This is a genomic window from Streptomyces sp. A1136 (assembly GCF_004795055.1).
GTDB lineage: Bacteria > Actinomycetota > Actinomycetes > Streptomycetales > Streptomycetaceae > Streptomyces.
In genome coordinates this window covers 1-56,685 of sequence record NZ_SSBJ01000022.1, presented here as the reverse complement: position 1 = coordinate 56,685, position 56,685 = coordinate 1, and the positions used below count along the sequence as shown (strand labels likewise).

Genomic DNA, 56,685 nt, shown 5'->3' with positions numbered 1-56,685 from the left:
AGTCCACGTCGGGTTCGGCGACGGCCGCGTCGACCTCGGATTCGGCGTGGCAGGAGCGGCCGACGACGATCTCCCGGCCGAGGATGGCGCGGGCGGCGGGGACGGGGATGTCCCCCTGGCCCAGGTGGAGCACGTCGGAACCGATGGCGTGCGCGACGTCGGCCCGGTCGTTGACCGCGAGCAGCTTGCCGTGGCGGCGGGCGGCGTCGGCGAAGACCCGGAGGTGTTCGAGCTCCTCGCCGGCCTCCATCCCCTTGTCGCGGAGCTGGACGATGTCCACGCCGCCGGCCAGGGCGGCGTCGAGGAATTCGGGGAGGTCGCCCTGCCGCTTGCGGGCGTCCGTGCACAGGTAGAGCCGGGCGTCGGACAGCAGCATGGGTGTACCCCCGTTGGTGGTGGCGGTGTACGGGCCGCGGGTGGCCCGTACACCGGGTGGATCGGTACGTGGCGGTCAGTGCGTCACGTGGTGCGCGGGTTCGTCAGAGGGCGAGCGCCTGAGCGCGGCGCTTCACCTCCGTGCCACGATTCTCGCTCAGCGCCTGGGCGGGGGTGCCGGGGAGGGTCGGGTCGGGGGTGAACATCCACTCCAGGATCTCCTCGTCGGAGAAGCCGTCGTCGCGGAGCACGGTCAGCAGACCGGTGAGGCCCTTGACGATCTTGTCGCCGTCGATGAAGGGGGCGGGAACCTGGAGGGAGCGGTTCTCGCCGCGGCGCACCGCGAGCAGCTGACCTTCCTTGACCAGCTGGCGGACCCGGGTCACTTCGATGTCGAGCATCTCGGCGATGTCGGGGAGGTAGAGCCAGGCGGGGACAAGGGCATCGATCTTTGCGTCAATCTCGGTCACGGGCACAAGCCTGCCATCTCGGACTCGCCGCCGGTACCTGGACCACCCCGTCCGGGTTCCGCCCCGGCCGCGTCAGGGCCCGACCGACGTTCGAGGACCCGGCCCGGCCGGAGCGCCCGGCGCCGCCCCGACCGGACGGCTTCCGGGCCCGGCCGGCGTCAGGCCGACGCCGACTTCAGCGGGATCTCGGGGTCCGAGACCGCGGCCGGCGAGAGCGCCGTGCCGGCCTCGATCAGCCGGCGCCCCTGGGCCAGGTCCCGGGGGCGCCCCACCGCCAGGACCGCCACCAGTGCCCCGCCCCGCAGCCAGCACACCGACCACGACGCCCCGGCCGGATCGCCGCGCCACACCATCTCCTCGGCCCCGCCGTGGTGCCCGGCGTACTGCACGAACCGCCCGAACTGCTCCGACCAGAAGTACGGCACCGGGTCGTAGGGGCCGGTCTCCGCCGCGTCCTGCGCGACGATGTTCGCCGCCACCACTCTGGGCCCTTGGAGCGCGTTGTCCCAGTGGTGGACCAGCAGCCGCTCCCCGTACCGCGCCGACGGGAACGACGCGCAGTCCCCCACGGCGTACACCCCCGGCACGGAGGTCCGCAGACGGGCGTCGGCGGTGACCGAGCCGTCCGGGCCCAGCTCGACCCCGGACCCCGCCAGCCAGTCCGTCGCGGGCCGCGCGCCGATTCCGACGACCACCGCGCCCGCTTCGAGCGTCCGCCCGTCCGCCAGGTGGACGCGACCCTCCTCCACGGAGGCCACCCGCGCCCCCGTCAACAACTCGGCGCCCGCCTCCGCATACCAGTTCCCCATCGGCTCCGCGACCTCCGCCGGCACGGCCCCCGCCAGCACCCGCTCCGCCGCCTCGACCACCGTGACCGCGCACCCCGCCTCCCGGGCCGCCGTCGCGAACTCCGCGCCGATCCATCCGGCCCCGACCACCACCACCGGCGGCGCCTCGGCGAGCACCGGCCGCAGCCTGGCCGCGTCGTCCAGCGTGCGCAGCAGGTGCACGCCGGGGACCCCGTCGGAGCCCGGCAGGGTCAGCGGGCGCGCTCCCGTCGCCAGTACGAGGACGTCGTAGGGGAGGGGGCCCGCCTCGGTGTCCACCTCGCGGACGTCGGCCCGCAGCCCGGTGACCTCGACACCGAGGCGCAGTCCGATGCCGAGGGCCTCGAAGTCCACGTCGAAGGCGGAGTCCTCGGCCTTGCCGAGCAGCACCGCCTTGGAGAGCGGGGGCCGGTCGTAGGGCTGGTGGGGTTCGGCTCCCAACAGGGTCACGGGGCCGGTGTAGCCCTGTTCCCGCAAGGCCACCGCGGTCTGCACCCCGGCCATTCCGGCACCGACGATGACGACACCGCTCTGAGTCTGTTCCGTCTGCTCGCTCACGCCGCCCACCCTAATCACCTGATGAGCCATCAGGAACAGAGCCGGGGGCGGCAGCCTTACCCGGCATGCGCGGCGGGGTTAGTCTGGCCACCGTACCTATCGCGGGAGTCCGGACGTACCGGGCTGAGAGGGAGGCTGGCCGGCCTCCGACCGTACGAACCTGATCCGGGTCATGCCGGCGAAGGGAGGGGCTGGACGCCCATGCACTCATCTCGGAGTCAATCCCCGCAGGGATTCGACGTCCTCGTCATCGGGGGCGGCATCATCGGCCTGGTCACCGCCTGGCGCGCCGCCCGGCGCGGCCTGCGCACCGCACTGGCCGACCCGGCGCCCGGCGGCGGGGCCGCCCAGGTCGCGGCCGGCATGCTCGCCGCCGTCACCGAGCTGCACTACGGCGAGGAGACCCTGCTCGGGCTCAACCTCGCCTCCGCCGCCCGCTACCCGGAGTTCGCCGCCGAACTCGCCGAGGCGAGCGGCGGCATGGACATCGGCTACCGCGCCTGCGGCACCCTGGCCGTCGCGCTCGACGCCGACGACCGCCTCCACCTGCGCGAACTGCACGCCCTCCAACGCCGCTGCGGTCTGGAGTCGCAGTGGCTGACCGGCCGCGAGTCCCGCCGCCTGGAGCCGATGCTGGCGCCGGGCGTACGCGGCGGCCTGCGCGTGGACGGCGACCACCAGGTGGATCCGCGCCGGTTGACGGCCGCGCTGCTGGCCGCCTGCGAACGCGCTGGGGTCACCTTGCACCGGTCGGGCGCGGCCCGGCTCCTCGTCGCGGGCGACCGGGCCGCCGGGGCGCTGCTCGACGACGGTAGTGCCCTCAGCGCCGGCCAGACGGTCCTGGCGGCGGGCTCGCTGTCGGGACGGCTGCCCGGGTTGCCGCCGGAGGTGGCGGTCCCGGTGCGGCCGGTGAAGGGGCAGGTGCTGCGGCTGACGGTGCCGGCCTCGTACGGCCCCTTCCTGTCCCGGACCGTACGGGCGGTCGTGCGCGGCAGCCATGTCTATCTCGTGCCGCGCGAGAACGGCGAGCTCGTCGTCGGCGCGACCAGCGAGGAGCAGGGCTGGAACACCACCGTCACCGCCGGCGGGGTCTACGAGCTGCTGCGCGACGCCCACGAGCTGGTGCCCGGCATCACCGAGCTGCCGCTGACCGAGACCCGGGCCGGACTGCGGCCGGGCTCCCCCGACAACGCCCCGCTGCTGGGCCCGACCCCGCTGCCCGGACTGCACCTGGCCACGGGGCACTACCGCAACGGGGTGCTGCTGACCCCGCTCACCGGGGACGTGATGGCGGAGCTGCTGGCCACCGGCACGGTGCCGGAGATCGCCCGGCCCTTCACCCCGCTCCGCTTCACCGAGGCACGTCAGGAGTCGTACGCATGACCATCTCCGTCAACGGCGAGCCGCGCGAGATCGCGGCCGGCACCACGCTCGACGCGGTGGTCGCCACCTTGACCGCGGCGCCCAAGGGTGTCGCCGCGGCCCTCAACGAGACGGTCGTACCGCGCGGACAGTGGCCGCACACTCCGGTGGACGACGGCGACCGCGTCGAGGTCCTGACCGCGGTGCAGGGAGGCTGATCATGGCAGACGACGTCTTCACCCTCGGCGGCCGGACCTTCTCCTCCCGCCTGATCATGGGCACGGGCGGCGCCCCGAGCCTGGACGTACTGGAGCGCGCGCTGGTCGCCTCCGGTACGGAACTCACGACCGTGGCCATGCGCCGGCTGGACCCGACGGTCCAGGGTTCGGTGCTGTCGGTGCTGACCAGGCTCGGCATCGCGGTGCTGCCCAACACGGCGGGCTGCTTCACGGCGGGCGAGGCCGTCCTGACGGCGCGCCTGGCGAGGGAGGCCTTGGGCACCGACTGGATCAAGCTTGAGGTCGTCGCGGACGAACGCACCCTGCTGCCGGACGGCGTCGAACTGTTGGACGCCGCCGAGATCCTGGTCGACGACGGGTTCACGGTGCTGCCGTACACGAACGACGACCCGGTGCTGGCGCGGAAGCTGGAGGACGTGGGCTGCGCGGCGATCATGCCGTTGGGCTCGCCGATCGGTTCGGGGATGGGCATCCGCAACCCGCACAACTTCGAGCTGATCACGGAGCGGGCGGGCGTGCCGGTGATCTTGGACGCGGGGGCCGGTACGGCGTCGGACGCGACGCTGGCGATGGAGCTGGGCTGCGCCGGGGTGATGTTGGCCTCGGCGGTGACCCGCGCCCAGGCGCCGGTGCTGATGGCGGCGGCCATGCGGGACGCGGTCTCGGCGGGGCGCCTCGCGTACCGCGCGGGGCGCATCCCGCAGCGCCGCTTCGCGGAGGCCTCCTCCCCCACGGAGGGCCGCGCGACCCTCGACCCGGAACGCCCGGCGTTCTGACCCCGCGCCCCGACTCCCCGACTCCCCGGGGCTCCGCGCCTCGAAGCCCGCCGGGCCGGCTCGTCCGGCCCGGCGGCAGAACAGCCCCGCGCGGGACGCGGGCCGGGCGGAGGCCCGGCACACCCCCCGGCCCCGCCGACGTTTGAGACACCGGGGCCCGGCACATCCAGCCCCGCCGGCACTTGAGGCACCGGGGCCGGGACATCCAGCCCCGTCCGCGTCCGCACCGAGGGCGCCGCCCGGCGGATCCGGCCCCGCCGGCACTTGAGGCGCGGGCCGGCACATCCGCCAGCGCCCGCCCCCGAGGCACCGCACCCAGGGCGCCGCCCGGCGAATCCGGCCCCGCCGGCACTTGAGGCGCGGGCCCGGGACATCCAGCCCCGCCGGCGTCCGCACCCAGGGCGCCGCCCGGCGAATCCGGCCCCGCCGGCACTTGAGGCGCGGGCCGAGCAGAGCCCGGCACATCCGGCGGCACCCGCCCCAAGGCGCCACCCGGCACATCCGTGCCGCCGAGGTCTGCGGCACCGGGCCCGGCAATCCCGGCCCCGCCGGCGTTTGAGGCGCGGGCCCGGGCAGAGCCCGGCGCATCCGGCAGCGCCCGCCCCCGAGGCACCGCACCCAGGGCGCCGCCCGGCGAATCCGGCCCCGCCGGCGTTTGAGGCGTAGGGCCCGGGGGCGGGAAAGGGGCCGGGCGGCAGGGCAACGTCACAGCTGCGCTGCAACCGACCCGCACGCACGAGCGCCCCCGCGCCGGCTCGTAGAATCGCCGGGTGGACACGACCCTGGATGACCCCCTCGTCGGGCAGACGCTCGACGGCCGCTACCGCATCGACGCCCGCATAGCGGCCGGCGGCATGGCCACGGTCTACCGGGCCCTCGACACCCGTCTCGACCGTGTCCTCGCCCTCAAGGTGATGCACCCGGCCCTCGCCGCGGACGCCGCCTTCGTCGACCGCTTCATCCGCGAGGCGAAGTCCGTGGCCCGCCTGGCCCACCCCAATGTCGTCGCCGTTTTCGACCAGGGCACGGACGGCCCGTACACCTACCTGGCGATGGAGTACGTCTCCGGCTGCACCCTGCGCGACGTCCTCCGCCGGCGCGGCGCGCTCCAGCCCCGGGCCGCCCTCGACATCCTCGAACCCGTCCTCGCCGCCCTCGGCGCCGCGCACCGGGCCGGGTTCGTCCACCGCGACATGAAGCCGGAGAACGTCCTGATCGGCGACGACGGCCGGGTCAAGGTCGCCGACTTCGGTCTGGTCCGCAGCGTCGACACCGTCACCAGCACCACCGGCTCCGTCCTCGGCACCGTCTCCTACCTCGCCCCGGAGCAGATCGAGAGCGGCGTCACCGACACCCGCGTGGACGTCTACGCCTGCGGGGTCGTCTTCTACGAGATGCTCACCGGCGCCAAGCCGCACACCGGCGGCACCCCCGCCCAGGTGCTCTACCAACACCTCAACGAGGACGTGCCGCCCCCGTCGGCCGCCGTCCCCGGGCTGCCCGCCGGCATCGACGGGCTCGTCGCGCACGCCACGGCCCGCGACCCGAGGCTGCGGCCCGCCGACGCGGTCGCGCTGCTGGGCCTGGTCCTGGAGGCCCGCGCCGGGCTGAGCGAATCCGAGCTGGACGCCGTACCGCCACAGGCGCACCCCGGGGAGCGGGCCACGAGCGAGGACCGCACCAGCGTGATCCCCCGTCCCGTCTCCCCAGCCGACGGGACGGCGGCCGACGGCATGAACCACACCTCCCGCCTGGCGACCCCGCCGCCGCCCCCGGCCCGGTCCCGCCGCCGGTCCCGGCCGCGCGGCCTGTACCTGGTCATCGCCGGGGTCCTGCTGGCCCTCGGTCTCGGGGTGGGCGTCTGGTACATCAACTCGGGCCAGTTCACGAAGGTGCCGAATCTCCTGGGCAAGACGGAGGAGCAGGCCCGGTCCGAGCTGTCGGCGGCCGGTCTCGGGGTGAAGGGGGTGGACCGGAAGTTCAGCGAGGCCTTCGACCGCGGCACGGTCATGAACACCGACCCCCAGGGCGGCAAGCGCATCCGCGGCAACGGCGCTGTGACGCTGACGCTCTCCCGCGGCCCCGAGGTCGTGAGCGTCCCGGCGGTCAAGGGCAAGACCCTGGACGCCGCGAAGGCGGAGCTGACGTCGGCAGGTCTCGCGCCCGGCATCGTGACCCAGGCGTTCAGTCAGGACGTCGCCCAGGGCGCGGTGATCAGCACGGACCCGGAGGGGGGCCAGAAGCGGGCCCCCGACACGGCGGTGGCGATCGTCGTCAGCAAGGGTCGCCCGGTCCAGGTCCCGAACGTGGCCGGCCAGCCCGTGGATCAGGCCCGCGTCGCCCTCCAGGATCTCGGCCTCAAGGTGGAGACGGCGGCCGAGCAGGTCAACTCGCCCTCCCCCGCCGGTACGGTCGCCAACCAGTCGGCCGCCGCCGGAACCCAGGCCGCGGCGGGCGACACGGTGACGCTGACGGTGTCGAAGGGCCCGCGCCCGGTGCAGGTGCCGAACGTCACGGGTCAGGAGGCCGACGCGGCCCGCAGGGCGCTGGAGGCCCTCGGCTTCAAGGTGAAGGTCGAGCGGCCCTTCTTCGGTTTCAGCAACACGACCGACGCGCAGTCGGTGCCGGGCGGCCAGAGCGCGCCCGAGGGCAGCACGATCATCATCAGGACCAAGGGGCTGTGAGTGCTCGTGAACCAGCCCGCCGACCCGGCCGCCGACCAGCGGGCCACTGACCAGCGGGCCGCCGATCTGCGCGCCGCCGGTGCCGCGGCGCGCCGCAATCCCGTCGGCGGGCACGTCCCCGTGGCCGGCGGGCTCGCCTCGGTAGGCCTGACGTACGCCCGCGAGATGGGCGCCGAGGCCGTCCAGGTGTTCGTGGCCAACCCGCGCGGCTGGGCCACCCCGACCGGCAACCCGGCACAGGACGAGCTGTTCCGGGCCCAGTGCGCGGCGGAGTCGGTCTCGGCCTACGTCCACGCGCCGTACCTGATCAACTTCGGCTCCCACACCGAGGCGACCGTCGAGAGGTCGGTGGAGTCCCTGCGGCACTCGCTCCGTCGCGCCCGTGCGATCGGCGCGCTCGGGGTGGTCGTGCACACCGGCTCCGCCACCGGCGGTCGCCCGCGTGAGGCGGCGTACGCGCAGGTCAGACAGCATGTGCTGCCGCTGCTGGACGAGCTGACGCATGACGACGACCCGTTCCTGCTGCTGGAGTCGACCGCCGGTCAGGGTTCTTCCCTGTGCTCGCGCACCTGGGACTTCGGCCCGTACTTCGAGGCGCTCGACCACCACCCGAAGCTCGGCATCTGCCTGGACACCTGCCACATCTTCGCGGCGGGCCACGACCTGGCGGAGCCGGGCGGCGCCAAGCAGACGCTCGACCTGCTCGTGGACACGGTGGGCGAAGGCCGGCTGAAACTGATCCACGCCAACGACTCCAAGGAAGGCGTCGGCGCCCACAAGGACCGCCACGCGAACATCGGCCAGGGGCACATCGGGCGGGAGGCGTTCGGCGAGCTGTTCTCCCACCCCGCGACGGAGGGCGTGCCGTTGATCATCGAGACGCCGGGCGGCAAGGAGGGCCACGCCGCCGACGTGGCGCTGCTGAAGGAACTGCGCGAGGCGCACGCATAACACCTCGGGAATACCCCTGGGGGGTATACGGTTCGGTTATCCGCAGGACCGTGCCCCGCCCTCACCAGGAGAGGCGGCGTCCCCGGGAGGCCGAACGATGGACCACGCACACGCGCACCACGACCACAGCGGCCACGACCAGCCGGCCGCCCACGAGGACCACGGCGGCCACGCGCATCACGCAGACCACGGCGACTCCGGACAGGGCCACGGCAATGGCCACGGCCCCGTCCCCGGCCCCGTCAGCTGGGGCACGGCCGCCAAGGCCACCCTGCACTGCCTCACGGGCTGCGCCATCGGCGAAGTGCTCGGGATGATCATCGGCACCGCGCTCGGCTGGGGCAACACGGCCACGACGATCGCGGCCATCGTCCTCGCGTTCTTCTTCGGCTACGCGCTCACCCTGCGCGGCATCCTCGGTGCGGGCGTGGACCTCCGTACGGCAGTCCGGGTGGCGCTGGCCGCCGACACCCTCTCCATCGCGGTGATGGAGCTGATCGACAACGGCGTGATCGCGCTGTGGCCGGGCGCGATGGACGCCCACCTCTCGGAGGCGCTGTTCTGGACGGCGCTCGCGCTCTCCCTCGCGCTCGCCTTCGTCGTCACCACCCCGGTCAACAAGTGGATGATCGGCCGCGGCAAGGGCCACGCGGTCGTCCACCGGTACCACCACTGAGCCGACGCCGGACGGCGCCGATCGGGAAGGGCTAGATCTCGGGCCCGTCGCCCGGCTCCTCCTGGTACGAGTAGCGCTGCTCGCGCCAGGGGTCGCCGATGTTGTGGTACCCCCGCTCCTCCCAGAAACCCCGCCGGTCGGCGGTCATGTACTCCACGCCCCGGACCCACTTGGGCCCCTTCCAGGCGTACAGGTGCGGCACCACCAGCCGCAGCGGGAAACCGTGCTCCGCCGTCAGCAGTTCGCCACCCTGGTGGGTGGCGAAGACGGTGCGCTCGGAGGAGAAATCGGCCAATCGCATGTTCGAGCTGAACCCGTACTCGGCCCACACCATCACATGGGTGACCTCCGGTGCCGGCGGGGCCAGTTCGAGGACGGTCCGGGCGAGCACCCCGCCCCATTCGGCCCCCTGCATGCTGAACTTCGTCACGCAGTGCAGGTCCGCCACGACCGAGTCGAAGGGCAGGGCCGCGAACTCCTCGTGGTTCCAGCAGTGCTTCTCCCCGTCGGCCGTGGCGCCGAAGACGCGGAACTCCCAGCGCTCGGGCTTGAACCTGGGTACCGGCCCGTAATGGGTGACCGGCCAGCCTCGCTGCAACCGCTGCCCCGGAGGGAGCTCGAACTGCTCTGCTCCCGGAGATTCCCGGCTTTCCGGCTGACCCATGTCTCCATGGTGACAGACGGCGCGGGGTGGTCATGACCAGCTCCGACCCGATCCGGGCAAGTCGTGGTAACTCCCACTAAGGAGGCACTTACTGGACTGCCCTGGGGGACGGTGGAAGGATGCGCGCACTGCCCAGTCACGTAGCTGACATTGCTTGGAAGGAGCCTCTGCGATGCAGGGCGACCCCGAGGTCCTTGAGTTTCTCAACGAGCAGCTGACCGGCGAGCTCACGGCCATCAACCAGTACTGGCTGCACTACCGCATCCAGGAGAACAAGGGCTGGACGAAGCTCGCCCACTACACCCGTGCCGAATCCATCGACGAGATGAAGCACGCGGACAAGCTCACCGAGCGCATCCTCATGCTCGACGGGCTGCCGAACTACCAGCGCCTCTTCCACGTGCGCGTGGGCCAGACCCTGACGGAGATGTTCCAGGCGGACCGGCAGGTCGAGGTCGAGGCGATCGACCGCCTGCGGCGCGGCATCGAGGTCATGCGCGGCAAGGGCGACGTCACCTCCGCGCGTCTCTTCGAGGAGATCCTGGCGGACGAGGAGCACCACATCGACTACCTCGACACCCAGCTGGAGCTCATCGAGAGCATCGGGGAGCCGCTGTACATCGCGCAGCAGATCGAGCAGCCGGAGGGCTGAGCCGCCCGCGCGCGATCAGGCCGGTGCGATCAGGCCGCGTCCGCCAGCGCGGGCTCGGCGACCGGAGCGGGCTCGGCGGCGAGCACGGCCGCCGTACGGCCCCTCTCCAGCAGCTCGCGGCGCGGGCACGCGCCGCGACCGAGGAGGCCCTGGATGGTCCGTACGCACGACCCGCAGTCGGTGCCGGCCTTGGTGGCCGAGGCGATCTGGCGGGGGGTGCAGGCCCCGGCTTCCGCGTGTTCCTTGACCTGCTTGTCGGTGATCCCGAAGCACGAGCAGACGTACACGCGGTTCACCTCCTGGGAGTGGGGCCGGGTCGGACGAGCCACTCCGATTCGGTGAGGCTTACCTAACCGTACCTAAGGTGAGGGTCCCCTGAAAGACCCGGATACGACAGTGGGGCGCGGATCACATCGATCCGCGCCCCACCGTCACGAGCCGCTTACTGGTCGCGGTACATCTCGGCGACGAGGAATGCCAGGTCCAGGGACTGGCTGCGGTTGAGCCGCGGGTCGCAGGCCGTCTCGTAGCGCTGGTGCAGGTCGTCGACGAAGATCTCGTCGCCGCCGCCCACGCACTCGGTGACGTCGTCACCGGTGAGCTCGACGTGGATGCCGCCCGGGTGGGTGCCCAGCGCCTTGTGGACCTCGAAGAAGCCCTTGACCTCGTCGAGCACGTCGTCGAAACGACGGGTCTTGTGGCCGGAGGCCGCCTCGAAGGTGTTGCCGTGCATCGGGTCGGTGACCCAGGCCACCGTCGCGCCCGAGGCCGTGACCTTCTCGACCAGCTCGGGGAGCTTGTCGCGGACCTTGTCGGCGCCCATGCGGACGACGAAGGTCAGCCGGCCCGGCTCGCGCTCGGGGTCCAGCCGGTCGATGTAGGTCAGCGCCTCGTCCACGGTGGTGGTAGGGCCGAGCTTGATGCCGATCGGGTTGGCGATCCGCGAGCAGAACTCGATGTGCGCGTGGTCCAGCTGGCGGGTGCGCTCACCGATCCAGACCATGTGACCGGAGGTGTCGTACAGCTTGCCGGTCCGCGAGTCGGTGCGGGTCAGCGCACCCTCGTAGTCGAGGAGCAGCGCCTCGTGGGAGGCGTAGAACTCCACCGCCTTGAACTCCGCCGGGTCGGTGCCACAGGCCTTCATGAAGTTCAGCGCGTTGTCGATCTCCCGCGCGAGCTGCTCGTAGCGCTGCCCGGACGGGGAGTTCCTCACGAAGTCCTGGTTCCAGGCGTGCACCTGGCGCAGGTCGGCGTAACCACCGGTGGTGAAGGCGCGCACCAGGTTCAGCGTCGACGCGGACGCGTGGTACATGCGCTTGAGCCGCTCGGGGTCCGGGATCCGGGCCTCTTCGGTGAAGGCGAAGCCGTTGACGGAGTCACCGCGGTAGGTCGGCAGGGTGACGCCGTCGCGGGTCTCGGTGTCCTTGGAGCGCGGCTTGGAGTACTGGCCGGCGATACGGCCGACCTTGACGACGGGCACGGAGGCCGCGTACGTCAGCACGGCGCTCATCTGGAGCAGCGTCTTGAGCTTGGCGCGGATGTGGTCGGCGGATACGGCGTCGAAGGCCTCGGCACAGTCGCCACCCTGGAGCAGGAACGCCTCGCCCTTGGCGACGGCTCCCAGACGGGCGCGCAGCTGGTCGCACTCACCCGCGAAAACGAGGGGCGGATACGACTCGAGGTCCGCGACGACAGCGCGCAGTGCCTCGGCATCGGGGTACGAAGGCTGCTGCGCCGCGGGAAGGTCTCGCCAGGTCGCCTTGACGGCGGGGGCGTGGTTTTCAGCGTTCACGGTCACCTCGTACACATTACGTCGTCACACGGGACGTCCAGCCCGATGCCCACTTGCTGAGACGGGTGTCTCCGGATATGGGGGACGCGGTCCGGAGGCTTCGCCTCCGGCAGGGCGTGGGCTAGGGTCGGCGGCATGTACGCGCACTCGAACCAGAACTGGTGGTGGCCCGCTCCCGGCGGCCCACTCCTCTCGCGTACGTAAGACGACACGAGCGACACGAAGGCCGCCCCGAGGGGCGGCCTTCCGTGTTTTCCGACGCGGGCCGCCCCTCCCTCCGGAAGGACGCCCACCCCATGACCACGGACCTCAGCCGCCTGCTGGACGAGTCCTGCCCGCCGTTCGCCCTGCTGCGCCGCCGGACCCCCGGCCGGGACCACGACACCGTCGAGGTGCTGCTCGGCCCGATCCACGAGGCCCGTCGCCTCGCGGATCTCCCCGTACGGGACCTGCCGACCCTCGCCCTGGTGCCCTTCCGGCAGATCCGCGAGCGCGGGTTCGACGTGCGCGACGACGGGACCCCGCTGAGCGTGCTGGTCGCCGAGGAGGCCCACGAGATCCCGCTGGCCGAGGCGCTGGCCGCGCTGCCCGACCACGCGGTGCGCGTCGAGGGCGGCGGCTTCGACGTCCCCGACGAGGAGTACGCCGCCACCGTGGAGCGCGTGATCCGGGACGAGATCGGGCGCGGTGAGGGCGCGAACTTCGTCATCCGGCGCACCTTCGAGGGCCGGATCGACGGCTTCGGGCGCGCCGACGCCCTGGCCCTGTTCCGCAGGCTGCTGCTGGGCGAGCGGGGCGCGTACTGGACGTACGTGGTCCACACCGGGGAGCGCACCCTGGTCGGCGCGAGCCCGGAGGTGCACGTCCGGATGTCCGGCGGAACGGTCGTGATGAACCCGATCAGCGGGACGTACCGGTACCCGGCCGAGGGGCCCACGGCCGAGTCCCTCCTCGCCTTCCTCGGCGACCGCAAGGAGACCGAGGAGCTGTCGATGGTGGTCGACGAGGAACTGAAGATGATGTGCACGGTCGGCGACATGGGCGGTGTGGTCGTCGGGCCCCGGCTCAAGGAGATGGCCCACCTCGCGCACACCGAGTACGAGTTGCGCGGGCGGTCCTCGCTGGACGTGCGGGAGGTGCTGCGGGAGACGATGTTCGCGGCGACCGTGACCGGCTCGCCCGTGCAGAACGCCTGCCGGGTGATCGAGCGGTACGAGAGCGGCGGCCGCGGCTACTACGCGGGAGCCCTCGCGCTGCTGGGCCGGGACGGGACCGGCGCGCAGACGCTGGACTCCCCCATCCTGATCCGCACCGCCGACATCGCGCCGGACGGGACCCTGCGCGTGCCGGTCGGCGCGACGTTGGTGCGGCACTCCGACCCGGCGGCCGAGGTGGCCGAGACCCACGCCAAGGCGGCCGGTGTGCTGGCCGCGCTGGGCGTCCGCCCGGCCGCTCCCCGTCGGGTGGCCGCCGTGGCGGGCCTGGGCTCCGACCCGCGGGTCCAGGCGGCCCTCGCCGCCCGGCGGCACGACCTGGCGCCGTTCTGGCTGCGGATGCAGGACCGGCCGGCGGGTGCCTCGGGCCACGCGCTGGTGGTGGACGGGGAGGACACCTTCACCGCCATGCTCGCCCACGTCCTGAGGGTGACCGGGCTGGAGGTGAGCGTGCGCCGCTTCGACGATCCGGGCCTGCGGGCGGCCGCCCTGGCCTGGGAGGGCCCGGTCGTGCTGGGCCCGGGGCCGGGGAACCCGGCGGACGCGGCCGACCCGAGGATGCGGATGCTGCGGGCGCTGGCGGCGGACCTGCTGGCCGGGCACCGGGGCGGCCTGCTCGGGGTCTGCCTGGGCCACGAGCTGCTCGCCGCCGAGCTCGGGCTGCCGCTGGTGCGCAAGGCGGAGCCGGCGCAGGGTGCGCAGACGCGGATCGATCTGTTCGGGGCGCGGGAGGTGGTCGGGTTCTACAACACGTACACGGCGCACTGCTCGGCGCGGGACGCCGAACGGCTGGCGGCGCGCGGGGTCGAGGTCGCCCGGGACCCGGCGAGCGGTGAGGTGCACGCCCTGCGCTCGGCGGCGGGCTTCGCGGGGGTCCAGTTCCACCCGGAGTCGGTCCTGACGCTGCGCGGCGCGCGGCTGCTGGGCGACCTGCTGGCGTCCGTCCGCGCGGGCGCCCCGGCGTAGGCCGTCGGGGCGGGGGCCCGGGAGGGCGCGGTCCCCTACCCGGCGGGCGACAGGGTGTTCCCGGAGCGGCGGCCGGCGAGGTAGTCGGCCACGTTGGCGACCGTCGCGCCGATGATCTGCCCGACCGCGTCGTGCGTGTAGTACGCCTGGTGGGAGGTGACCACCACGTGCGGGAAGGTGATCAGGCGGGCAAGCGTGTCGTCCTCCAGGGCCTCCAGGGACTTGTCCGGGAAGAACACGCCGGCCTCCGCCTCGTAGACGTCGAGTCCCACCCCCGCGAAGCGCCCGTCGCGCAGTTCGTCGACCAGCGCCTCGGTGTCCACCAGGCCGCCCCGGCTCGAATTGACCAGGATCGCGTCGTCCTTCATCAGTCGCAGGGCCGCGCCGTCGACGATGTGGTGCGTGGCGTCGACGAGTGGCAGGTGCAGGCTGATCAGGTCGGAGGCGACGAACAGTTCGTCCTTGTCGACATAGCGCATGCCCAGCTCCACGCAGGCGGGGTTGGGCGCCACGTCCCAGCCCAGCAGGTTCATCCCGAAGCCGTGCGCGATCCGGGTGAAGGCCTCGCCGATCCTGCCGGTGCCGAGCACGCCGACGGTGCGGCCCCGCATGTCGCGGCCCATCAGCCCGTCCAGTCGGAAGTCGAAGTCCCGTGTCCGGTTCGACGCGCGCACGATCCGCCGGTTCACGGCCATGGCGAGGGCCCAGGCGAACTCGGCCACCGAGTAGGGCGAGTAGGAGGACACCCGGCTGACCGTGAGACCGAGCTCCCGGGCGGCCTCCAGGTCGATGTTGTCGAAGCCGGTGGAGCGCTGGGCGATCATCCTGGTCCCGCTGGCGGCCAGGGCCCGTAGGACCCGTCCGCCGAGGTCGGCGTTGACGCTGGTGGAGACGATCTCGTAGCCGCCGGCGATGGGGGCGGTGTCCTCGGTCAGGAAGACGTCCAGACAGCGCACGTCGTGATGGCCGGCGAACGCCTTCTCCATCAGCGGCCTCTCGTCGGCCGGCACCCCGAATGCCAGGATCTCCACGTTCGCTCCCGCCGCGCCCGGAAAAGACGGATCATGGGTCGTTCGCCACGATACGACCCATGATCCGCGGGTGCCCCGCGGCTCAGCCGAAGAACACTTCGGCCTCCGCGTACAGCGCCGGGTCCACCGTCTTGAGCTTGGAGGTGGCCTCGATGATCGGGACCCGGACGATGTCGGTCCCCTTGAGCGCGACCATCTTGCCGAAGTCGCCGTCCCGCACCGCGTCGATGGCGTGCAGCCCGAACCGGGTGGCCAGCCAGCGGTCGAAGGCGCTGGGCGTGCCGCCCCGCTGGACGTGCCCGAGCACCGTCGTACGGGCCTCCTTGCCGGTCCGCGCCTCGATCTCCTTGGCCAGCCACTCGCCGACGCCCGACAGCCGGACGTGGCCGAAGGAGTCCTTGGTGGCGTCCTTGAGGACCATGTCGCCGTCCTTGGGCATGGCGCCTTCGGCGACGACGACGATCGGCGCGTAGCTCGACGTGAAGCGGGAGGTCACCCAGGCGCACACCTTGTCCATGTCGAAGCGCTGCTCGGGGATGAGGATGACGTTGGCCCCGCCCGCCAGGCCCGAGTGCAGGGCGATCCAGCCGGCGTGACGCCCCATGACCTCGACGACCAGCACCCGCATGTGGGACTCGGCCGTGGTGTGGAGCCGGTCGATGGCCTCGGTGGCGATGCCGACGGCGGTGTCGAAGCCGAAGGTGTAGTCGGTGGCCGACAGGTCGTTGTCGATGGTCTTCGGGACGCCGACGCACGGAACGCCGTACTCCTCGAACAGTCGCGCGGCCACGCCCAGCGTGTCCTCGCCGCCGATCGCGACGAGCGCCTCGACCTCGTACTTGGCGAGGTTCTCCTTGATCCGCCGGACCCCGTGCTCCTGCTTGAACGGGTTGGTGCGCGAGGAGCCGAGGATGGTGCCGCCGCGCGGCAGGATGCCCCGTACCGCGGCGATGTCGAGCGGGACGGTGTCCCCCTCGACCGGCCCCCGCCAGCCGTCCTTGAAGCCGACGAACCGGTAACCGTACTCCTGCACGCCCTTGCGCACGACACCCCGGATGACCGCGTTGAGGCCAGGGCAGTCGCCGCCGCCCGTCAGCACTCCGACCTTCATGGAATTTCCCTTCGCCACAGGGCCCGGCGGTGGCGCGGGGCCCGCATGACGGTCACGCTAGTGGTGACTCAGGTCACAGCAAGGGACCCGGAGGGGTCAATTCCGGCTGAATCAAGGGGCATTGCGTACGCCCGTTCACTCGTACGAGGACATGCGTACGACGTACGGGGACCGATCGCGGTCACGCGTCGTCGAGGCCGCGTTCTATGGCGTAGCGGACGAGCTCCACCCGGTTGTGCAACTGGAGCTTGCCCAGGGTGTTCTGCACGTGGTTCTGGACCGTGCGGTGCGAGATGACCAGCCGCTCCGCGATCTGCTTGTAGGACAGCCCCTTGGCGACCAGCCGCAGCACCTCGGTCTCGCGATCGGTGAGCCGCGGGGCCTTGGGCTCGTCGGCCGCGACCGGTGCCGGGTCGGTGGCCAGGCGCCGGTACTCGCCGAGGACCAGGCCCGCCAGCCCCGGGGTGAAGACCGGGTCCCCGGCCGCGGTGCGGCGCACCGCGTCGATCAGCTCTTGGGCTCCGGCGGACTTCAACAGGTAGCCCGTCGCACCGGACTTCACGGCCTCCAGCACGTCGGCGTGCTCACCGCTGGCGGACAGGACCAGGACGCGCAGCGCCGGATCGGCGCCGACCAGCTCCTTGCACACCTGAACCCCCGGCATGCCCGGCAGGTTGAGGTCGAGGACCAGGACGTGCGGGGCGGCCGGGACGGCCCGACGGACCGCCTCGGGGCCGTCCCCGGCGGTGGCGACGACGTCGAAGCCGGCGGCGGCCAGGTCGCGGGCGACCGCGTCGCGCCACATGGGGTGGTCGTCGACCACCATCACCCTGATCGCCCCGAGCGCACCGGGGCCGGCGGGATCGTGGTGCTCATCGGGCTTGCCCGGCTCGTTGGGCTCGTCGGATCGCGTCATCGGGTTCTCCCCCTCGGTACTTTCAATTCCACTTCGGTTCCCTGTCCGGGGACGGACACCAGCTCGGCGGTGCCGCCGAGATCCCGCAGCCGGCCCCGGATCGACAACGCCACGCCCATCCGGCCCTCGCCCTCCGCCTGGTCGAGCCGGCCGGCCGGGATGCCGGGGCCGTCGTCCCGGACGGTGACGATCACCTCGTCCCCCCAGTCCTCGACCAGGATCCAGGCCCGGGCGCCCTCCCCGGCGTGCTTGCGCACGTTGTCGAGGGCCGCGCCGACCGCCGCCGCCAACTCCCGGGCGGCGGGCACCGGCAACGGCACCGGGCCGCCCGGCTCGGCGAAGCTCACCCGGGAGCCGGCGTGCGGGGCGAGCAGCGTCCGCAGGTCCAACTCCCCCTCCTCGTCGCCGGACTCCTCGGCCTCGTAGGCGTCCACGAAGGCGCCCAGCGAGTGGTCCCGGGAGACCCGGGACGCGGGCACCAGCCCACTGGAGACCAGGGTGCGCAGCGCCACCTCCTGTTCCCCGGCCATCCTGCCGAGTTCGGCCGCCTCGCCGCCCAGTTCGCAACCGCGCCGCTGGACCATGGCGAGCACCTGGAGGACCCCGTCGTGGATGTCGCGGGCGAGGCGCTCGCGCTCGCGGGTCGCGGCCTCGATCTCCAGCGCGCGGGCGAGGGTGGCCTCGCTGGCGCGGGCGACCTCGACGACGTAGCCGATGGCGATGGAGGCGACCCACACCAGCAGCACGTTGTGCAGGGTGTCCCGGGTCGGGTCGCCGCCGTGGATGACGATGTTGGCGACGGCGACGGGTGTGGAGGCGAAACCGGCCCAGCGCCAACCGCCCTTGAGGGCGAAGGCGAGCACGGAGCCGGCCGTCCAGATGCTGGGGAGGGTGGGGCCGCCGGCGCCGATCCGCTGGTGGGTGTCGGCGATCGGGGTGAGCAGGATGCCGGCGAGCGCGACGGTGAGGTCGGCGCCGAGGAACCGCTTGGTGCAGCGGGCGGCGCTCGCGACGTCGCGGTAGGTGGCCACGGTCCAGACGGCGAGCACGGCGAGATAGCCGACGGCGACGACCGGGCGGTCGAACTCCCTGTAGGCGGAGGCGAACAGGAGCACCGCGTAGACCATGGTGAGGAGCCGGTAGACCGTCAGGGCACGCCACAGCGGCTGCTCGACCGACATGCGTACGACGCGCTCGCGTTCCGCCATCTCCCCCACCCCCGCGCGCGGGCGCCGGGGCCCCGCCCGTTCCTACTCCTTGACCGCCTTGGCGGCCTTCTCCGCGTCGGCGATCTGCCGTTTGGCGGCCGTCGCGTAGATGTCCACGTACTCCTGGCCGGAAAGCTTCATGATCTCGTACATGACCTCGTCGGTCACCGAGCGGAGGATGAAGCGGTCGCTCTCCATGCCGTGGTAGCGGCTGAAGTCGAGCGGCTTGCCGATCCGGATGCCCGGGCGCATCAGCTTGGGCACCACCTTGCCGGGCGGCTGGATCTTCTCCGTGTCGATCATCGCCACCGGGATCACCGGGGCGCCGGTCGCGAGCGCGACCCGGGCCAGCCCGCCGGGCTTGCCGCGGTAGAGGCGGCCGTCGGGTGAACGGGTCCCCTCGGGGTAGATACCGAACAGCTCCCCGCGCTCGATGACCTCGATGCCGCTCTTGATGGCGGCCTCGCCGGCCCCGCGCGCGCCGGAGCGGTCCACCGGGAGCTGGCCGACGCCCTTGAAGAACGCGGCCGTCAGCTTGCCCTTGACGCCGGGGGAGGTGAAGTACTCCGCCTTCGCGATGAAGGTCACCTTTCGGTCCAGCACGGCCGGCAGGAAGAACGAGTCGGAGAAGGACAGGTGGTTGCTCGCGAGGATCGCCGGCCCCTCCGCGGGAATGTTCTCGAGGCCCTCCACCCACGGCCTGAAGGCGAGCTTCAGTGAACCGCCGATGGAGAACTTCATAGCGCCGTAGATCAACTCGAAAGCCTTCCTGTGTCTGTCGAACAGACCTTAACCCCTGGCCGCCGCAGGAGCGGCCCGACGACCCTGGTCGGTGCCGGCGCGGTCGCGTACGGTGAAGTCACACAGCGCTACGTACCCCCCGCCCTTTCGAAGGAGTCCCTGGTGCCCGTCCTCCTTGGAGCAGAGCCGTTCCGCCACGACGGCGGGCCGGTCGGTGTGCTTCTCTGCCACGGCTTCACCGGTTCCCCGCAGTCGCTCCGGCCCTGGGCCGAGTACCTGGCCGAGCGGGGCCTGACGGTGTCGCTGCCGCTGCTGCCCGGGCACGGCACGCGCTGGCAGGACATGCAGCTCACGGGCTGGCAGGACTGGTACGCCGAGGTGGACCGCGCGCTGCGGGAGCTGCTCGAACGGTGCGAGCAGGTGTTCGTGTTCGGGCTGTCGATGGGCGGGGCGCTGAGCCTGCGGCTGGCGGCGAAGCACGGCGAGGCGATCAGCGGGCTCGTGCTGGTCAACCCCGCCAACAAGGTGCACGACCCCTTGGCCTTCGCCCTTCCCGTGGCGCAGCACTTCATCCGCTCGGCCCCCGGTATCGCGAGCGACATCGCCAAGCCCGGGTCGGTGGAGGTCGGGTACGACCGGGTGCCGACGCGGGCCGCGCACTCCGTGCGCCGGTTCTTCCGGCTGGTCGACGCCGAACTGCCGCAGGTGACCCAGCCGGTGCTGCTGCTGCACAGCCCGCAGGACCATGTCGTACCGCCCGCGGACTCGGCGCGCATCCTGGCCCGCATCTCGTCCACGGACGTGACGGAGACCCTGCTGGAACAGAGCTACCACGTCGCGACGTTGGACCACGACGCGGAGCGGATCTTCGCGGACAGTTATGCGTTCGTCGGGCGGCTCTCGAAGAGCGTCGGGCGGGAGGGGGCGGCCAGCGGTGGCTGAGCACGAGGAGTCGTCCGGGGGTGTGCCCCCGTTGGACGAGGAGGCGGCGTGGGCGGCGATCGTCGCCGGGTACGGGCAGGAACCGCCGGACCCGCCGGGGTCCAGACCCTTCCGCCCCATCGAGAACCTGATGTTGCCGGAGGAGGACGTCCAGCCGGAGCCCCGTCCCGAGAAGCCCCTGGGCGGCTCGGTGGTCTTCGCCCCGGGGGTGTCCCTGACCCCGGCGCCGGGTCCGGGTCCCCGCGACCACACCCCGGCGGAGTCGCGGGACGACGACGGCGACGGCGACGGCGGGGACCACTTCGTCCCCCCGGAGCCGGAGCTGCCGCCGGCGGACACCACGGCGAAGTTCGCCTGGCTGGCGGTGGTGGGCGGCCCGGTACTGCTGCTGCTGGCGGTGCTGCTGCAGTGGGAGATGACGTGGTGGCTGACGACGCTCGGCATCGGCGGCTTCCTGGGCGGCTTCGCGACGCTGGTGGCGCGTATGGCCCACGATGACGACGACGAGGACGACCCGGGCCGCGGCGCGGTCGTCTGACCCCCTTCGTGACGCGCCGCTCCCTTCTTGACGCGCCGCTCGCGCGTCTCGGCGCCGGGGCGCCTTGCCGGCTTCGCACCGCTGCGGCGAAGCCAGTCCGCCGTGGGCGGAACCGGAGGGCCCCCACCCGGCCCGCCCCGGCGGCCTCCCCGGCCGCGGTGAACCCCGTCCGTCGTGCGCGGGGCCGGCCCGCGCCTCGACCGCCGGCGGCTGATCCGCCCGGCGGCCACCCGGCCGCCCGTCCACCGGGCCGGCGCGCCCCACCCGGCCCGGCCCCGGCGGGCCTCCCCGGCCGCGACGGCCGTATCCAGCCCCGCCGGCGGTCGAGGCACGGGGTCCGGGGCGGAGCCCCACAGAGCCCGGCGGAGCCGGGGGCCCTTGCACCGCGGCGCCGCATTGTCCAACGCCCGCGAGGGCGCACTCGGGCGCGGCGCCGCGCGGTCTAGACGGCGACGCGCTGCGACGCGAGGGCCGCGCCCTCGTCCAGCCGGGCGGACGGCCCGGCGGACACACCCAGCCCACCGGCGATCGAGGCACGGGCCCGCGGCGGAGCCCAATAGAACCCGGCGGAGCCGGAGGCGCTTACGCCGTGGCGCCCCACGTCCCGGCCGCCCGCAAACGCCGGCCACATCCACACCCCCGCCCGGCGGACGCACCCAGCCCGCCGGCGATCGAGGCGCAGGGTCCCCGGCGGAGCAGGGCCGGTGCCGGGGAGCGTGCCCCGGTGGACCGAGTTCGCCGCAGCGGCGCGAAGCCGCCGAAGCCGTGCGCGGGGCGCGTCAGGAAGGGGGGCGGAGGCGGAGGGCCGCCAGGACCGGGAAGTGGTCCGTGGCGGCGTCGAGGTCGGGCGGCACCACGCCCGGCAGGTCCCGCGGGACACCGCAGCCCAGCACCTCCACCCCCCGCGAAGCGAACACCGCGTCGATGCGCCGCGGCGGCCCGGATCGCGTGAACGTGTGCTCCCCGCCCCACGGCGCCACCGCCCAGCCGTCCTGCATCTGCGACGCCAGCCGCCCGAACGCCGGCCCGTCCGGGGTCTCGTTCACATCTCCCGCCACGATCGCGTACGGCGTGTCCATCGACCGCACCCGCTCCAGCAGCAGCTCCGCCTGCGCCGCCCGCTCACGCGCGTTCAGCGACAGGTGGGTGCTCACCACCCCCACCCGCACCGCCGGCCCGAACCGCACGACGGCCGTCGCGAGGCCCCGCCGGTGCAGCCCCGGCGTCAACGGCAGCAGGACGTCCTCGGTCCGCTCCACGAACGCCCGCAGCGAGCACAGCAGCAACGGCCCGGCGGCGCTCCCGCCCCCGCTCAGCACCACCAGGTCACACTTCGAGGCCAACCGCGCCGCGTGCTTGCGCCACCGGAAGAACAGCGGCGCCTCCTGCACGAACACCAGGTCCGGCTCGCACGCCCGGATCACCCGCACCAGCGCTTCCTCGTCGTCACGCAGCGAGCGGACGTTGTAACTGAGCACCCGGATGACGGCGGAACCGTCGGGCTCCGTAAGGGACTTCGGCAGCGTGGCCGACAGCGATGGCAGCTCCATACCGTCCCACCCTACGCAGCTGCCCGCCGCTCCCCCAGGGGGCGCGGCGGGCAGCGGGCGTCGATCGTGATCACCCCTGGCGGGCAAGGTCCGCCGCACCGACCAGTCCGGCCTTGCCGCCGAGCTGCGCGGCCAGCACCTGCGCGTGCGGACGCCACGCGCCGCCGATCAGCCAGCGCTTGAAGGACTTGCGGATCGGGTCGAGGACGAGGTCTCCCTCGTCGGACACCCCGCCGCCGACGATGAACGCCGACGGGTCGAACAGCGACGCCAGGTCTGCCAGCCCGGCCCCGGCCCAGCGGGCCAGCTCGCGGAAGGAGTCGACAGCCACCGGGCAACCCTGCCGGGCCGCCTCGCTGATGTGCTTGCCCTCGATGCCGTCGGGGGTGCCGTCGCCGAGCCCGAGCAGGATCGTCGCGTTCTCGGGCGTGGCCTTGGCACGCTGCTTCGCGTACCGGACGAGCGCGCGCCCGGAGGCGTACTGCTCCCAGCAGCCCTGGCTCCCGCACCCGCACAGCAGGCCGTCCGGGACGACCCGGATGTGCCCGAACTCGGCGGCGACGCCGAAGCGCCCGCGCCGGAGCTTGTTGCCGATGATGATGCCGCCGCCGAGGCCGGTGCCGAGGGTGATGCAGATGACGTCGTCGTGGCCCTGGCCGGCCCCGAAGCGGTACTCGCCCCAGGCCGCGCAGTTCGCGTCGTTCTCGACGACGACGGGAAGGCCGATGCGCTGCTCGACCTTGTCCTTCAGCGGCTCGTGCCGCCAGTTGATGTTGGGGGCGAAGAGTACGGTGGCGCGCTTGTCGTCCACGTACCCGGCTGCGCCGATGCCCACCGCGTCGATGGTGTGGTTGCTGCCGACCGCGGACACCGCGGTGCAGATCGCGTCCGTCACGCCGTCCGGAGTCGGCGGGGTGGGCACCTTGTACGTCTCAAGGATGGTGCCCTCTTCGTCGACCACGCCGGCCGCGATCTTCGTGCCGCCGATGTCGACGCCGATGGTGAGTCCCATTAGTCCCTCGGTTTCCGGTCAAGCCCCGCCACGGCCAACCGTACCCGAGCCCCGGCGGAGGTTCAGTCGAGATCGATCCGCTCGGCGGGCCCGGTGCCGGGTTCCTCGTCGCCGTCGTGGCGGGCGGCGTCCTCGGCGCGCGGCGGCGTGGGCGTCGGCCGTTCCCGCGTCCAGCGGCGCTCGTGGCCCTCGACGGCGGAACGGTAGGCGGCGAGCAGCTCGGAGCCGGCGGCCGCGAGGTGGTCGAAGACCTCGGGGTTGCGCTCGACCACGGGCTTGACGGCTGTCTTGGCCTGGTCGACGAACTGGCGCACGGCGCCCTGGGCGGCGCCGCCGAGCAGCGGGTTGTTCAGGGAGGAGACCTTGTCGGCGACGGCTTCGAACAGCTTGAGGAGTTCCTCGGCGGCGGTGCCGGTCCCGCCGCCGGCGGCGGCGCCCCGCTCCGCGCGGAGGCGCTCCTTCTCGGCCGCGAGGTCCTCGGCGCAGGCCTTGGCCCAGGCGTCGTCGTCGGTGGGGCGGTCGGTGGCCTCGCTCATGGCGGACACTCCTGCGGCGGCTGCGATACGTGCGGTACGGGCTACCTTCGACGGTACCCGAACGGCGGTACGGGAATCAGCGCGCGCGGGGCCACAGCTGCGGGTCCGGGGTGAACCGGACGCGGAGCACGCCGTCCGTGAGGGCGGCGCCCGAGACGGTGCAGCGGCGCAGCGCGGACGGCAGCGGAACGATCCTGCGGTAGGGCCCGGCCGCCAGGAGCAGCTCGTCGCCGCGCCGCACCAGGTCCAGGTCCGCCTTGCGGGCGCCGGGCAGCGGGATCGCCCACACGAGTACGCCGTCCTCGGCGCGCCGGTCCTCGACGGCCCACTCCGGGCGGGGCGCGGGCGCCGCGGGGGCGAGTCCGGGCGCGGAGGCGGCGAGCCGGGCCGTGTCCTCGGGGCCCTCCGGGTCGCGTCCCAGGTGCGGGAGCGGGATCACGGGGAGTTCGGCGGCCCACTGGGCGGCGTATTTCTCCCGCTGGGCGACGAGTCCGGCCGGCCAGGGTTCGGCGGAGTCCCGGGGCAGGGCCCGGTTGGCGACGAGGCTCCCGGCCGCCAGCCGGTGCAGGGCGAGCCCGAGTCGGCCGGCGCGCAGCGCGGCGTCGGCCCGGGGGCCGGGCTCGGCGACGAGGCGCACCTCGGTGGTCGGGGCCTCGACGACGGCTTGGACGGCGGCGAGTTCCTCGTCCCAGCGCGCGGCGGCCTCGTAGAGCCACTGGGCGGGCATCGGGACGCCGGCGAGCTGGGCGAGTACGGGGCGCAGGGCGCGGGCGGCCTGCCGTTCGGCGGGCAGCAGCCGGGCCAGGTAGTGGCGGAGCTGCGCAGGGAGGGCGAGGGTGGACACCGCCTGGTGCAGCGGGGGCATGTCCACGACGACCAGATCGGTGTCGGGGGCCGCGGCGGCCCGCCGCAGGGCACGGAGCAGCGCGAACTGCTCGGCGCCGGGCAGTTCGGTGAGTTCTTCGGCGCCGAGGGGACGGCTGCCGAGCATGCCGAGGAGGGCGGCGCCGCGTTCCTGGAGGGCGACGAGTTCGGTCCGGAACTCCTCGCCGGAGTCGATGCGCGCGACGCGCAACCCGGGCACGTCCCGGCCGATCAGCGCGCCGAGCGGGTCGCCGGGGTCGCCGGAGAGCAGCAGTACGCGCCGCCCGTCCCGCGCGGCGGCGAGCGCGGTGGCGGCGGCCACGGTGGTCCGCCCGGCGCCACCGGGTCCGGTGACGAGCAGGGTGTGCATGCTGCGGTGCTCCTCGATGCGGTACGGATCGCTCACGGCCCCGGCCGCTGCCGAGCCGCGCCGGCGTACCGGCCGGGCGGCTGGGACCGGGGCGGGCCGGGCACCTGTTCCCGAAGCCTACGGGCACCACCGCGCCGTCCCTGGAGCCGGTGCGAGCCGCCCGCCCCGAACCGCCGCGCGATCCCTCGCCACGACGGGCCACGGAACCCGTCCGCGCGGACCCCCGTGCCGCCGGGACCACGGGACCGGGGCGGCGACGGCCGGCGGCAACGCCCCCGGGGGCGCCGGCCGGCGGCTGCCGCGCGCTCACGCCGGACGACGGCGCCTGCCGGCAGCCGGTGGTGGCTCCGGGCACCGTGGCGCGGGCGGGACCCAGGTGGGTTCAGGCGGATTCGACCCGCTTCTTCAGGCCGGCCAGGGCGCGGTCGATGATGACCTTCTCCGCCTTGCGCTTGATCATGCCCAGCATCGGGATCTTGACGTCCACCGTCAGCTGGTAGGTCACCTCGGTGTGCTTGCCGCCCTGCACCGGGGTCAGCTTGTAGGAGCCGTCCAGCTGTCGCAGCATCTGCGACTTGTCCAGCGTCCAGCTGACCTCGTCCGCGCCCTTCCAGGTGTACGCCAGCGTGTGGTCGTCCTTGATCGCCCCGGCGTCCAGCAACAGCCGGACCTTCTGCGCGCGGCCTTCGGCGTCGGTCGCCAGCACCTCCGCCTCCTTCACCTCACCGGTCCACTCCGGGTAGCGGGCGAAGTCGGCGATCACGGCCATGACGTCGGCCGGGGCCGCCTCGATCGTGATGCTCGAGCTGGTGTGTTCCGCCATCGCGGTCGCTCCTCCGGGGAGTTCGACAAGTGTGTGGGGCCTCCGGCCGCCGGGTGAAGGCTACCGCGCGTGCGGACCCGGCCACTCCAGCGCCTCCCCCGGGACGACTTCGCACCGGCGGCTCACCACTCCAGCGCCCACGGCGTCCCCGTCGCGGCGAAATGGCCGACGTTCACGCATTCCGTGGCCCCGATCCGCATCCGCCGGGCCAGTGGCTGGTGGACGTGCCCGAAGAGCGCGTATCGCGGCCGGACCCGTCGGATCGCCGCCAACAGGGCCTCGCTGCCCCGCTCGAACCGCCGGGCCACCGTGTCGTAGCAGAGCTCCGGCACCTCCGGCGGGATGTGCGAGCACAGCACGTCCACCTCGCCCAGCGCCTCGACCTTGGCCGCGTACTCCTCGACGCCCACCTCGTACGGCGTTCGCATCGGCGTCGGCAGCCCGCCGCCCACGAAGCCGAAGACCCGGCCCGCGATCTCCACCCGCTGGCCGTCCAGCACGGTCGTGCCCGGTCCGGCGTACTCCGTCCACAGCCCCGGGATGTCGACGTTGCCGTAGGTGGCGTACGTCGGGCTCGGGAACGCGGCGAACATGTCCGCGTACTGACGCCGGACGGCGCCCTCGATGAGCCGCTCCCGGTCCAGCCCGGCCCACAACTCCCGGCCGAGGTCGCGGGCCTCCGCGAAGCGACGCTGCGTGCGCAGCTCCACGATCCGGTGGGCGTTCTCGACGCCGAACAGGTCGGGGAAGATGCCGCGCGAGTGGTCGGCGTAGTCCAGGAACAGGACGAGGTCGCCGAGGCAGATCAGCGCGTCGGCGCCCTCCCCGGCCCGCGCGAGCGCCTCGGTGTTGCCGTGGACGTCGCTGACGACGTGGACTCGCGTACGACTCTTCCTGCCACCCATGCAGCCACCCTAGGGGCGCCCGGGCCGCTCGGGTAGAGGCCGCCCGACAAGTGGCCGGACCTGCGGTTACTTCCGAGTCGTCAACGGGGTGGACTAGTGTCGGCAGGGGACCGCCGCGTCGTGTGACGCAGGGAACATCTGGCCGGTTCCCTCTATCGTGAACCCACTACCGGTGGGTAACGTCCGGTCGGTCCACACGGTGGCGATGGCGCCCAGAGGAGCAGCAGTCTTGCGCGAGTTCAGCCTTCCGGCCCTGTACGAGGTCCCGTCGGACGGGAACCTGACGGATCTCATCCGCCGCAATGCCGCCCAGCATCCCGACACCGCCGTCATGAGCCGCAAGGTCGACGGCCGGTGGCAGGACGTCACGGCCACCGAGTTCCTCGCCGAGGTCCGCGCCGCGGCCAAGGGCCTGATCGCGGCCGGTGTCACGCCCGGCGAGCGCGTCGCCCTGATCTCCCGCACCCGCTACGAGTGGGTGCTTTTCGACTTCGCCATCTGGAGCGCGGGGGCCATCACCGTCCCCGTGTACGAGACCAGCTCGCCCGAGCAGATCCAGTGGATCCTCGGGGACTCCGGCGCCGCCGCGGTGATCACCGAGAGCCCGGGGCACAGCGCCACCGTGGCCGCCCTGCGTGACCGGCTCCCGGAGCTGCGCGAGGTCTGGGAGATCGAGCAGGGCGCCTTCGAGACGCTGAAGGCGGCGGGGGCGGAGGTCTCCGACGACGAGGTCGACCGTCGCGGCTCGCTCGCCAACGCCGACGACACGGCCACCATCGTCTACACCTCCGGCACCACCGGCCGCCCCAAGGGCTGCGTGCTGACCCACCGCAACTTCTTCGCGGAGTGCGGCAACGTCGTGGAGCGCCTCAGCCCCCTGTTCCGCACCGGCGAGTGCTCCGTGCTGCTCTTCCTGCCGGCGGCGCACGTCTTCGGGCGCCTGGTGGAGGTGGCGTCCGTGCTGGCGCCGATCCGCCTGGGCTGCGTCCCGGACATCAAGAACCTCACCGACGAGCTGGCGTCCTTCAAGCCGACACTGATCCTCGGGGTGCCGCGCGTCTTCGAGAAGGTCTACAACTCGGCGCGCGCCAAGGCCCAGGCCGACGGCAAGGGCAAGATCTTCGACGCGGCCGCCGAGACGGCCATCGCCTACAGCCGCGCCCTGGACGCCCCGGGCGGGCCGTCCCTCGGGCTGCGCCTGAAGCACAAGCTCTTCACCAAGCTGGTCTACAGCAAGCTGCACACCGTCCTCGGCGGGCGCGGCGAGTACGCGATCTCCGGCGGCGCCCCGCTGGGCGAGCGACTCGGCCACTTCTTCCGCGGCATCGGCTTCACGGTCCTGGAGGGCTACGGCCTGACCGAGTCCTGTGCGGCCACGGCCTTCAACCCCTGGGACCGGACGAAGATCGGTACGGTCGGCCAGCCGCTGCCCGGCTCCGTGGTGCGCATCGCCGACGACGGCGAGGTGCTGGTGCACGGCGAGCACGTCTTCACGGGCTACTGGAACAACGAGGCGGCTACCGCCGAGGCGCTGTCCGACGGCTGGTTCCACACCGGCGACGTCGGCACCCTCGACGAGGACGGCTACCTCGCGATCACCGGCCGCAAGAAGGAGCTCATCGTCACCGCCGGCGGCAAGAACGTCGCGCCCGCGGTGATCGAGGACCGCATCCGCGCCCACGCGCTGGTCGCGGAGTGCATGGTGGTCGGCGACGCGAGGCCGTTCGTGGCCGCGCTGGTCACCATCGACGAGGAGTTCCTGGGCCGGTGGGCCGCGGAGCACGGCAAGCCGGCCGGGGTGACGGCGGCGGAGCTGCGCGAGGACGCGGACCTCATCGCCGCCGTCCAGCAGGCCGTGGACGACGGCAACGCGGCGGTGTCCAAGGCGGAGTCGGTGCGCAAGTTCCGTATCCTCGCCTCCCAGTTCACGGAGGAGTCGGGTCACATCACGCCGTCGCTCAAGCTCAAGCGCAACGTGGTGGCGAAGGACTTCGCCGACGAGATCGACGCCCTGTACCGGGGTTAGGTCCTGCGCCGCGGGGCGCTCACCGCGGGTCCTCCGCCAGGATCCGCGCCATGTTCCGCTCGGCGAGGGCGGTGATGGTGACGAACGGGTTGACTCCGAGCGAGCCCGGGATCAGTGAGCCGTCGACGACGTACAGCCCCCGGTAGCCCTTGGCGCGACCGTAGTCGTCGGTCGCCTCGCCCAGGACGCAGCCGCCGAGCGGGTGGTAGGTGAAGTCGTCGGCGAAGGCCCTGTTGTCGCCGAACAGGTCGTAGCGGTAGATCGTGAAGTTGGCCCGGTTCACCTGGTCGAAGAGGTTCTTGGCGGCGGCGACGGACGGGGCGTTCTGGTCCCGGGTCCAGTTCAGCCGCGCCGAGTCGGTGGCCGCGTCGTACGTGAAGCGGCCGCGTTCCGGGTTCTTGGTGATGGCCAGGTACATCGAGATCCAGTGCTCGAACCCCATGGGAAGCGGGGCGATCTCGGCGAAGACGGGGTTGGCCGCGTTGTCCCAGTCGTCGATGCCGAGGGCGGGCATGGTGGCCTGGTTCGCGCCGACGGTGTCCCAGAGGTGGTTGGCGCGGGCGGTCATGACGTTGCCGTTGTGGCCCCAGCCCAGTCCGACCCGCTCCCCCAGCGCGGGCAGCGTCCCCGTCTCGCGGGCACGCAACAGGATCTCGGTGGTGCCGAGGCTGCCCGCGCCCAGGAAGAGCTGGGCGCAGCCGAGTTCCCGGGTCCGGGTGACCCGGCCGGTGAGGTCGATGGTGCGTACGGTCAACACGTACCCGCCGGAGGGGTCCTGGCGTACGCCGACCACCCGCTGGAGGGTCTCGATGGTGACGTTGCCGGTGCCGAGGGCGGCGGCGAGGTAGGTCTTGTCGAGGCTCTTCTTGCCGTGGTTGTTGCCGTAGATGACCTCGCCGGCCAGGGCGGATCTGGTGGCGGTGCCGGCCGCCTCGCGCTGCATGTAGGCGAAGTCGTACACGTTGGGCACGAAAGTGGTCTTGAGTCCGGCGTTGTGGGCGTGTTTGCGGGAGATCCGGGCGAAGCGGTACCACTCGGTGGACTCGAACCAGGCGGGGTCGATGTCGCCCACGCCCAGCATGGCGCGGGCGCGGGGGTAGTAGGTGCCGTACATCTCGTCGGCGTCGACACGCGGCAGGACCTCGGTGAAGTAGGACCGGCGGGGCGTGGGCGACATGCCGCCGTTGACGAGCGAGCCGCCGCCCACGCCGCGCCCGACGTACACGGACATGCCGTCGTAGTTCACCCGGTCCAGGACGCCGGGATAGGGGTCGATGTCGCGGTTGACCACGTCGAGCCAGAGGAACTGCGCGAGCGGGGCCTCGGTGCGGTTGCGGAACCACATGGAGCGCTGGTCGGGGGCGGAGGTGGAGGGGAACACCTTCCCGTCGGGTCCGGGCGTGTCCCAGAGCCGCCCCATTTCGAGGACGACGGTCCGCACACCGGCCTGCCCGAGGCGCAGGGCGGCGACGGCGGCCCCGTAGCCGGACCCGACGACGATGGCGGGGGCGTACTGGGCGGCGGGCGGCTCGACGGCGGCGGCCGAGGAGAGTCCGATCCGGGTGAACCCGAGGACGGCGGCGGTCTGGAGGGCGCCGATCCCGAGGAGTTGACGGCGCGTCAGGTTGGGTGTCATGGGCGCATCATGAGCGGGTTCCGCCCAACCGGCCATAACCCGCACCGACACTTATGTGAGTGACAGTCAGACATGGCTCGACCGTAGTCGCGCCCCGTCCGACCCAGCCCGCTTCGCCGGACCACACCCCATGATCGACCGCGGGGTGCGAGAATTCGCCCCCGCCCCGCGTCCGGGTCTCACAGCAACGCGCGGAGCCTCTCCGCGAGCAGGTCCCAGCGCCACTTCTCCTCGACCCAGGCCCGGCCGCGCTCGCCCATCCGGCGGCGCAGCTCCGGGTCCAGGAGCAGGGTCACGATCCGATCCGCGGCCTCCCCGGGGTCCCCGCCCCGGACCACCCAGCCGGTCTCCCCGTCCAGGACGGCGTCCGGCGCCCCGCCCGAGTCGCCCGCCACCACGGGCAGGCCCGTCGCGGAGGCTTCGAGGTAGACGATGCCGAGGCCCTCGACGTCGAGGCCCCCGCGCCGGGTCCGGCACGGCATCGCGAAGACGTCCCCGGCGCCGTAGTGTGCGGGCAGCTCCTCCCAGGGGACCGCCCCGGTGAAGACCACCGAGTCCGCGACCCCGGTGGAGGCGGCCAGTGCCCGCAGGTCCGCCTCGTACGGGCCGCCGCCCACGATGAGCAGCACCGCGTCCGGCACCGCCGCCAGGATGCGCGGCATGGCCTCGATGAGGGTGTCCTGCCCCTTGCGGGGCACGAGCCGGGACACGCACACCACCACCGGCCGGTCGGTCAGGCCCAGCCGGGCCCGTACCGCCGTCCCGCCCGACCCGGGGTGGAAGGTCTTCTCGTCCACACCGGGCGGCAGTCGGGTCATCCGCGCCGCCGCCCGGTCCGTGAGCGCCGAGGCGATCCGGGTACGCGTGTACTCCCCCAGGTAGGTCAGGGTGTCCGTGCCCTCGCCGATCCGCCGCAGCAGCTGCCGGGCGGCCGGCAGCTGCGCCCAGCCCGCCTCGTGCCCGTGTGTGGTCGCGACGATCCGCCGGGCGCCCGCCCTGCGCAGCGCCGGGCCCATCAGGCCCAGCGGGGCGGCCGCGCCGAACCACACCGACGCGCAGCCGTGTTCCCCGAGGAGCTCCACCGCACGCCGGGTCACGCGGGGCGTCGGCAGCAGCATCGTCGTACGGTCGCGCACCACCCGGAACGGCTGCTCCGCGTCGAAGGCGGCGGTGGCCGCGCGGCCCTCCTCGTCGTGCTTCCAGGTGGAGGCGTAGACGACGATCCGGTCGGGATCCAGCCGCAGGGCCATGTTGTGCAGGAAGGCCTGGATGCCGCCCGGTCGCGGCGGGAAGTCATTGGTCACGATCAGCGTCTTGTGCATCGCCAGCCAACGTACCCGACGCCCCTATCCGAGCTCCTCCCGCAGTGCCTCGCGCCAGGCCCGGGTCAGTTCGGCCCGGTCCACCCCGAGGGTCTCGTCCAGGGCCGTCGGCAGGGGTGCGCGGCCCGCCTCCTCGTACAGCCGCACCAGGGCCGCGTCGCCCCACTTCGCCGCGATGAGCCGGCAGGCGAGCCAGGCTCCCTCGTACGACCGTGCCAGGGCCTCCGGGTCACCGCCGAAGGCGAAGTCCCCGTCCGCCGGCAGCGCGCCCGGCAGGTCGCCCCGCCGCACCGCACGGGCCAGCTCCGGCGCGGCCTCCGCCGGGGTGCGGCCGCCGGCCCGGTACGCGGCCCAGTCCGCGAAGCCCTCGGACAACCACAGCGGGGTCGTCGCGGTCGTCGCGGCGCGGGTCGCCACATGGGTCGTCTCGTGGGTCAAGACGACGTCCCGGCCCGCCTCCGACAGGCTCGCGTACCCCTCCGGGTTGATCACGACCCGGTCGGCCGGGGCGGGTCCGACCCCCACCCGGCCGGTGGTGACGGCGCCCAGCCCGCGGTAGGCGTCGGCCGGGCGGCCGAGCAGCGCCGCCATCGCGTCGAGGGTCGCCGGGGCGAGCACCACCACCCGGCCCGCCCATGGTCGCGGCCAGGCGGCGCCGACGGCCGGCACCGCCCGGTCCGCCTCCGCCGCGATCCCGGCGAGCGTCCCCCGGTCCCGGCCGACGCCCAGCACCAGCGCGTGCGCTCCCCGTACCACCGTCACCGCGCCCTGGTCCCACAGTTGTGGGGGCGCGCCCGGCGCGGGGCGGTCGGCGGCGACCCGCCATCCGTCGGCGCCGCCGCGCACCAGCTCCACCTCGCGGGGCGCGTCCGCCGCGGCGCTGTCGTAGCCGGCCAGGCGGTAGCGCAGCGTCGCCCGCGCGAAGGCCCGCGCACCGTCCCGACGCACCGAGGTGACCTCGTACGACCACCCCTCAAACGGGACGCCGGCCGGCCGCGCGGGCGGGGCCGCGGCCCACTCGGCGACGGCCTCGCGGACGGCGGGACCCGTGGTGTCGGCGGCCGGCGCGCCGCAACCGGTCGCGGGCGCGCACAGGAGCGGGACGAGCGCGAGGAGGCGTACGAGACGACGACCGGGGGGCATCAGCCGATCGTACGCACCCCGCCCGTCAGGGCCGGGTCACCGAGGACACCGGCATCATCCCGACCGGGTCGTACCGCACCCGGGCCCCCGGGTAGGGCGCGTGGACGACCTGCCCGTTGCCGACGTACATGGCGACGTGACTGGCGTCCGAGCGGTACGTCACCAGGTCCCCCGGCTGCGCCTGCGACAGCGGCACCCGCCGGCCGGCGTACCGCTGCTCCTGGGAGGTGCGCGGCAGGGACACCCCGGCCTGGCGGTAGGACCACACCATCAGCCCGGAGCAGTCGAAGCCGGAGGGCCCGGTGGAACCCCACACGTAGGGCCGGCCGACCGCGGAGCGGGCCGCGCGCACGGCGGCCGCGGCCCGGGACGAGGAGGGAACGGCCGAGGACAGGTCGGGCAGCGCGTCGGGGCGGTCGCCAGAGCGCGAGGCCCGCTCGAAGTCGGCGCGCTCCTCGGACGGCATGGCGTCCAGCAGCCGACGGGCCTCCGCGAGCTTCGCCGTGACCTCCCGCTTGTGCTCCGCGACGTCCGAGCGCAGCGCCTCCAGCTCCGCCAGTTTGCCGGAGGCCTCCTGTCGCTCCTGGCCGAGCCGCCGCTGTTCCTCGCGCAGTTCGGTGAGCTGCCGGGCCTGGCGGCCGCTGAGCCGGTCGAGGACGGCGGCCTTGTCGAGGTAGCCGTCGGGGTCCTCGGACAGCATCAGCGTGAGGACGGGGTCGAGGCCGCCTGAGCGGTACTGGGCCCCCGCGAAGGCGCCGAGGACGCCGCGCATGGTGTTGATGCGGTCCTGGCCACGGGCCACGGCGTCCTGCGCCCGGCTGATCTCCGCCCGGAGCCTGCCGGCCTTCTCGTCGGCCTCGTTGAAGCGCTCGGTGGCCTGCTCGGCCTCCTCGAAGAGCCGGTCGACCTGGGCGCGGGCGCCCGCCGAAGGCTCCTGGGGCAGGCCTGGGGCCGCACTCGCGACGGCCCCCGTCAGGGCGACTGCGGCGCCGGCCGCGGCGGCGGTGAAGGCGGTGAGCTTGATGCTCCGGTCGAGGCCGGTGAGCCCGGGCCGGCGATGGGACGCCACGTGAAACCGCTCCCTTGCGCTGCGCGCAGCCCGGGTCCGCCCCCCGTGGACGGCCGTGTGCCGGGTTCCGCGCTGGCAGACAGTAGTCGCGCGACCACACGCCGACCAACGGCCCGCGAGGGGCGCACACGACGACGCCCCGCCTCAGACGCAGGTCACCGGCGGGGCGTGGGGTCAGATCACGGCCGTGCAATTCGCCCGGATGGGCGGTGTACGGCGCGTCTCACGTGCGGACGCTCAGATGCGGACGCCGAACTGGAAGGGCATGTCGTCCATCGGCTCGTACTTGACGCCGCCGTTCGGGGCCGGGTGGGAGGCGTGGAGGACCTGGCCGTTGCCCGCGTAGAGGCCTACATGGTGCAGGTCGCCGTAGAAGAACACCAGGTCACCGGGCTGGAGTTCGCTCCGGCCGATGCGCGTGCCTTCGTTCGCCTGGGTATAGGTGGTCCGGCTGATGCTGACACCGGCCTGCGCGTAGGCCCACTGCGTCAGTCCCGAGCAGTCGAAGGAGTTGGGGCCGGTGTCGCCCATGTGGTAGGTGGCGCCCTCCACGGACGCGGCGGCGGCGAGTGCCGCCCCGGCCCGGCCCGAGCCCTTCGCGGCGCCGCCGCCACCGCTCGCGCTGCGGCTGGCTCGGCTGCTGCTCGCGTCCTGAGAACTGAGCTGCGCCCGCTCGTCCGCGGTCAGGCTGTTCAACTGGGCCTGGGCCTGGGCGAGCTTGTCCTGCGCGGCCTTCTTCTGCTCGCCGAGCTCCTTGCGGGTGGCGTCGAGGTCGGCGAGCTTGCCGGCGGCCTCCTGGCGCTGCTGGGCGAGGAAGCGCTGCTTGGCCTGGATCCTGCCGATGGTCTCGATCTGCTTGGCGCTCAACTGCTGGAAGGTGGAGGCCTTGTCGAGGTAGCTCTGCGGGTCGTCGGAGAGCAGGAGCGTGAGGGACTGGTCGATGCCGCCGGTGCGGTACTGGGCGCTGGCCATCGACCCCAACGTGTTGCGCATGTCGTTGAGTTCGAGCTGGCCGCGCGCGACCTGGTCCTGGAGCTGTGCGATCTCCTTTTCGAGCTTGTCCTGACGGTCCTTGGCGCCGTCGAACTTCTCGGTGGCCTGCTCCGCCTCTCCGTAGAGGGCGTCGACCTTGGCCTTGACCTCGTCCTTGTTCGGCTTCTCCGGGGCGGCCATGGCCGACTGCGAGGAGAGGGCGACCGCCGCGGCGGCGAAGGCGGTGAGCGCGGTCACGCGCGAGCGGCTCGGCTGCTTGGGTCGACGGTGGGACGCCACGAAGGCGAGCTCCTTCTTCCTCACGCCGCCGGAACGGAACACGACACGCTCGGCGGCACCTTCGCCGTCACTCCGAATGAGTGACCTACCGCACGAAGGTTTGAGCAGACCCTAGTGACCCGGCTGTGATCAGTTCAAATCATCGGGGGCAAAAAAGCGCCCCCTCACCGACTTCTTCACACGCTGTCAACGCTGGGTGCCGGGCACTTGACGGTGCGTTCCCACGACGCGCCGCCAATTCCGGCATCCCATCCGGTAATTGCCGATAACGGATCATCCACCACTGTGCCGGGCGAATGTCACGAAACGCGCGAAAGCCGCTTCAGCAACAAGGCGGACGTAACCGGGCGGGCTCCCGACTTCGCCACGCCGTCCGCCACCTCGCGGTCGGTGGACACCACGACCACCGGGCGACCCGGCGGCTCGGCCCGCACCAGTTGACGGATGAGCTCGTCCGCCGTGACCCCCGCCTTCGAGAAGAGCACGCGCACCCCGCGCGGCGGCGCGAGGAGCACCGGCGCGGCCAGCTCGGCGCCGTCGAAGACACAGGTCATCTCGGCGCCCGTCTGGGCGGCCAGCATCGACAGACCGCCCAACAGGCGCAACCGCTGCTTCTCAAGCGGCATCGTCGGGTAGCCGGTCTTCGTCACGTTGTAGCCGTCGACCACCAGATGCGCCTGGGGCAGCGCCAACAGCTGGTCCAGCAGCGCCGGATCGGTCTCGGACAGGGCCCGCGCCGCGATGTCCTTCGGCGTCATCCGGCCGGGCTCCACCGCGTCCACCGTGTCCGCCGGGCGCGTGGAGACGGGCGGCAGCGCCAACTCACGGCGCAGCCCGGCCGCCGCGTCCAAGACGGTGTCCAGCAGCAGCCGCAGCCGCATGTCCTCGACGCTGCGCCCCTCCCGGGTGGCCCGGCGCGAGGTCTCCAGCGCCGACTCCACCTCCGCCAGCCGGGACTTGAGCCGGCGGCTCTCGCTCTCGGCGGCGGCGACCCGGGCGGCGGCGTCGCCGCGGATGCCGTCGACCTCCGCCGTCAGCTTGCGCAGGGCCGCCTCGCCCCGCTTGACGTCGCTCTGGGCGCTGCGCAGCTTGCGCTGAAGCGATTCCGCTTCCTTGCGGACCGCGTCGAGTTCGGCCCGCACCTGCTCGCCACCCGAGCGCTGCGACGCGCGCGCGTGGGCCAGTTCCTCGCGCAGCCGTTCCAGCTCGCGCCGGGTCTCGTCACCGACCCGCTCGGCATCGGCGCGTTGCACCTCCTCGCCGGCGGCGGCCACCAGCTTGACCCAGCCGGAGGGCCGCAGGATGTACGCGGCGGCCGCCACGTCCTGCGGATCGGCCGCGGCGGGCGGGGCACCGCACTCCAGCGCCCCGGCCAGTTCCGCCTGGGCGTCGCGGAGCTTCTCCGCGACGCGCCCGCGGAAGACGGGGTCCGTCTCCACGGCCGCTGCCATCGCGTTCCCGGCGAACTTGGCGCGCCGGGTCGGGGTGAAGCGGGCGTACTGGCGCAGCTGCGCGGGCAGGTCCGCGACCGTCAGACCGCCGAAGGCGTCCGAGACGAGCGCGATGACCCGGCGCCGGACGCCTTCCGGCAGCGGGCGGTCGAGCACCTCCGCGGCGTCGCCGGCCGCGTCGGCCGGCTCAGCGCCGCTTGCTGGCTCCACAATCCGTCACCCCTACCGTGATCTACTGTGGGCCCGGCTCCCGTCAGGAGTCCGCGCCCGGCCTGTCCACGAGCTCGATCTGGTCCACCGCGTTGCACCAGCGGCAGCGGACCGATTCGATGGTCTCATTGACCACCTCGCGCTCCTCGACCGTGGGCTCCCCGGCGAGGTCCAGGTGGACGTACTCGACGACCTTCGACGAACGGGTGACGTCGAAGCGCGTGAGGTTGCCGCACAGGGTGCAGCGCCACCGGGTGGTGTCGGTCGGCAGGGGAACCGTCATCAGGCCGCTCTCTCCTTCGTAGCTCTTTCAATTAAAGCCGCCCGCCGCAGCCGTCGGGGCGTGTGACGGCCTTTTCGGCGGACCGCAGCACGTAACCCTACGGCCTGGCACCCCCCGGACGGGGGCTCTACTGCGTCATGCTCTGTCTCATGATCGTAAGGTGGCAGGCTGCCCTCGGGGACGCCGTGCGGGGCCCGGTGGTCACCCGCGCGCTGATCGCGGGCTGCTGTGTGGTGTTCGTCCTCGGGCCTGCCTCGGGCCTGAACCCGGTCTACGGCACGGGTGACCTGTTACTCGAGACGGGGACCGCGTACTTCCGGCGCTGGGGCGTGGTCCCGGACGAGCTCTTCGGGGGAACGGCGCGGGCCCTGCTGACACCGCTGACGGCGCTGTTCGTACACGGGAGCTGGCTGCACCTGCTCGGAAACATGCTGTTCCTGCACGTGTTCGGCGCGATGGCGGAGGAGCGGATGGGCCGCCCGGCGTTCCTCGTCTTCTACGTCACCACGGGGTACCTGGCGCTGGCGGCGTACGCGGCGGCCAACGCCTCCTCCGACCAGACGCTGGTCGGCGCGTCGGGGGCGATCTCGGCGGTGCTGGGCGCGTTCCTGTGCCTGTTCCCGCGCGCCCGGGTGACGAGCCTGTTCCCGTTCCTGTTCTTCCTGCCGCTGCGGTTCCCCGCGTGGATCGTACTGATGTTCTGGTTCGTCCTGCAGTGGCTGGCGGCGCACCGGGCGGCGAGCGGTCCGGGGGTGGCCTACCTGGCCCACGTCGTGGGGTTCTCCCTCGGGTTCGCCTACGCCTGGGTGCGGTATCGGCGTACGACTAGAGTGAGGCGACCAGCGACGGCCAGCGAGGGAGACAGCCAACCGTGATCACCGCGATCGTGCTCATCAAGACCAGCGTGGACCGCATCCCCGAGATCGCCGAGTCCATCGCGCAGCTGGACAGCGTCAGCGAGGTCTACTCCGTCACCGGCACCTACGACCTCATCGCGCTGGTCCGCGTCGCCCGCCACGAGAACCTGGCGGACATCATCCCGGGCCGCATCAGCAAGATCCCGGGCGTGGAGGCGACGGACACCCACGTGGCGTTTCGCACGTACTCCCAGCACGACCTGGAAGCGGCCTTCGCGATCGGCCTCGACGCGTAGCCTCCGGCCGGGGTTCCGCGGGAAGGGACCCGAGCCGGACGCCCGGCGCCGCGCGGCGGTGCCCGGCGCCCTCCCGTCGCCCGCCGGTCCGGCCCGACCCGGGCGTCGTACGCACCCGCCCGCCGGCCGGACGGGGCCGCGTCAGGACACCGGCACGCAGCGGCCTTCCTCCGTGCGGTACCGCCACTTCGCGCCGTCCGCGACCAGTTCCCGCACCGCGCGGACGAAACGGTCCACGTGTTCGTCCGGGGTGCCCGCGCCGAAGCTCACGCGGATCGCGTTCAAAGACCTCTCCCCCGGCGCCGCCTCCGGGGCCCCGCATTCACCCTGGGCCTGCGGCTCGCCGCCCAGCAGCGTCCGCACCAGCGGGTGGGCGCAGAACAGGCCGTCGCGGACGCCGATCCCGTACTCGGCCGACAGCGCGGCGGCGAAGTGGGAGCTGTTCCAGCCGTCCACCACGAACGAGATGACGCCGACCCGCGGGGCGTCGTCCCCGAACAGGGACAGCACCCGGACCTCCGGGACCCCCGCCAGGCCCTCGCGGACCTTCGCGATGAGCTGCCGCTCCCGGGCGACGAGACCCTCGAAGCCCGCCTCCGTCAGCGCCCGGCAGGCGGAGGCGATGGAGTAGACGCCGATGACGTTCGGGGAGCCGGCCTCGTGGCGGGCGGCCGTGGTGTGCCATTCGACGTCCACGCCGCCGTCCTCGCGCCGGGCCACCTTCCGCGAGGCCCCGCCGCCCGCCAGGTAGGGCTCCGCCTCCTGGAGCCAGTCGGCCCGTCCCGCCAGCACGCCCGAGCCGAAGGGGGCGTACAGCTTGTGACCGGAGAAGGCGACCCAGTCGACGTCCAGCTCCCGCAGCGACACGGGGTGGTGCGGCGCCAGCTGGGCGGCGTCCAGGACGATGCGGGCGCCGTGGGCGTGCGCCGCCGCGGCCAGTTCCCGCACCGGCCACAGCTCACCGGTGACGTTGGACGCGCCGGTGACGCACACCAGCGCCGGGCCGTAGGGCTCCCGCGCGGCAAGCGCCAGCTCCAAGGTGGCGACGGCCTCGTCGGGCGTGCGCGGCGCGTCGAGGTAGGTGACCCGCGCGTCGCCCCACGGCAGCAGCGAGGCGTGGTGTTCGGTCTCGAAGACGAAGACCTGGCAGCCGGCGGGCAGCACGGCGGCGAGCAGGTTCAGCGAGTCGGTCGTGGACCGGGTGAAGATCACCTGGTCGGAGGGGCGGCAGTCCAGGAACTCCGCGACCGTGACCCGGCTCTGCTCGAACAGGTCGGTGGAGAGCTGCGAGAGGTACCCCGCGCCGCGGTGCACGCTGCCGTAGTACGGGGCGTAGGCGGCCACGTCGTCCCAGACCCGCTGGAGCGCCGGCGCGCTGGCCGCGTAGTCGAGGGCCGCGTAGGCGACCTCGCCGCCGGTGACCAGCGGGACGGTGACGTCCCGGCCGAGCACGGACAGCGGCTCGGCACACACGGCTTCGGCGGGAACCCGGTCCGCGACGCGCTCGGCGGAGGCGTGGTCTGCGGTGGCGTGCTCGGCGGTGGCGTTCAGGGATGCGGACATGGCGGTATCTCCCGGCAGGCAGGGCTGAATGGCTTCGGGTTCTGCCCGTACGCGGGTACGGCTCGGCGGCCGTCCGGGGTACGGGGACGCCTCGGGGTCCGGGTACGCGCAAGCGTCCCTGTTCCGAGGGGTGAAGAAGGGGGCGGAGACGCCCTATCGCATTCGCTTGCTCACGGAAAACGCTCCTCGAGGACCAGGATCCCTGGTGTCGAGGGATCCGCGCTTGCCGTAGACCTCACTGCCTACGGCCTGGTCATCACCCGGGGCACCCCGCCACGGAAGGAGGGTTGCCGGACAGCGAGCCGGGGCCAAAACGCTGTCACTCGTGACCTGGTCAGCATCCTGCCACAAGATCCCTCACGCGCAAGACCCCGGTCCGCATACTGGACCGGGGTCGCCTCTTTCACGCCGTTCGCGCACCGCTCGGCCGCAGGCGGCCTCCCGGGCCTCTACCGGCTGCGCCGGACTCCGGCCGCCGGACCCCGGGCGGGATGGGCCCCCGTGCACCGCCCGGCCGGAGCCTAAGCGTTGCTCGCCGCCACCCAGCGCTCCAGGGCCGCCCGGGCCGCACCCGAGTCGATGGCCTCCGCCGCGCGGCCGATGCCCGCCGCGATCTGCTCCTCCAGGGAGCCGGTGCCGGGGTCGAGCGCCACGAGGGCGGCCGCCGAGTTGAGCAGCACCGCGTCCCGTACCGGCCCGCTCTCACCCGCCAGCAACCGACGCGCCACGTCCGCGTTGTACGAGGCGTCCTCGCCCCGAAGCGCCGAGACGTCCACCAGGTCGATGCCGACGTCGCGCGGGTCGAAGGGCTGTTCCGTCACCGAGCCGTCGCGCACCCACCACACCCTGGACGTGGCCGTCGTCGTCAACTCGTCCATGCCGTCGTCGCCGCGGAAGACCAGGGCCGAGGAGCCGCGTTCGGCGAGCACGCCCGCCACGATGGGGGCCACACGGGCGTCGGCCACGCCGGTCGCCTGGGCCCTGACCCGCGCCGGGTTGGTGAGGGGACCCAGGAAGTTGAAGGTGGTCCGGATGCCCAGTTCCTTGCGGGCCGCGGCGACGTGCCGCAGCGCGGGGTGGAACTTCACCGCGAAGCAGAAGGTGACGCCGGCCCGCTCCGCGACCTCCACCACCCGCGCCGGGGTCAGGTCGAGGTTGACGCCGAGCTTCTCCAGGACGTCGGACGCGCCGCTCGCGGAGGAGGCGGCCCGGTTGCCGTGCTTGACGACCTTGGCTCCCGTACCGGCCACCACGATCGCGGACATCGTGGAGATGTTCACCGTCTTGGCCCCGTCGCCGCCGGTGCCGACGATGTCCACCGTCCGACCGGGGACCTCGATCAGGTTGGCGTGGGCGTACATGGCCCGCACCAGCCCGTTGATCTCGGCGACCGTCTCCCCCTTGGCCCGCAGCGCGACGGCGAAACCGGCGATCTGGGCGTCGGTGGCTTCCCCGCGCATGATCCGGTCCATGGCCCAGGCCGTGTCCTCGGTGCTCAGGTCCCGGCCGGTCAGCAGGGCGTCGAGGACGCCCGGCCACGTGGGGGTCCCCCCGGACGAAGTCTGGGGGAGGGCCGCCACGCCGTCGCCGCCTGCCGGGGTCGCAACGTTCATGGTCCGCTCCTGCGCTAGTGGGCCGCCCCGTAAATCGCCGCCCACGTCGAATGGGAAGGCCCTCAGCCTATCCAGCCGGCGGGGACGGCAAAGAGCCCCGTCCAGACCCTGGACGGGGCTCTCGCCGTGGCGACACCAGGATTGACCTGAATCAATCCCTCAAGCGGTCAAGCGGGGATCAGTGGTGGCCGTGGCCGCTCTGGATCTCCTTGTACTCCTCCACCGTGGGCTTCGGAATCTGGTTGTTCTCCCCGTAGAAGCCCTTGCTCAGCTTCGCGCGGAGCTTCTCCGTGGCCTTCGGCTTGCGCTCCACGCCGTTCTCGTCGACCGTCGGGCCGAGTTCGATCGGCTGGTACTGCTCGTGCGAGGTGAGCGTGTGCAGCTTCGCCTGCGGCAGCGGCTCGTGGACCTCGACGAACTCACCGTGCGGCAGCCGCTTGATGACGCCGGTCTCGCGACCGTGCAGCACCTTGTCGTGGTCCCTGCGCTGGAGACCGAGGCAGATGCGCTTGGTGGCGATGAAGGCCAGGACCGGGACGACGAAGAAGCCGATCCGGACGAACCACGTGATGTTGTTGATCGAGAGGTGGAAGTACTGCGCGAACATGTCGTTTCCACCGCCGATCAGCAGGACGATGTACTCCGCGATCCAGGCGACACCGAAGGCCGTACGGGTCGGCACGTTGCGCGGGCGGTCCAGCAGGTGGTGCTCCCGCTTGTCCCCGGTGACCCAGGACTCGATGAACGGCCACACGGCGATCGCGCCCAGCACCAGCGGGAAGAGCAGCAGCGGGATGAACACACCCAGGACGAGCGTGTGGCCCCACAGGTTGATCTCCCAGCCCGGCATGGCACGGATCAGGCCTTCCGGCATACCCATGTACCAGTCGGGCTGCGCGCCGGTGGACACGTGGTCCGGCCGGTACGGGCCGATCGCCCAGATCGGGTTGATCGAGGCGAGCGCCGCGATGGCCGCGATGACACCGAAGACCAGGAAGAAGAAACCTCCGGCCTTGGCCATGTAGACCGGCAGCAGCGGCATGCCGACGACGTTGTTGTTCGTCTTGCCGGGGCCCGCGTACTGGGTGTGCTTGTGGTAGAAGACCAGGATCAGGTGGGCCACCAGCAGGCCCATCATGATGCCGGGCAGCAGCAGGATGTGGATCGAGTAGAACCGCGCGACGAAGTCGCCGCCGGGGAACTCGCCGCCGAAGAGGAAGAACGACAGGTACGTGCCGACGATCGGCACGGACAGGATCGCGCCCTCCATGAAGCGGACACCGGTGCCGGAGAGCAGGTCGTCCGGCAGGGAGTAACCGGTGAAACCGGTGAACATGCCGAGGACCAGCAGCAGGAAGCCGAAGAGCCAGTTGACCTCACGCGGCTTGCGGAACGCGCCGGTGAAGAACACGCGCATCATGTGCACGACCATGGCCGCGACGAAGATGAGCGCCGACCAGTGGTGGATCTGCCGGATGAGCAGACCGCCGCGGACGTCGAAGCTGATGTCGAGCGTCGAGGCGAAGGCCTCGGACATCTGGACACCCTGCATCGGCACGTACGGGCCGTGGTAGACGACCTCGTTCATGCTCGGGTGGAAGAACAGCGTCAGGTACACACCCGTGAGGATGATGATGATGAAGCTGTAGAGGCAGATCTCGCCGAGCATGAAGGACCAGTGGTCCGGGAAGATCTTGCGCATGTTCGACTTGGCCAGGCTGTAGATGCCCAGGCGGCCGTCGGCCCAGTCCGCTACCCGCTCGCCGGCGGGCGCTTTGCGCTGACTGTCGGTGGTGGTGGCAGTGCTCATCCGCGCTCCCAGAATGCAGGACCGACGGGCTCTTCGAAGTCGCCGCGCGCTTCGAGGAAGCCTTCGTCATTGACGCCGATCCGCAGCTGCGGAAGCGCGTGACCAGCGGGGCCGAAGATGACTCGGGCGCCGTCGGAGAGGTCGAAGGTGGACTGGTGGCACGGGCACAGCACGTGGTGCGTCTGCTGCTCGTACAGGCTGATCGGGCAGCCGACGTGGGTGCAGATCTTGGAGAAGGCCACGATGCCGTCGTGGGACCACTCCAGCTCCCGCTTGTCCTTGATGTCCTGCGGCTGGAGCCGGACGATCATCAGGGCGGCCTTGGCGATCTGGTTCTGGAAGTCGTGCTGGGTCTCCTCCAGGCCTTCCGGCATGGCGAAGGTCAGCGAACCGACGACCACGTCCTCGGGACGCAGCGGCTCCATCGTGTTCTGGTTGATGAGCAGCTTGCCCTTGGCCCACAGGGTCTTGCGCAGCTTGTCCTCGGGCAGCGGGCCCAGATCGCGCATGATCATCAGGGCGGAGAGCGGCAGCATGGCCAGGGCGCCCAGCATGGTGTTGCGGATCAGCGGACGGCGGCCGATGGCCGACTCGCTCGCGCCGGCGGCGAAGTCCTGGAGGACCTTCGCCTTGACCTCCGCCGGCGCCGCGATGGCGTGGCGCTCGTCGGCGACCTCCACGTCGGACATCAGGGTGCGGGCCCAGTGGACCGCGCCCGCGCCGATGCAGAAGAGGGCCGTGCCCAGGGTCAGGCCGAGGGCGAAGTTCAGGCCGCTCACCCTCCCGATGGGGAAGATGTAGACGTACTTGTCGACCGGGATGGTCACGTACGCGGCGATGAAGCCGATCGTGGCCAGCATCGACAGCGTGAACAACATCGCGACCACGCGCTCGGACCGCTTGGCGGCCCGCTCGTCGATGTCCTGGATGCGCGGCTTGTGGACCGGCATGCCCGGGTCGGCGAACGGATCGTCCGCGACTGCTACGCCACCGTGGTGCGCGTCGCCCTGCTCGCTCGGCAGGTGCTTCTCTTCGGGAATGTCTTGGCTACTCATGACTTCTTGGCCTTAGCGGTGTGGGCCGCGACCCAGACGGCGACAGCGATCAGCGCACCCAGAGCGAAGATCCAGCCGAACAGACCCTCGGAGACGGGGCCGAGGCCACCGAGCTTCAGGCCGCCAGGGCTGACCGACTTGTCGCCGTTCACGTTCTGGAGGTACGCGATGATGTCCTTCTTCTGCTTCTCCGGCATCGTGCTGTCGGGGAAGGAGGGCATGTTCTGCGGGCCGGTGAGCATGGCCTCGTAGATGTGCTTCGGCGAGACGTCCGCAAGGTTGGGAGCGTACTTGCCGTGCGTCAGGGCGCCGCCCTCGCCGGTGAAGTTGTGGCACTGCGCGCAGTTGTTGCGGAACAGTTCGCCACCCCTCGCGATGTCGGCACCCGCCGGGTCGACCTGCTTCTGGGTGGGCACGGACGGGCCGGCTCCCAGGGAGGAGATGTACGCGGCCAGCTGGTCGATCTGGGCCTGCGTGTAGACCGGAGGCTTCGCCGGCACCTGGGCGCCGGGCTGCTGGGCGGGCATGCGGCCCGTGCTCACCTGGAAGTCGACGGCCGCGGAGCCGACGCCTACCAGGCTGGGGCCGTCACTGGAACCCTGACCGCCGGTTCCGTGGCAGCTTGCACAGCCCACGGCGTAGAGCTTCTTGCCCTCCTCGATGGCGAGGGACTGGGCGGTTTCATCGGCCTGCGCCTTGCCCGCGGGGGCGAAGGCGGCGTAAAGCCCCCCAGTGGCCGCCAGCGCGAGGAGTAGAACGACGACCGCCGCCAGCGGATGGCGTCGTCGTGCGGAGAGCTTTTTCACGGATTACCCCGGTGTCAGGATCTTCTGCGTCGGTGTTTCTGGATGGATTGCCGGGCGCGCCCGGCGACGTGTTCGCTACTTGATCAGGTAGATCGTCGCGAAGAGGCCGATCCAGACGACATCGACGAAGTGCCAGTAGTAGGACACGACGATGGCCGACGTGGCCTGTTCGTGGGTGAACCTCTTGGCCGCGTACGTCCGGCCGAGGACCAGCAGGAAGGCGATGAGACCGCCTGTCACGTGCAGACCGTGGAAGCCGGTGGTCAGGTAGAACACCGATCCGTACGGTCCGGACTTGAGGGAGAGTCCCTCCTCCTTGACCAGATCGGTGTACTCGAACACCTGGCCGCCAATGAAGATCGCACCCATGACGAACGTGACGATGAACCACGTCCGGAGCTTCTTCACGTCACCGCGCTCGGCGGCGAATACGCCGAGCTGGCAGGTGAGGGAGGAGAGCACCAGGATCGTGGTGTTCGTCGCCGAGAAGGGCAGATTCAAGGCCGAGGCCTGCTCTGTCCAGTACTCGGCGCCCGTCACGGATCGCAGGGTGAAGTACATCGCGAAGAGGGCCGCGAAGAACATCAGCTCGGAACTCAACCAGATGATGGTTCCGACGCTGACGAGGTTCGGCCGGTTGACCGTCGGGTGCGCGTGCCCGGTATCTACTGTCGTTGCTGTCGCCACGACCGACATTATGTCGGTCGCTTATCCCGCCCTCACCCCGGGGGGTGCCGTTCGGAGTGTCAGAGGCGTGTGCAAGGCCCGAACGGCCCATCAGATCGGCTTGCCGGCCGGTGCCCCCGAGGGTGCGCGAACCGATGTTGACAACGGGTCGGACGGAGTAGCATCCCGCGCAACATCAACGTGATTCACGGGCACACGTGGAGGAACGAAATGCGGGCGACTGCGCGAGTTCTGGTCTACAGCGACGACGCGGGCACCCGGGAGCAGGTGCGGTCGGCCTCCGGGCGCAGGCCGGCCGCGGACCTGCCGCCGGTGGAGTTCCTGGAGTGCGCGACGCTGCCGGCGGTCCTCAAGGCGCTGGACGAAGGCGGTGTGGACGCGTGCGTGCTGGACGGCGAGGCCGTTCCGGCGGGCGGCATGGGCGTGTGCCGGCAGATCAAGGACGAGATCTTCCGGTGTCCCCCGGTACTGCTGCTGATGGGGCGCCCGCAGGACGCCTGGTTGGCCACCTGGAGCCGCGCGGACGCGGCCGTCACCCTTCCGGTTGACCCCGTGGACTTCCCGGAGGCCCTGGCGCGTCTGCTGCGCGCCCGACTGTCCCTGGACGCGTAACCGGGCGCCGCTCAAGCGGAACCGGCCCGTCGGGAGCCTCTGGGGGCTCACGGGGGCCGGTTCGGGGCCGCTGGGCGTACCTGCCGGGGCGGTTCAGACCTGCGGGCGCAGTCGGGCCTGGTCGACCGCGTTGCGGCCTTCCTGGGTGCCGCCGACGAGCGCGCTGCCCTCGCGCCAGTCCTTCCAGTCCATGTTCCAGTCGCCGTAGCCGTTGCCGAAGGTGTCCATGTCCTCGCCGATGCTGTTGATCACCTTGACGATGTCGCCCTCGCTGATGTTCTCGTAGAACCAGGCGGCGTTGGCGGTGCTCATGCCCGTGCAACCGTGGCTGACGTTCTCGTAGCCCTGGGAACCGACGGACCAGGGCGCGGCGTGGACGTATTCACCACTCCAGGTGACGCGCGTCGCGTAGTAGACGGGCAGGTTGTAGTACTCGCTGCCGCCGATGCCGACCGTGTCGCCGCGCATCTGGACGTAGTACTGCTTGCCCAGGACCACCTTGATGCCGTTGCGGGTGGAGAAGCCGGGCTTTCCGGTGGTCACCGGAATGGTGTTGATCACTTCTCCGTTGCGCTTGAACGTGAGGTAGTGGGACGCGGCGTCGGTGGTGACCTCGACGCGGTCCCCGATCTCCAGCTTCAGCGGCTTGCTGGCGGTGCCGTAGAGGTCGTCGGTGACCTTGACCCCCTCCAGGTTGCTCCGGACGGAGACGGTGGAGTGGGCGGGCCAGTAGTCCTTGGGGCGGTAGTGCAGCTTCTTGTCGTCCACCCAGTGCCAGGTGCCCTCGACGCCCGACGGCGCGTCCACGACCAGGGCGCGCTCCACGAGGGCGCGGGCCGCCTTGTCGTGGACGGGCTCGTTCAGCTCGGCCGTGATGGGCTGTCCGACGCCGTACTTGCCCGCGTCCGGGCCGAATTCCACCTGGAGGACCTTCTTGGCCGGGGTGGTGTCGAACGTCAGCGTGCGCTGCCCCGGGGCGCCCCGCTCGTTCTCCGTGCTCACGGTGGCCGTGTAGCGCACGCCCGCGGCCATCGGGGCGGTGCTGTGCCACCGGTCTCCCTTGGCGGAGAGCTCGCCCGCCAGGCGGCGGCCGTGGGTGTCCACCACGGTCACGTCGGTGATCCGGTTCCCGGAGCCCTTGGAGGTGACTTCCAGGGGCCTGTTGGGGTCGACGGGGCGGCCGCCCGGGGCCTGGTTGAAAGCGATGTGGTCGCCCGCGTCGTACGGGCGGGCGGACAGCGGGTTGTCGTCGGACCCCCCGCACGCGGTGGCGCCGGCCCCGAGGGACGCGACCAGCAGGGAGCAGCTGAGTACCGTCCAAAGACGCGGTGAGTGCTTCATGGAGCCAACGCTATGAAGATATGACAATTACGGCGCGCGGGGTGACTGCAAACGAGGGGCCCGAACTCCTCCGTTGGAGGTGTCCGGGCCCCTGGTGTCGTGCTTCGGGTCCTGCGGGGTGTGGCTACTGGTTCTGGTTCTCACCGCGGTAGTACTCGTACACCCAGCCCCACAGGCCGATCACGATGATCGGGGCCGAGAAGTACATGAGCCACCAGCCGAAGATGACGCCCATGAACGCGAGCGCGCCGCCGATGCCCAGCGAGAGCGGCTGCCAGCTGTGCGGGGAGAAGAACCCCAGCTCGCCCGCCTCGTCGGCGACGTCGGCCTCCAGGTTGTCCTGGGCCATCTCGTCCACGCGCTTGGCCGTGAAGGCCAGGTAGTAGCCGATCATGACGCTCAGGCCGAAGGCCAGGAAGAGCGCGGTGGTGCCTACGGGCTCCTTCGACCACACGCCGTACACGACGGCCATGATCAGGATGAAGAAGGAGAGCCAGAGGAACAGCTTGCCCTGGATCTTCACTTGCCGGCCTCCTTGTCGCCGGTGAGGGCCTTGGTGGCACCGGCGGTGTGGTCCTCGAGGTGGTCGAGGGCCGCGATCTCCGGGTGGTGCAGGTCGAACGCCGGGGACTCGGAGCGGATCCGCGGCAGGGTGAGGAAGTTGTGCCGCGGCGGCGGGCAGGAGGTCGCCCACTCCAGCGAACGGCCGTAACCCCACGGGTCGTCGACCTCGACCTTCTTGCCGTACTTCGCCGTCTTCCAGACGTTGTACATGAAGGGCAGCATCGACAGGCCGAGCAGGAACGAGCTGATCGTGGAGATCGTGTTCAGCGTGGTGAAGCCGTCGGCGGCGAGGTAGTCCGCGTAACGACGCGGCATGCCCTCGGCACCGAGCCAGTGCTGCACCAGGAAGGTGCCGTGGAAGCCGATGAACAGCGTCCAGAACGTGATCTTGCCGAGGCGCTCGTCCAGCATCTTGCCCGTGAACTTCGGCCACCAGAAGTGGAAGCCGGCGAACATCGCGAAGACCACGGTGCCGAAGACGACGTAGTGGAAGTGCGCGACGACGAAGTACGAGTCGGAGACGTGGAAGTCCATCGGGGGCGAGGCCAGGATGACGCCGGTCAGACCACCGAAGGTGAAGGTGACCAGGAAGCCGATCGTCCAGAGCATCGGGGTCTCGAAGGACAGCGAGCCCTTCCACATGGTGCCGATCCAGTTGAAGAACTTCACACCGGTCGGTACCGCGATCAGGAAGGTCATGAAGGAGAAGAACGGCAGCAGCACACCGCCGGTGACGTACATGTGGTGGGCCCACACGGTCACCGAGAGACCGGCGATGGCGATCGTCGCGGCGATCAGACCGATGTAGCCGAACATCGGCTTACGGCTGAAGACCGGGATGATCTCGGAGACGATGCCGAAGAACGGTAGCGCGATGATGTACACCTCTGGATGGCCGAAGAACCAGAAGAGGTGTTGCCACAACAAGGCTCCGCCGTTCGAGGCGTCGAACACATGCGCACCGAACTTCCGGTCGGCCTCCAGCGCGAAGAGCGCGGCGGCCAGCACCGGGAAGGCGAGCAGGACCAGAACACCGGTCAGCAGCACGTTCCAGGTGAAGATCGGCATGCGGAACATCGTCATGCCCGGGGCGCGCATGCAGATGATCGTGGTGATGAAGTTGACCGAGCCGAGGATCGTGCCGAAGCCCGAGAAGGCCAGACCCATGATCCACATGTCGGCGCCGATGCCCGGCGAGCGGACCGCGTCCGACAGCGGGGAGTAGGCGAACCAACCGAAGTCGGCCGCGCCGTTCGGCGTGACGAAGCCGGCCACCGCGATGGTCGAGCCGAAGAGGTACAGCCAGTACGCGAACATGTTCAGCCGCGGGAACGCCACGTCGGGCGCGCCGATCTGCAGCGGCATGATCCAGTTCGCGAAGCCCGCGAACAGCGGGGTGGCGAACATCAGCAGCATGATCGTGCCATGCATGGTGAACGCCTGGTTGAACTGCTCGTTCGACATGATCTGCGAGCCCGGACGGGCCAGCTCGGCGCGCATGAAGAGCGCGAGCACGCCGCCGATCAGGAAGAACACGAACGACGTGACCAGGTACATCGTGCCGATGGTCTTGTGGTCGGTCGTGGTCATCCACTTCACGACCACGTTGCCCGGCTGCTTGCGCCGTACCGGCAGCTCGTTCTCGTACGAGTCGGCTGCGGCGGCACCCTGAGGTTCGTTGAGGATGCTCACAGTTTGTTCGTCTCCGCGTTCCGGGCCGAGTCCGTCTGGTTGATGCCGGCCGGGAGGAAGCCGGTCTGCCCCTTCTTGGCCAGCTCCTTGAGGTGCGCCTGGTATTCGGCGGGCGAGACGATCTTCACGTTGAAGAGCATCCGGGAGTGGTCGACGCCGCAGAGCTCGGCGCACTTGCCCTTGTAGGTGCCGAACTGGTCCGGGGTGACCTCGAAGACGTTGGTGTGACCGGGGATCACGTCCTGCTTGAACAGGAAGGGCACCACCCAGAAGGAGTGGATGACGTCATTCGACGACAGGATGAAGCGGACCTTCTCGCCCTTGGGCAGGTAGAGGGTCGGCCCCGGGTTGCCGGTCTGCGGGTTTCGCTCGCCGGGGACGCCCCTGTCGTAGACGCCCTCGGCGCCCGCGGGGAAGTCCTTGGTGAAGCGGTCCGGGATGTTGGCGAGGTTCTTGGGAACCTCACCCGCCTTCGGAGTGGCCCCGTCGCCGTCGACGTTCTCGACGTAGTTGAAGCCCCAGCTCCACTGGTAGCCGATCACGTTGATCGTGTGCGCCGGCTTGGCGGAGAGGGACAGCAGCTTCGACTCGTCACGCGCGGTGAAGTAGAAGAGCACCGAGACGATGATGAGCGGGACCACGGTGTACAGCGCCTCGATGGGCATGTTGTACCGGGTCTGCGGGGGGACCTCCACCTTCGTCCGGCTGCGCCGGTGGAAGATGATGCTCCAGATGATCAGGCCCCAGACCAGGATGCCCGTGACGAGGGCGGCTGCCCACGACCCCTGCCACAGGGACAGGATGCGGGGCGCCTCCTCCGTGACCGGGGTGGGCATTCCGAGGCGGGGGAAGTCTTGCCAGTTGTACGAGCAACCAGTGGCGGTCGCCAGGACCGCGCCCGCAGTCAGCGCCTGCAGCAGCTTCCGCCGCATCGGGCGCCGCGGCGAGCGGTCGGAGCCGTAGGGACTCACGTAGCGCCTTCCCGAGAGTCTCGGCCCGCGCGGCCGGCCGCGGCCGTGTTCGGGTCGGTCGCCGGCCCTGACGCAGGCAGGGGTTTGGATGTTTATGCGGACCAAACCCTACTGGACGCTATTTGGGGTCGCGCGGGGAGGGTGCCCAACGCGCCGCTACTGCCCCCGAAGGGATGGATGCGCCGTCCGGGGGACGGGCCATCCGGCTCTGAACGGCGGCCGGGACACCTGTTCTGACGGGCCCTGACCCGGGTGGGGCGGACGGGCGGTTAGCGTGCCCGTATGCCGTACTTCGACTCCGCTTCCGCCGCCCCGCTGCACCCCGTGGCCAGGCAGGCGCTGCTGGCCGCCCTCGACGAGGGGTGGGCCGACCCCGCCCGGCTGTACCGCGAGGGGCGGCGCGCCCGGCTGTTGCTGGACGCGGCGCGGGAGGCGGCCGCCGAGGCGGTGGGGTGCCGCGCCGACGAGCTCGTCTTCACTCCTTCGGGGACGCACGCGGTTCACACGGGGGTCGCGGGGGCGCTCGCCGGACGACGACGGGTCGGGAACCGGCTGGTGGTGTCCGCGGTCGAACACAGTTCAGTCCTGCACGCGGCCGAGACGCACGCGGCTTCCGGCGGCGCGGTGACGGAGGTTGCCGTGGATCGCCTGGGGGCGGTGTCCGCCGACGGGTACGCGTCCGCCCTCGACCCGACCACCGCTCTGGCCTGTCTCCAGTCGGCCAACCACGAGGTCGGCACGGTCCAGCCGGTGGCGGAGGTGGCGGAGGTCTGCGGGGCCGCCGGGGTGCCGTTGCTGGTGGACGCGGCGCAATCGCTGGGCTGGGGACCGGTCGAGGGCGCCTGGTCGCTGTTGACCGCGAGCGCCCACAAGTGGGGCGGACCCCCCGGGGTGGGGCTGCTGGCCGTGCGCAAGGGCGTCAGGTTCGCCCCCCAAGGCCCGGCGGACGAAAGGGAGTCGGGCCGCTCCCCCGGCTTCGGGAACCTCCCGGCCGTCGTGGCGGCGGCGGCGTCGCTACGGGCCGTACGCGCCGAGGCGGACGCGGAGGCGGCCCGGCTGCGGGTCCTGGTGGACCGGATCAGGCGCCGGGTCGCCCGGCTGGTCCCGGACGTGGAGGTGGTGGGCGACGCCGAGCGGCGGCTGCCGCATCTGGTCACCTTCTCCTGCCTGTACGTCGACGGGGAGACCCTGCTGCACGAACTGGACCGGGCGGGCTACTCGGTGTCGTCGGGCTCGTCGTGCACCAGTTCCACCCTGACGGCGTCGCACGTCCTCAAGGCGATGGGCGTGCTGTCGGAGGGGAACGTGCGGGTGTCGCTGCCGCCGGGGACCACGGCCGAGGAGGTGAACGGTTTCCTGGAGGCGCTGCCGAGGGCGGTGTCGGGGATACGGGCGCGTCTCGGGGTGCCGTCGGCTCAGGAGGCGGCCCCGGTCGCGGAGTCGGTGGAGCTGGACGCGCTGGGCCTGCGGTGCCCGCAGCCGGTCATCGAACTGGCGCGGGCGATCGGGAGGGTGCCGGTGGGCGGGACGGTGACGGTGGTGTCCGACGACGAGGTGGCCCGGCTCGACATCCCGGCGTGGTGCGTGATGCGCGGCCACGCGTACGTGGGCGAGACCCCGCGCCCGGCGGGGGCGGCATACACGGTCCGCCGCCTGACCTAGGCCCCCGCCGGGGCCGCCCGACCCCACCGCCGGGACCGGAGGGCACACGGCTGCGCGGGAGCCGGACGCTCGGCGGGGCCGCCGGGGTCTTGCCGCTGCGCGGAGGCGAGACGCTCGGCGGGGCCGCCGGGTCTTGCCGCTGCGCGCAGACCGGAGGCTCGGCCGGCCGGGGGCACACCGCTGCACGGGGTCGAAGGCCCGGCGGGGCCACCGTGGGCTTGCCGCTGCGCGGCGCCGGACGCTCGGCGGGGCCACCGGGGGCTTGCCGCTGCGCCCGGACTCCGCCCGGCGCGCGGGCCGGCGGGGCCGGGTGACGGGCTCGGCTCGGGCCCACGCCCGAACACCGGCCAGGCGGAGCCCCGCTTCGATCACCGGCCGAGCCGGGCAGCGGGCCACGCCCGGAGCCTCGAACCCAAGCGACACCGGCCGGCACCCCCCGCCCGAGCCCGCGCGCCGAGCGCGGGCGAGGCCGTGCCTGCACGCCGACCGAGCCGAGCAGCGGGCTCCGCTCGGGGCTGCCCGCACGCCGGCGAGGCCCGCCTGGACCGGGCCTGCGCGGCGGGGCCGGGTGACGGGCTCGGCTCAGGCCTGACCCGAAGGCCGGGGAGTCCGACCGGCACGCCTCGGTCCGCGCGCCGAGCGCAGGCGGGGCCGGCAGCGGGCCACGCCCGGAGCCTCGAACCCAAGCGACGCCGGCCGGCACCCCCCCGCCCGAGCCCGCGCGCCGAGCGCAGGCGAGGCCGGGTGGCGGGCTCGGGGCCGAGCCCGACACCGGCCAGGCGGAGCCGAGAGCAGGACCCGGCCGGGCGTGCCTCGAACGGCGGCGAGGCAGGCCCGCCCGGGCCGGGCCTGCGCGGCGGGGCCGGGTTACGGGCTCGGCCCGTGCCACGGCATCGGCCAGGCGGAGCCGCACCCGCAGTCCGGACACCGGCCGAGCCGAGTAACCGGTCCCGAGCGGCGGGGAGTCCGGACGGCACGCCCCGCCCGCGCGCCAAGCGCGGGCGGGGTCCGGCCGCTAGGCCAGGTGGGCCTGGACCTCGGCGGCGGCGGTGTCGCCGTAGGCCTTGGCGAAGCGCTCCATGAAGTGCGCGCGGGCCAGGGTGTACTCCTGGGTGCCCAGGGTCTCGATCACCAGGGTCGCCAGCATGCAGCCGACCTGCGCCGCCCGCTCCGGGCCGACGCCCCAGCCGAGGCCGGTCAGGAAGCCGGCGCGGAAGGCGTCGCCGACGCCCGTCGGGTCGATCTTCGCCTTCTCCTCCGGGCAGCCGACGACGATCGGCTCCTCGCCCTCGCGCTCGATGCGCACGCCGTTCGAGCCGAGCGTGGTCACGCGGGTGCCGACCTTGGAGAGGATCTCCGCGTCGGTCCAGCCGGACTTCGACTCGATGAGGCCCTTCTCGTACTCGTTCGAGAAGAGGAACGTCGCACCCTCCATCAGGGTGCGGATGTTCTCGCCGTCCATCCGGGCGATCTGCTGCGAGAAGTCGGCCGCGAAGGGGATGCCGCGCGTACGGCACTCCTCCGTGTGGCGCAGCATCGCCTCGGGGTCGTCGGCGCCGATCAGGACGAGGTCCAGGCCGCCCACACGGTCGGCGACGGCCTTGAGCTCGATGAGGCGGGCCTCGCTCATGGCGCCCGTGTAGAAGGAGCCGATCTGGTTGTGGTCGACGTCCGTGGTGCACACGAAGCGCGCGGTGTGCAGCACCTCGGAGATCCGGACGGATTCGGTGTCGACGCCGTGCCGGTCCAGCCAGGCCCGGTACTCGTCGAAGTCGTAGCCGGCGGCGCCGACCAGGATCGGGCGGCTGCCGAGCTGCCCCATGCCGAAGCAGATGTTCGGGCCGACACCGCCCCGCCGGACGTCGAGGTTGTCGACGAGGAAGGAGAGGGAGACCGTGTGGAGCTGGTCGGCGACCAGCTGGTCGGCGAAGCGGCCCGGGAAGGTCATCAGGTGGTCGGTGGCGATGGAGCCGGTGACTGCGATACGCACGGCGTGGATGCTCCTGCGAGGGACGGCGAGGGGACAGTCAAAACTACCCGGTCGACGGCTCCGGGCCGACCCGTCGAAACTACCCCGTAGTAGGTCTTTCTCGTCGCGCGGCCCAGGCCTAACGTGCCCTCCATGACCTACACCGATGGTTTCGGGTACGCCGAGCACACCGCCGGGGCGCGGCCGGGCTTCGCGCGACTGTTGGGCGACTGCGCCCGGATGGCCCCGCACTGGGCGGTCCCGGCGGACCCGCGGCCCGCGCCGGTGGCGCCCTCGCAGATCCACGGCGTCAGCGTCCCGCCCGCTTCGGCGCGCCTCATCGCCGGGACGACGGAGTACGGCGACTGAGGCCGCCCCGGCGCCGACCCGTTCGGCGCCGAACCGTTCGACCCCGACCCGTTCGAGGGGAACCCGTTCGAGGGGAACCGGTTCGCGGTCCGCTCCGTCACACCCGCGTCGAGACACGCGGGACAGGCGAAGGAGCGATCAGTGACCAGCGAACAAGGCGACACATCACGCCCCACCCGACGGCGGCCGGGCTGGGCCGTCGGCTCGGTCGCGGCGGCCGTCCTCCTGGCGGGCGGGGGTACCGCCTACTGGGCGTCCACGGCCTACGGCGACGGCTCGGGCGGCCACCGTACGGGTGACAGCGCGGCCTCCGCGCCCCGTGCCGCGGCGCCGACGCCGCCGGGCCCGGGCATCGCCCCCGGTGAGCCGGACCCCTCGGGCGGCGGGGTGACCTACCGGGCCGCCGGCAAGCTCCCCGACGGCCCGGCCACCGCCCCGAGCTTCGCCGCGACCGGCGAGGTGACCTCCGAGGAGGTGGCCCGGCTCGCGACGGCCCTGGGCATCCCCGGCACGCCCCGGCTCACCGGCGACCAGTGGCTGGCCGGTGAGGCGGCCGACGGCTCCGGGCCCCGGCTCACGGTCACCCGTACGGCCCCCGGCACCTGGAACTTCACCCGCTTCCAGCCGGGCGGCGACGGCAACGGCGCGGGCAAGGGCTCCGGCTCCGGCTCCGGCGGCGACAACTGCAAGCCCGGCCAGGACACCTGCGGCCCGGCCACCCTCCCCCAGGGCGCGAAGGACACGGCCGATCCCGTTTCCGAGCAGGCGGCCAAGTCGGCGGCCGCCCCGGTGCTCGCGGGCGCGGGTGAGGCCGACGCCGCGCTGGACGCCCGCCTCACCCAGGGCGCGGTCCGGGTGGTGACGGCGGACCCGGTGATCGGCGGCCTGCCCACCCAGGGCTGGTCCAGCAAGGTGAGCGTGGGCCCCGACGGCACGGTGGTGGCCGGCAGCGGCGAGCTGAAGGCGCCGGTCCGCGCGGCCGAGCAGCCGGTGGTCACGGCCGCGGACGCGCTGGCCCGGCTCAACGCCCGCAGCGGCGGGTCCGGCGGGTCCGGCCCCGGCCCGAGCGGCTGCGCGACCTCCGTCCCGCTCACCCCGGACACGCCGACCGGCGCGACGGACACGCTGCCCTGCAACCCCGAGCCGCGCCCGATGAAGCCGCCGAGGACGGAGACCGTGCGCGGGGCCGTGCTGGGGCTCGCCGCGGGCACCCTCGACGACGGCGGGCGGGGCCTGGTCCCGGCCTGGCTCTTCGAGGCGGTCGCCAAGGAGGGCGCGGCGGCCCACACGGTGGTGGAACCGGCTTCGTCGCGCGAGACCGTGGCGCCGAGCGCCGGTCAGCGGACGGTGCCCGGGTTCTCGTACGCCGAGGCCGACCGCAAGCTGACCGTGAACTTCTGGGGCGGGGTGTGCAGCACCTACGCCGTGGAGGCGCGGGAGGAGGGAACCGACGTCCTCGTCAAGATCACCGACACCCCGAACAAGCCGGGGCAGGCCTGCATCATGCTGGCGAAGGAGATGTCTGCCACGGTGACGCTGCAGAAGCCGCTGGGCGACCGCAAGGTGGTCGACGCGACGTCGGGCAAGCCGCTCCCCCGCCAGTAGAGATCCGGTGGACCTCCGGTGGACCTTGCCCGGAGTACGACGAGGGCC

General features: G+C 72.3%; 52 protein-coding genes and 2 riboswitches (1 of these 54 only partly in view). Of the genes, 17 read left to right on the top strand and 35 right to left on the bottom strand.

The features are described from left to right. The 3 genes from thiE to E6R62_RS21870 form a co-directional block, all read right to left on the bottom strand. Positions 1-376 carry the 5' portion of a thiamine phosphate synthase gene (thiE, locus tag E6R62_RS21880; protein WP_136215210.1) on the bottom strand. The gene continues 257 nt to the left of window position 1, outside the view, so only the first 376 of its 633 coding nucleotides appear in the window; its start codon is at positions 374-376; its stop codon lies beyond the left edge, outside the window. A 103-nt stretch (positions 377-479) separates the two neighbouring features. Beyond that, a complete protein-coding gene (locus E6R62_RS21875) occupies positions 480-845 on the bottom strand; it encodes an Rv2175c family DNA-binding protein (RefSeq protein ID WP_136215209.1) in 366 nt (121 codons plus the stop codon). A 158-nt stretch (positions 846-1,003) separates the two neighbouring features. Next, the gene (locus tag E6R62_RS21870) at positions 1,004-2,230 is read right to left on the bottom strand and encodes an NAD(P)/FAD-dependent oxidoreductase (RefSeq protein ID WP_136215208.1); all 1,227 of its coding nucleotides are present in this window, start codon (positions 2,228-2,230) and stop codon (positions 1,004-1,006) included. Positions 2,231-2,321: 91 nt separating this feature from the next. Beyond that, positions 2,322-2,434, top strand: a riboswitch (TPP riboswitch). On the opposite strand from E6R62_RS21870, the gene thiO reads away from it, so the two are divergent. From thiO to E6R62_RS21840, 6 genes are all read left to right on the top strand, one after another. Next, positions 2,432-3,613: a glycine oxidase ThiO gene (thiO, locus tag E6R62_RS21865; RefSeq protein WP_136215207.1), complete on the top strand. Its 1,182-nt coding sequence runs from the start codon at positions 2,432-2,434 to the stop codon at positions 3,611-3,613. (Overlaps the previous riboswitch by 3 nt.) Continuing rightward, positions 3,610-3,810, top strand: a complete 201-nt coding sequence (thiS, locus tag E6R62_RS21860) for a sulfur carrier protein ThiS (RefSeq protein ID WP_136215206.1) — start codon at positions 3,610-3,612, stop codon at positions 3,808-3,810. The genes thiO and thiS overlap by 4 nt, the downstream gene beginning before the upstream one ends. 2 nt (positions 3,811-3,812) lie before the next feature. Next, the gene (locus E6R62_RS21855; RefSeq protein ID WP_136215205.1) at positions 3,813-4,607 is read left to right on the top strand and encodes a thiazole synthase; all 795 of its coding nucleotides are present in this window, start codon (positions 3,813-3,815) and stop codon (positions 4,605-4,607) included. Between the two features lie 770 nt (positions 4,608-5,377). Then, positions 5,378-7,291, top strand: coding sequence for a Stk1 family PASTA domain-containing Ser/Thr kinase (gene pknB / locus E6R62_RS21850; protein WP_136215204.1), 1,914 nt, complete (start codon positions 5,378-5,380; stop codon positions 7,289-7,291). A 66-nt stretch (positions 7,292-7,357) separates the two neighbouring features. Then, a complete protein-coding gene (locus tag E6R62_RS21845; protein ID WP_136215278.1) occupies positions 7,358-8,242 on the top strand; it encodes a deoxyribonuclease IV in 885 nt (294 codons plus the stop codon). Between the two features lie 97 nt (positions 8,243-8,339). Beyond that, positions 8,340-8,918 (top strand): DUF4396 domain-containing protein, encoded by a 579-nt coding sequence (locus E6R62_RS21840; RefSeq protein ID WP_136215203.1) that lies wholly within the window; start codon positions 8,340-8,342, stop codon positions 8,916-8,918. 31 nt (positions 8,919-8,949) lie between these two features. Here the strand turns inward: E6R62_RS21840 and E6R62_RS21835 are convergent, their stop codons facing one another. Then, entirely contained in the window at positions 8,950-9,582 is a 633-nt protein-coding gene (locus E6R62_RS21835; RefSeq protein ID WP_136215202.1) for a sulfite oxidase-like oxidoreductase, read from the bottom strand. Between the two features lie 172 nt (positions 9,583-9,754). Between E6R62_RS21835 and bfr the strand changes: the two genes are divergently transcribed. Continuing rightward, entirely contained in the window at positions 9,755-10,234 is a 480-nt protein-coding gene (gene bfr, locus E6R62_RS21830) for a bacterioferritin (RefSeq protein ID WP_136215201.1), read from the top strand. 29 nt (positions 10,235-10,263) lie between these two features. On the opposite strand, the gene E6R62_RS21825 is transcribed toward bfr, so the two are convergent. Both E6R62_RS21825 and E6R62_RS21820 read right to left on the bottom strand, forming a co-directional pair. Next, complete coding sequence (locus E6R62_RS21825) at positions 10,264-10,530, bottom strand: bacterioferritin-associated ferredoxin (protein WP_136215200.1); 267 nt, start codon at positions 10,528-10,530, stop codon at positions 10,264-10,266. Between the two features lie 146 nt (positions 10,531-10,676). Continuing rightward, positions 10,677-12,032, bottom strand: a complete 1,356-nt coding sequence (locus E6R62_RS21820) for a class II 3-deoxy-7-phosphoheptulonate synthase (protein ID WP_136215199.1) — start codon at positions 12,030-12,032, stop codon at positions 10,677-10,679. A 290-nt stretch (positions 12,033-12,322) separates the two neighbouring features. Here E6R62_RS21820 and E6R62_RS21815 point away from each other — a divergent pair, with 290 nt between their 5' ends. Beyond that, on the top strand, positions 12,323-14,206 hold the full coding sequence (locus E6R62_RS21815) for an anthranilate synthase family protein (RefSeq protein ID WP_136215198.1): 1,884 nt from the start codon (positions 12,323-12,325) through the stop codon (positions 14,204-14,206). 35 nt (positions 14,207-14,241) lie between these two features. Here E6R62_RS21815 and E6R62_RS21810 read toward each other — a convergent pair whose 3' ends face one another. From E6R62_RS21810 to E6R62_RS21790, 5 genes are all read right to left on the bottom strand, one after another. After that, on the bottom strand, positions 14,242-15,237 hold the full coding sequence (locus E6R62_RS21810; RefSeq protein ID WP_136215197.1) for a 2-hydroxyacid dehydrogenase: 996 nt from the start codon (positions 15,235-15,237) through the stop codon (positions 14,242-14,244). An 82-nt stretch (positions 15,238-15,319) separates the two neighbouring features. After that, the gene (locus E6R62_RS21805) at positions 15,320-16,348 is read right to left on the bottom strand and encodes a 6-phosphofructokinase (RefSeq protein WP_136215196.1); all 1,029 of its coding nucleotides are present in this window, start codon (positions 16,346-16,348) and stop codon (positions 15,320-15,322) included. A 181-nt stretch (positions 16,349-16,529) separates the two neighbouring features. After that, the gene (locus tag E6R62_RS21800; protein WP_136215277.1) at positions 16,530-17,174 is read right to left on the bottom strand and encodes a response regulator transcription factor; all 645 of its coding nucleotides are present in this window, start codon (positions 17,172-17,174) and stop codon (positions 16,530-16,532) included. 86 nt (positions 17,175-17,260) lie between these two features. Then, positions 17,261-18,472, bottom strand: coding sequence for a MacS family sensor histidine kinase (gene macS / locus E6R62_RS21795; protein ID WP_168714129.1), 1,212 nt, complete (start codon positions 18,470-18,472; stop codon positions 17,261-17,263). A 42-nt stretch (positions 18,473-18,514) separates the two neighbouring features. Next, on the bottom strand, positions 18,515-19,213 hold the full coding sequence (locus E6R62_RS21790; RefSeq protein WP_136215276.1) for a 1-acyl-sn-glycerol-3-phosphate acyltransferase: 699 nt from the start codon (positions 19,211-19,213) through the stop codon (positions 18,515-18,517). Positions 19,214-19,375: 162 nt separating this feature from the next. On the opposite strand from E6R62_RS21790, the gene E6R62_RS21785 reads away from it, so the two are divergent. Continuing rightward, positions 19,376-20,155, top strand: a complete 780-nt coding sequence (locus E6R62_RS21785; RefSeq protein ID WP_136215194.1) for a carboxylesterase — start codon at positions 19,376-19,378, stop codon at positions 20,153-20,155. Further along, positions 20,148-20,693, top strand: a complete 546-nt coding sequence (locus tag E6R62_RS21780; RefSeq protein ID WP_240801806.1) for a hypothetical protein — start codon at positions 20,148-20,150, stop codon at positions 20,691-20,693. The genes E6R62_RS21785 and E6R62_RS21780 overlap by 8 nt, the downstream gene beginning before the upstream one ends. Before the next feature lie 779 nt (positions 20,694-21,472). Here E6R62_RS21780 and E6R62_RS21775 read toward each other — a convergent pair. From E6R62_RS21775 to E6R62_RS21750, 6 genes are all read right to left on the bottom strand, one after another. Next, positions 21,473-22,243, bottom strand: coding sequence for an endonuclease/exonuclease/phosphatase family protein (locus E6R62_RS21775; RefSeq protein ID WP_136215192.1), 771 nt, complete (start codon positions 22,241-22,243; stop codon positions 21,473-21,475). Between the two features lie 70 nt (positions 22,244-22,313). After that, on the bottom strand, positions 22,314-23,255 hold the full coding sequence (locus tag E6R62_RS21770; RefSeq protein ID WP_136215191.1) for an ROK family glucokinase: 942 nt from the start codon (positions 23,253-23,255) through the stop codon (positions 22,314-22,316). Between the two features lie 62 nt (positions 23,256-23,317). Beyond that, positions 23,318-23,791, bottom strand: a complete 474-nt coding sequence (locus tag E6R62_RS21765) for a DUF5304 domain-containing protein (RefSeq protein WP_136215190.1) — start codon at positions 23,789-23,791, stop codon at positions 23,318-23,320. Between the two features lie 76 nt (positions 23,792-23,867). After that, entirely contained in the window at positions 23,868-25,025 is a 1,158-nt protein-coding gene (locus tag E6R62_RS21760) for an ArsA family ATPase (protein ID WP_136215275.1), read from the bottom strand. A 382-nt stretch (positions 25,026-25,407) separates the two neighbouring features. Further along, entirely contained in the window at positions 25,408-25,848 is a 441-nt protein-coding gene (locus tag E6R62_RS21755) for an SRPBCC family protein (RefSeq protein WP_136215189.1), read from the bottom strand. A 122-nt stretch (positions 25,849-25,970) separates the two neighbouring features. Further along, entirely contained in the window at positions 25,971-26,753 is a 783-nt protein-coding gene (locus E6R62_RS21750; RefSeq protein WP_136215188.1) for a metallophosphoesterase, read from the bottom strand. Between the two features lie 229 nt (positions 26,754-26,982). Here E6R62_RS21750 and E6R62_RS21745 point away from each other — a divergent pair, with 229 nt between their 5' ends. After that, positions 26,983-28,779, top strand: coding sequence for a long-chain fatty acid--CoA ligase (locus E6R62_RS21745; protein ID WP_136215187.1), 1,797 nt, complete (start codon positions 26,983-26,985; stop codon positions 28,777-28,779). A gap of 19 nt (positions 28,780-28,798) precedes the next feature. Here E6R62_RS21745 and E6R62_RS21740 read toward each other — a convergent pair whose 3' ends face one another. The 7 genes from E6R62_RS21740 to E6R62_RS21710 form a co-directional block, all read right to left on the bottom strand. Then, complete coding sequence (locus tag E6R62_RS21740; protein WP_240801805.1) at positions 28,799-30,415, bottom strand: GMC oxidoreductase; 1,617 nt, start codon at positions 30,413-30,415, stop codon at positions 28,799-28,801. A 179-nt stretch (positions 30,416-30,594) separates the two neighbouring features. Beyond that, entirely contained in the window at positions 30,595-31,737 is a 1,143-nt protein-coding gene (locus tag E6R62_RS21735; RefSeq protein ID WP_136215186.1) for a glycosyltransferase family 4 protein, read from the bottom strand. A gap of 24 nt (positions 31,738-31,761) precedes the next feature. After that, positions 31,762-32,880 carry a hypothetical protein gene (locus E6R62_RS21730; protein WP_136215185.1) on the bottom strand — a complete coding sequence of 373 codons (1,119 nt, stop codon included), beginning with the start codon at positions 32,878-32,880 and terminating at the stop codon, positions 31,762-31,764. A 25-nt stretch (positions 32,881-32,905) separates the two neighbouring features. Next, a complete protein-coding gene (locus E6R62_RS21725) occupies positions 32,906-33,949 on the bottom strand; it encodes an NlpC/P60 family protein (RefSeq protein ID WP_136215184.1) in 1,044 nt (347 codons plus the stop codon). A gap of 237 nt (positions 33,950-34,186) precedes the next feature. Next, on the bottom strand, positions 34,187-35,221 hold the full coding sequence (locus E6R62_RS21720; protein WP_136215273.1) for a C40 family peptidase: 1,035 nt from the start codon (positions 35,219-35,221) through the stop codon (positions 34,187-34,189). Positions 35,222-35,520: 299 nt separating this feature from the next. Beyond that, positions 35,521-36,885 carry an NYN domain-containing protein gene (locus tag E6R62_RS21715; RefSeq protein ID WP_136215183.1) on the bottom strand — a complete coding sequence of 455 codons (1,365 nt, stop codon included), beginning with the start codon at positions 36,883-36,885 and terminating at the stop codon, positions 35,521-35,523. 40 nt (positions 36,886-36,925) lie between these two features. Next, a complete protein-coding gene (locus E6R62_RS21710; protein ID WP_136215182.1) occupies positions 36,926-37,165 on the bottom strand; it encodes a hypothetical protein in 240 nt (79 codons plus the stop codon). Between the two features lie 149 nt (positions 37,166-37,314). Here E6R62_RS21710 and E6R62_RS21705 point away from each other — a divergent pair, with 149 nt between their 5' ends. Beyond that, the gene (locus E6R62_RS21705; RefSeq protein WP_136215181.1) at positions 37,315-38,040 is read left to right on the top strand and encodes a rhomboid family intramembrane serine protease; all 726 of its coding nucleotides are present in this window, start codon (positions 37,315-37,317) and stop codon (positions 38,038-38,040) included. Next, positions 38,037-38,318 carry an Lrp/AsnC family transcriptional regulator gene (locus E6R62_RS21700; RefSeq protein WP_007263678.1) on the top strand — a complete coding sequence of 94 codons (282 nt, stop codon included), beginning with the start codon at positions 38,037-38,039 and terminating at the stop codon, positions 38,316-38,318. Before E6R62_RS21705 ends, E6R62_RS21700 begins: the two co-directional genes overlap by 4 nt. 141 nt (positions 38,319-38,459) lie before the next feature. Here E6R62_RS21700 and E6R62_RS21695 read toward each other — a convergent pair whose 3' ends face one another. The 6 genes from E6R62_RS21695 to E6R62_RS21670 all read right to left on the bottom strand — a co-directional run bounded on the left by E6R62_RS21695 (position 38,460) and on the right by E6R62_RS21670 (position 45,861). Further along, positions 38,460-39,881 carry an aminotransferase class V-fold PLP-dependent enzyme gene (locus tag E6R62_RS21695; RefSeq protein WP_240801804.1) on the bottom strand — a complete coding sequence of 474 codons (1,422 nt, stop codon included), beginning with the start codon at positions 39,879-39,881 and terminating at the stop codon, positions 38,460-38,462. Between the two features lie 214 nt (positions 39,882-40,095). Next, positions 40,096-40,212, bottom strand: a riboswitch (SAM riboswitch). A 190-nt stretch (positions 40,213-40,402) separates the two neighbouring features. After that, entirely contained in the window at positions 40,403-41,494 is a 1,092-nt protein-coding gene (gene trpD / locus E6R62_RS21690) for an anthranilate phosphoribosyltransferase (protein WP_136215180.1), read from the bottom strand. Between the two features lie 178 nt (positions 41,495-41,672). Then, positions 41,673-43,304, bottom strand: a complete 1,632-nt coding sequence (locus E6R62_RS21685; protein ID WP_136215179.1) for a cytochrome bc complex cytochrome b subunit — start codon at positions 43,302-43,304, stop codon at positions 41,673-41,675. Continuing rightward, entirely contained in the window at positions 43,301-44,359 is a 1,059-nt protein-coding gene (locus E6R62_RS21680) for a ubiquinol-cytochrome c reductase iron-sulfur subunit (protein WP_136215178.1), read from the bottom strand. The genes E6R62_RS21685 and E6R62_RS21680 overlap by 4 nt, the downstream gene beginning before the upstream one ends. Continuing rightward, a complete protein-coding gene (locus E6R62_RS21675; protein WP_136215177.1) occupies positions 44,356-45,165 on the bottom strand; it encodes a c-type cytochrome in 810 nt (269 codons plus the stop codon). The genes E6R62_RS21680 and E6R62_RS21675 overlap by 4 nt, the downstream gene beginning before the upstream one ends. Positions 45,166-45,240: 75 nt before the next feature. Beyond that, on the bottom strand, positions 45,241-45,861 hold the full coding sequence (locus E6R62_RS21670) for a heme-copper oxidase subunit III (RefSeq protein ID WP_136215176.1): 621 nt from the start codon (positions 45,859-45,861) through the stop codon (positions 45,241-45,243). Between the two features lie 201 nt (positions 45,862-46,062). On the opposite strand from E6R62_RS21670, the gene E6R62_RS21665 reads away from it, so the two are divergent. After that, positions 46,063-46,464 (top strand): hypothetical protein, encoded by a 402-nt coding sequence (locus tag E6R62_RS21665; RefSeq protein WP_136215175.1) that lies wholly within the window; start codon positions 46,063-46,065, stop codon positions 46,462-46,464. A 93-nt stretch (positions 46,465-46,557) separates the two neighbouring features. Here the strand turns inward: E6R62_RS21665 and E6R62_RS21660 are convergent, their stop codons facing one another. The 4 genes from E6R62_RS21660 to coxB all read right to left on the bottom strand — a co-directional run bounded on the left by E6R62_RS21660 (position 46,558) and on the right by coxB (position 51,032). After that, on the bottom strand, positions 46,558-47,805 hold the full coding sequence (locus E6R62_RS21660; RefSeq protein ID WP_136215174.1) for an Ig-like domain-containing protein: 1,248 nt from the start codon (positions 47,803-47,805) through the stop codon (positions 46,558-46,560). A 124-nt stretch (positions 47,806-47,929) separates the two neighbouring features. Continuing rightward, a complete protein-coding gene (locus tag E6R62_RS21655) occupies positions 47,930-48,328 on the bottom strand; it encodes a cytochrome c oxidase subunit 4 (RefSeq protein WP_136215173.1) in 399 nt (132 codons plus the stop codon). Continuing rightward, positions 48,325-50,061, bottom strand: coding sequence for a cytochrome c oxidase subunit I (ctaD, locus tag E6R62_RS21650; RefSeq protein ID WP_136215172.1), 1,737 nt, complete (start codon positions 50,059-50,061; stop codon positions 48,325-48,327). The genes E6R62_RS21655 and ctaD overlap by 4 nt, the downstream gene beginning before the upstream one ends. Beyond that, positions 50,058-51,032 carry a cytochrome c oxidase subunit II gene (gene coxB, locus E6R62_RS21645; protein WP_136215171.1) on the bottom strand — a complete coding sequence of 325 codons (975 nt, stop codon included), beginning with the start codon at positions 51,030-51,032 and terminating at the stop codon, positions 50,058-50,060. Before coxB ends, ctaD begins: the two co-directional genes overlap by 4 nt. A gap of 282 nt (positions 51,033-51,314) precedes the next feature. Between coxB and E6R62_RS21640 the strand changes: the two genes are divergently transcribed. Next, the gene (locus tag E6R62_RS21640) at positions 51,315-52,694 is read left to right on the top strand and encodes a cysteine desulfurase/sulfurtransferase TusA family protein (protein WP_136215170.1); all 1,380 of its coding nucleotides are present in this window, start codon (positions 51,315-51,317) and stop codon (positions 52,692-52,694) included. Between the two features lie 1,015 nt (positions 52,695-53,709). Here the strand turns inward: E6R62_RS21640 and E6R62_RS21635 are convergent. Further along, a complete protein-coding gene (locus E6R62_RS21635; RefSeq protein ID WP_136215169.1) occupies positions 53,710-54,684 on the bottom strand; it encodes a carbohydrate kinase family protein in 975 nt (324 codons plus the stop codon). 132 nt (positions 54,685-54,816) lie between these two features. On the opposite strand from E6R62_RS21635, the gene E6R62_RS21630 reads away from it, so the two are divergent. Both E6R62_RS21630 and E6R62_RS21625 read left to right on the top strand, forming a co-directional pair. Beyond that, the gene (locus tag E6R62_RS21630) at positions 54,817-55,032 is read left to right on the top strand and encodes a hypothetical protein (RefSeq protein WP_136215168.1); all 216 of its coding nucleotides are present in this window, start codon (positions 54,817-54,819) and stop codon (positions 55,030-55,032) included. Between the two features lie 141 nt (positions 55,033-55,173). Continuing rightward, positions 55,174-56,637, top strand: a complete 1,464-nt coding sequence (locus E6R62_RS21625; RefSeq protein ID WP_136215167.1) for a hypothetical protein — start codon at positions 55,174-55,176, stop codon at positions 56,635-56,637. Positions 56,638-56,685: the final 48 nt, after the last annotated feature.

Coding starts and splice junctions, on each gene's coding strand:
- thiO (WP_136215207.1), top strand. CDS start 2,432: ATGCACTCATCTCGGAGTCAATCCCCGCAGGGATTCGACGTCCTCGTC.
- thiS (WP_136215206.1), top strand. CDS start 3,610: ATGACCATCTCCGTCAACGGCGAGCCGCGCGAGATCGCGGCCGGCACC.
- E6R62_RS21855 (WP_136215205.1), top strand. CDS start 3,813: ATGGCAGACGACGTCTTCACCCTCGGCGGCCGGACCTTCTCCTCCCGC.
- E6R62_RS21840 (WP_136215203.1), top strand. CDS start 8,340: ATGGACCACGCACACGCGCACCACGACCACAGCGGCCACGACCAGCCG.
- E6R62_RS21835 (WP_136215202.1), bottom strand. CDS start 9,582: ATGGGTCAGCCGGAAAGCCGGGAATCTCCGGGAGCAGAGCAGTTCGAG.
- bfr (WP_136215201.1), top strand. CDS start 9,755: ATGCAGGGCGACCCCGAGGTCCTTGAGTTTCTCAACGAGCAGCTGACC.
- E6R62_RS21815 (WP_136215198.1), top strand. CDS start 12,323: ATGACCACGGACCTCAGCCGCCTGCTGGACGAGTCCTGCCCGCCGTTC.
- E6R62_RS21805 (WP_136215196.1), bottom strand. CDS start 16,348: ATGAAGGTCGGAGTGCTGACGGGCGGCGGCGACTGCCCTGGCCTCAAC.
- E6R62_RS21800 (WP_136215277.1), bottom strand. CDS start 17,174: ATGGTGGTCGACGACCACCCCATGTGGCGCGACGCGGTCGCCCGCGAC.
- macS (WP_168714129.1), bottom strand. CDS start 18,472: ATGGCGGAACGCGAGCGCGTCGTACGCATGTCGGTCGAGCAGCCGCTG.
- E6R62_RS21790 (WP_136215276.1), bottom strand. CDS start 19,213: ATGAAGTTCTCCATCGGCGGTTCACTGAAGCTCGCCTTCAGGCCGTGG.
- E6R62_RS21775 (WP_136215192.1), bottom strand. CDS start 22,243: ATGGAGCTGCCATCGCTGTCGGCCACGCTGCCGAAGTCCCTTACGGAG.
- E6R62_RS21770 (WP_136215191.1), bottom strand. CDS start 23,255: ATGGGACTCACCATCGGCGTCGACATCGGCGGCACGAAGATCGCGGCC.
- E6R62_RS21765 (WP_136215190.1), bottom strand. CDS start 23,791: ATGAGCGAGGCCACCGACCGCCCCACCGACGACGACGCCTGGGCCAAG.
- E6R62_RS21760 (WP_136215275.1), bottom strand. CDS start 25,025: ATGCACACCCTGCTCGTCACCGGACCCGGTGGCGCCGGGCGGACCACC.
- E6R62_RS21755 (WP_136215189.1), bottom strand. CDS start 25,848: ATGGCGGAACACACCAGCTCGAGCATCACGATCGAGGCGGCCCCGGCC.
- E6R62_RS21750 (WP_136215188.1), bottom strand. CDS start 26,753: ATGGGTGGCAGGAAGAGTCGTACGCGAGTCCACGTCGTCAGCGACGTC.
- E6R62_RS21740 (WP_240801805.1), bottom strand. CDS start 30,415: ATGACACCCAACCTGACGCGCCGTCAACTCCTCGGGATCGGCGCCCTC.
- E6R62_RS21735 (WP_136215186.1), bottom strand. CDS start 31,737: ATGCACAAGACGCTGATCGTGACCAATGACTTCCCGCCGCGACCGGGC.
- E6R62_RS21730 (WP_136215185.1), bottom strand. CDS start 32,880: ATGCCCCCCGGTCGTCGTCTCGTACGCCTCCTCGCGCTCGTCCCGCTC.
- E6R62_RS21710 (WP_136215182.1), bottom strand. CDS start 37,165: ATGACGGTTCCCCTGCCGACCGACACCACCCGGTGGCGCTGCACCCTG.
- E6R62_RS21705 (WP_136215181.1), top strand. CDS start 37,315: ATGATCGTAAGGTGGCAGGCTGCCCTCGGGGACGCCGTGCGGGGCCCG.
- E6R62_RS21695 (WP_240801804.1), bottom strand. CDS start 39,881: ATGTCCGCATCCCTGAACGCCACCGCCGAGCACGCCACCGCAGACCAC.
- trpD (WP_136215180.1), bottom strand. CDS start 41,494: ATGAACGTTGCGACCCCGGCAGGCGGCGACGGCGTGGCGGCCCTCCCC.
- E6R62_RS21685 (WP_136215179.1), bottom strand. CDS start 43,304: ATGAGCACTGCCACCACCACCGACAGTCAGCGCAAAGCGCCCGCCGGC.
- E6R62_RS21680 (WP_136215178.1), bottom strand. CDS start 44,359: ATGAGTAGCCAAGACATTCCCGAAGAGAAGCACCTGCCGAGCGAGCAG.
- E6R62_RS21670 (WP_136215176.1), bottom strand. CDS start 45,861: ATGTCGGTCGTGGCGACAGCAACGACAGTAGATACCGGGCACGCGCAC.
- E6R62_RS21665 (WP_136215175.1), top strand. CDS start 46,063: ATGCGGGCGACTGCGCGAGTTCTGGTCTACAGCGACGACGCGGGCACC.
- E6R62_RS21660 (WP_136215174.1), bottom strand. CDS start 47,805: ATGAAGCACTCACCGCGTCTTTGGACGGTACTCAGCTGCTCCCTGCTG.
- E6R62_RS21640 (WP_136215170.1), top strand. CDS start 51,315: ATGCCGTACTTCGACTCCGCTTCCGCCGCCCCGCTGCACCCCGTGGCC.
- E6R62_RS21630 (WP_136215168.1), top strand. CDS start 54,817: ATGACCTACACCGATGGTTTCGGGTACGCCGAGCACACCGCCGGGGCG.